Raw genomic sequence first — 57,671 nt, forward strand, 5'->3', positions numbered from 1 at the left:
AGCTCCAGCTCCGCATCGGCCGGTGCAGCCGGCCCACAGAATGTATTCGGGAGGGCCTGCGGCCCGCATGCGGAGCTGGAGCTCCGCGCTCCCAGGAAGCGGCCACCGGCCCTCGAAAACAAATATTTTGGTGAGACTTTTATGTACCAACTGCAAATCACCCCCGGCCAACTGAGCCTCGCCCAACTGCGCCGGTCCGCGCGCGAGCCGGTAGAACTGTCACTGGCGAAGGACGCCTACCCGGCCATCGAAGCCTCGGCCAAGACCGTGGCCGAAGTGCTGGACCAGGGCCGCACCGTCTACGGCATCAACACCGGTTTCGGCCTGCTGGCCAATACCCGCATCGAGAAGAAAGATCTGGAAACCCTGCAGCGCGCTATCGTATTGAGCCACGCCGCCGGCACCGGCGACTTTATGGACGAGGCTACCGTGCGCCTGCTGATGGTGCTGAAGATCAACTCCCTGTCCCGCGGCTTTTCCGGCGTGCGCCCGCTGGTGATCGAGGCATTGATAAAACTGGTCAATGCCGGCGTTTTCCCGGCCATTCCGGAAAAGGGCTCCGTGGGCGCCAGCGGCGACCTGGCCCCGCTGGCACATATGAGCGTGGTGCTGCTGGGCGAGGGCGAGTGCTTTATCGACGGCGAGCGCAAGCCGGCATCCGAAGGGCTGGAAAAGGCCGGCCTGGAGCCCATCACGCTGGCACCGAAAGAGGGGCTCGCACTGCTGAACGGTACCCAGGCCTCCACCGCCTTTGCCCTGTTGGGGCTATTTGCTGCTGAAGACCTGTTCGCCGGCGGCCTGGTCAGCGGCGCCCTGACCCTGGAAGCGGCCAAGGGCTCGCGCCGCCCGTTCGACGACCGCATCCACTCGGTGCGCGGGCAAAAAGCGCAGCGCGATGTGGCCGCCACCTTCCGCGAGCTGCTGGGCGAGCAGAGCGAGATCGGCGAATCCCACGAAAACTGTGAAAAGGTGCAGGACCCCTATTCGCTGCGCTGCCAGCCGCAGGTGATGGGCGCCTGCCTGCAGCAGATCCGCTTCGCATCCGAGGTGCTGCTGGCGGAGGCCAACGGGGTTTCCGACAACCCGCTGGTGTTTACCGACGAGGAAAACCCGGAGAATTCCGACATCATTTCCGGTGGCAACTTCCACGCCGAGCCGGTGGCCATGGTGGCCGACAACCTGGCGCTGGCGCTGGCCGAGATCGGCGCCCTGTCCGAGCGCCGCATGGCGCTGCTGATCGACTCCAACCTGTCCGGCCTGCCGCCCTTCCTGGTAGACAACGGCGGTGTGAACTCCGGCTTCATGATCGCCCAGGTCACCGGCGCCGCACTGGCCAGCGAGAACAAATCCCTGGCCCACCCGGCCAGCGTCGACTCGCTGCCGACTTCCGCCAACCAGGAGGACCATGTCTCCATGGCCACCTTCGCCGGCCGCCGCCTGCGGGATATGGCCGACAACACCTGCGGCATCCTGGCGGTGGAACTGCTGGCCGCCTGCCAGGGCCTGGATTTCCGCGCGCCGCTGAAGACCGCCGACAAACTGGAAGCGGCCAAGGCGAAACTGCGCGAGCGCGTGCCCTTCTACGACAAGGACCGCTATTTCGCTCCGGATATCGAGGAGGCCAGGCAGCTGCTGGCGAGCGGCGATTACCTGCGCTTTACCAACGCCGGACTACTGCCAAGCGTCTGATCCCCCCAGGCGCTTACCGCGGCGCAGCAGGGACAACGGAAAAGCCGGGCTCCTGCCCGGCTTTTTCGTTGTCAGTACAGGTCAGGGACTACTGGCCGAAAAACTGCAGGTAAAGCAGGTACAGGGCACAACCGATCAGGAGGCCGCCCATCACCATATTGAAAATACGCACCCGCGCCTCTGTGCCCAGCAACAGTCGCACCCTGTCGCCCGCCAGCGCCCAGACTGCGAGCGAGGCATAGCAGACCAGGAAATAAATCGACACAAAGGTGATCAGGCTGGCGTGGCTCTCGGGCCTCGAGAACAGCGCAACGCCGGACACACAGGCCACCCAGGCCTTCGGGTTCAACCACTGCAGCAGGAATCCCTCATGGAACCGCGGCCTGGCGCTCTCGGCGATATCGATCGAGCCGACCGCCCCGGCAAGCCTGCAGCCGATATAGATAACGTAAGCCGAGCCCACCACCGCCAGGTACTTCAGGAACTGGGGGTAGAGTTCCAAAAGCTGGTAAAAGCCGAAACCGATGGCTGCCAACAGCAGGGTAAAACCGATGGTAGCACCGGACACAAACGGCATTGTCCTGCCGAATCCATGGCTGACACCGGAGGAGACAATGACCATATTGACCGGCCCCGGCGTTATCGACATGGCCAGGGAGAAACCGAACATCGCGAATAAAAGTGACATAGCCAAATCCTGAATTTTTTAAGTCGGCAACTGCACGGGCCGCCCTGACCTGGTTAGTGGTCGCCTGTAATATACCAGCCGATGCCCGGACCTTCCGGTATTTCCCGGGCTGACCTGTTGAAAGTGAGCTTGAGAAGCCCTTTTACCACCACTAGGAAAACTCCCTGCAAGGCAGGGAGTCCAAGCTGAAAAAGTGTCGACACAAATCCGGGCGCTGCGGTGGTTCCATAGACATTCGTTGTTCCAGGTGTCCCAGGCACAGCAACCCGCAGATCAATGCATTTTCCTCCAACCCCAGCGCTGCCGTCAGGAGTGGACTATAGGCCAGCTTTCCCGTTCTCCAGTAGCCACTGTGACCCATAGCTTCCGCGGCCAGCAGCATGTTTTCGATCGCGGCGCCGGCGGACAGCACCTGCTCTATTTCCGGTACCCGACCGCTCCGGTCTACATACAGCACGCAGACGACAACCCGCGGTGCCGTGGTAAACAGGCGCTGCAACGCAGCCGTGATATCCTCGACAGAGGCATCGTCGGTCTCCTGGGCCAATGCGACCAGCTCCACACGCCGGATCAGTTTTTCACAATCCGCCCGCGAACAGAGGATAAACCGCCACGGACGCAATGACCGATGATCGGGTGCCGTCAGCGCGCACTGGACGATGCGCTCGATGTCCGACAGCGGAATGTCCCCGTCGATCACCGGTTGCGATTTTCTTGTAAGAATACTTTCAATCAACGCTGTCATATTTTCTGTACCTCTGGTCAAGAACTGCTTGCACCCCATAATCCGCGCAACGACACACGCGGCAGTTGCGCTGCTTCAGGCACGCGCGCAAGATGCCGAATCACGAACTCAGTAAGGCAGCAGGATATCCCCGTCCCCTTCCAGGTAAGAGGAGCAGGAAAGCACATAGCCATTGAGGCGGACGCCGTTATCGCGAAGTGCGCCGGAAAGCACCCTGACCCGGCAGGAACCACAGCGCCCCCGTCGACAGGAGCTGCGGATAGGCAACTGCATTTTTTCGATATTCTCGAGGATTGTCAGCTTTTTGCTGGCCTCCCCCTCGTGCCTGCGGCCGTTGACGGTGACCTTCAGGCGGACCAGATCGTCATCCGCCCCGGTTTCGCGCAGTGGTGCGTCAGCTTCCATAATCATCCCCCACGGTTTTCCCGGACACCGTCCCTGTACGCTCCCCTCTCAGGGCCCGCTGTCTCCTACTGCGATGTCCAGCGCCCTGCCTGCCGTTGTGGACGCCGGTCTCCCCGGCGCGCTATGCAGCAACTGCCGGGTATATTCCTGTGCCGGGTATTCGAGTACCTGTTCGACACCTCCCCACTCGACCATTTCGCCGGATTTCATCACCAGTACCTGATCGGCAAAGTGGCGTACCACCGCCAGGTCGTGGGAGATAAACAGATACGTCAGACCCAGGTCCCTCTGCAGGTCCAACAGCAGGTTGACGATCTGTGCCTGCACCGAGACATCCAGCGCGGACAGGGGCTCGTCCAGTATCAGGATTTCCGGCTCGGTCACCAGCGCCCGGGCAATATTCACTCTCTGGCGCTGGCCGCCGCTCAGCATATGGGGGAAAGCGTACAACTGGGCCTCCCCCAACCCCACTTTCCGCAGGTGGCGCAGCGCCCGCGCCTGGCGCTCGCCCCGATCCAGTCGCCCGTAGTTGCACAGCGGGGCCGACAGGATGCGCCAGATCCGCTTGCGGGGATTCAGCGATGCATAGGGGTCCTGGAACACCATCTGGATTTTCCGGTACAGGTCCCGCGCCGGCAGCCCGTGGATATTGCGTACTGCGGTATCCAGCCGCAGGCTGACGCGGCCGGCGGTCGGCCGCTGCAGTTTCATGACGAGCTTGGCCATGGTGCTCTTACCGCTGCCCGATTCACCCACCACCGCCAGGGTGCGCCCTCGCCCCAGGCTGAAATTGAGCTGGTCGAGGGCTGCGAAATGCCTGTTGTCCCCACCGGGCAGCCGGAAGGTCTTGGTAAGGTTTTCGGCACGCAGCACCACTTCGCCGGCCCCGGCTTTGGGCATGGTTACCAGTGACATCGGCTCCCCCTCTGCGAATGCGTCTCTATTTGCCGCATGGGTTGCGGCTGCAGGCAGCGGTGATCGGCGCGAACGCAGCGCGGGCGGAAACGGCAGCCGTCTACTTCCTCGGTGATCGGAATCACACTGCCTTCGATCGTCGCGAGCCGACTCTTGGGTGGCATGCCACTGCGACCGGGCTGGGCCGCCACCAGGCCTCGGGTATAGGGGTGTCGCGGCGAGCCGATCACCGCGTCCACCGCGCCGCTCTCCACTATCTGCCCGGAGTACATCACCTGCACCCGGTGGGCGCACTGTTCAATCACGCCGATGTCGTGGGAGACCAGCAGCAGCGCCATACCCGTGTCCCGGCGAATCTCCTCGAGCAACTGCAGAATCTGCGCCTGCACCGTGACATCGAGTGCCGTGGTGGGTTCGTCCGCTATCAAAAGCTGCGGCCCGGCAGCCACCGCCATTGCGATCATGATCCGCTGCGCCATGCCGCCGGACAGTTCATGCGGGTAGCTCTTCAGGCGCGCGCCGGCGTGGGCAATACCGACCCGGTCCAGCAGGCGGAGCGCCTCGGCACGTGCCGCCGACCGATCCAGATCGGCACGCGCGCGCCGAACGGACTCCAGCAGCTGTCGCTCTACCGTCAGGCAGGGATTGAGCGCGCTCATGGGATTCTGGAATATCATCGCCATGCCACCGCCGCGGAGCGCGCGCCAGTCGCGGGAGCCCGCCCGCAGCAGGTCGACGCCGCAGGCACTCATACGCAGGGCGGACGCTGTGACACCGTCCGGCAACAGCCCCATCAATGCCAGGTTGACCATGCTTTTCCCGCAGCCGGATTCGCCGACCACACCCAGCACCTCGCCGGCCGCTACCGAGAACGTCAGGCTCCGCAAGGCCGGCTTCCCGGCGATGTCGATGCACAGGTCTTCGACCGATAAAATCATTGTCGCTCCATCTTCGGGTCCAGGCGGTCTCGCAGTGCGTCGCCTACCAGGTTGAAGCTCAGTACGGTGAGCAGGATGCAGACGCCGGGCATCACCACCAGCAGAGGGTGGGATTCGATAAACGGTCGCGCGTCGGCGAGCATCGCTCCCCACTCCGCCACCGGCGGCTTGGCGCCCAGGCCGAGAAAGCCCAGCGCGGCTATTTCCAGAATTGCGTCGCTGAAACCCAGGGCCGCCTGCACGATCACCGGCGGCACACAGTTGGGCAATACCTCGGTGCAGAGAACCCTTAGCCGGGAACTGCCGCTCGCGAACGCGGCCGTCACATAGGTTTTCTGCATTTCCTGGATCGCGACCGCCCGCACCACGCGCACAAAACGCGGTATGCCGATAATGGTCACAGCCACAATGGCGTTGCCGAGGCCCGAGCCCAGCACGGCGACAATGACGATGGCCAGCAGTATGCTCGGCAGGCACATCAACAGGTCCACCAGCCGCATGATCAGCGTGTCCAGCCAGCCTCCATAGACGCCCGCCAACAGACCCAGTCCCACACCGACGACCAGCGAAACGGTCACCACCACGAAACCGATGCCCAGCGAACAGCGCGCGCCGTACACGAGCCGCGCGAACATATCCCGCCCCAGGTCGTCCGTGCCCAGCAGCGGCGCAGACAGGGGATTCCAGCTCGGCGCCTGCAGCAGCTCCGACCCCATCCGGTAGGGCGACAGGTCCAGCAACAACGGGAAGACAAACCCCAGTGCCAGCAGGCAGGCCAGCACCAGAAAACCGATATTTCCCCAGCCCCCCGGCAGGGGGAGGCCCATCCTGTCAGCCAGCACGCCTGCCTCCTATCGCCGGGTTTATGGCGCTGTAGAAGTATTCGATCAGGCCGTTTACCAGAATGACAAAGACACCGATCAGCAGGATGCTGGCCTGGATCACCGGGTAATCCCGCGCGTAGACGCTGTTGACGATATAGCGGCCCACACCCGGCCATGCGAAGATGGTCTCGGTCAGGATGGCGCCGGTAATCACCGTGGTGACGAACAACACACCACCGACAGTGACCACCGGAATCAACGCATTGCGGAAGGCGTGCCGCCAGACAACCCGCAACTCACTCAGCCCCTTCGCCCGCGCAGTGCGGATATAGTCCTCCGACAGCACTTCCAGCATGCTCGAGCGCGTGGTCCTGGCAAACACCGCCAGCGGCACCGTGGCCATGGTCAGCGCCGGCAACACCAGGTGGCCCAGGGCACTGCCGAAGGCCGACAAACCGTAGTCCTCGATTACCTGCGGCATCAGCGTATCCACCAGCATAAAGCCGGTCGCCGGTGGCACGTCGTAGAGAATGTCGATGCGCCCGGCCACGGGAGTGAGATCCAGGCCGATGGAAAAACACAGGATCAACACCAACCCCCACCAGAATACCGGTATCGAATAGCCGAATATCGAAACCGTCATGATCAGGTAATCCAGTACGCTGTTGCGGTAGACGGCCGCGGCTACGCCGGCCGGTATACCCACGGCACAGGCGATCAATAAGGCACTGACGCCCAGTTCGATCGTTGCCGGCCAGCGCGCCAGCAGTTCACCGATGACACCCTGGTGGGATACCACGGAAACGCCGAAGTCACCCTGCAGGGCACTGCCGACAAACTGCAGATACTGCGCGACCAAGGGCTTCTCCAGGCCGAGGCGCATCGCCATCTCCCGATATTGCGCCGGGTCGGAACCCCGCTCGCCGATCAGCAACAGCACCGGATCTCCGGGAGCGAGGCGGATCAGGAAGAACGCCAGCAGCGTCACTCCCAGCAGCGTCGTCGACAGCTCCAGCAACCGCCGGCAGCTTGCCTTCCGGAATATATCCACGGTCAGCGCTCGCTCGAGACGGACAACAGGTAGAAGTTATCCACATCGAAGGGATCCATCACATAACCCTCTACGCGCGGGCTCAGGCCCCGGAATACCTTCGAATGGGCGATGGGAATGACCGGCACATCCTCGCTGAAGACCCGCAGTGCCTTCCGGTACAGTCTTTCCCGGGTGGCAAAGTCACTCTCGCGCCGCGCCTGCTTGATCAACGATTCAAACTCGGGCTGGCAGTAACGGGAGTTGTTCGACCCGCGCTTTACGGAGTCACAGCTGAACAGTGTGTAGAGGAAGTTGTCCGGATCACCGTTGTCACCGGCCCAGCCGAGTTGCACCATGTCGTGTTCGCCGCGCTTTACCTTGTCCAGGTAGGTACCCCAATCGTAACTGACGAGCTCGACTTCGACGCCTATCCTGGCAAGATCCTGCTGCATCATCTCGCCCATTTTGCGACCATTGGGGTTGTAGGGCCGACTGACCGGCAAAGTCCAGAGGGAGATCTTGAAACCGTCCGCATAGCCCGCCTTCTCGAGTAGCTCCCTGGCTTTTTCGGGGTTGTACTCGTACTGCGCCACATCCTCGTTGTAGGACCACATGCTCGGCGGATAGGGGTTGATCGCCGGCTCCGCATTGCCACGGTAGACCGCGTCGATATACGCCTGCTTGTTGAGAGCATGGGCAATGGCTCGGCGTACCTGTACATTGTCGAACGGCGCCTTCTCCGTGTTCATCGCCAGGTAGCCTATGTTGAGACCATCCTCCTCCGCGAGCTCCATATCGGGCTGGGCCTCTATCTGTGCAATGTCGCTTGGGGAGGGGTAAACCACCAGGTCGCACTCGCCCTTCTTCAGTTTCATGTAGCGCACACTGGCATCCGGAGTGATTGCAAATACCAGGTTGTCTATCGCCGGAGCCCCCTGCCAGTAGCCCTCGTTCGCCCGGTAGCGGATGGTGGTCCCTTTCAGGTAGCGTCGAAACCTGAACGGTCCGGTTCCCACCGGCCGTACATCGATATCCGACTTGCGCTTCTCACGCTGCAGTTGGTCGGCATATTCCTTCGACAGTATCGACATGAATGGCATAGCCAGGTTGGATAGGAACGGAGCCTCGGGTTGAGCCAGCTCAATCCTGACCCGGTAATCCCCCAGCTTCTCGACCTTGGTGATCAGCTTGTCCATTCCCATACCCTGGAAGTACTGATAGGTGCCGCCGCCAACCAGGTGATAGGGGTGGCTCTTTTGCAGCTGGCGATTGAAGGAGAAGAGCACATCATCTGCATTCATATTGCGACTGGGTGAGAAGTAGCTGGTGCTGTGGAAAGCCACATCCTCGCGCAGCTCGAAAGTGTAGCTGCGGTTATCGTCGGAAATCTCCCAGCTGGTCGCCAGCGAGGGAACCAGTTTAGTGGTTCCCGGTTCGAAGTCCAAAAGACGGTTGTACAACGTCGGCGCCGTAGCGTTCCTCGCCGTTCCCGACAAGGTGACCTGGGGATTGAAGGATTCCGGGCTGCCTTCAGAGCAGTAAACCAGGTTGCTCGACGCAAAAGCCGGGAAAGAGACCAGCGCGAACGAAAACAAGGTCGACAGTAAAATTATTCTATTCATGACTCTCACCGGGTTTGTTTGAGTTTATACAGAAGCCCCTGATGGGTTTTTACGAAACCACCAGAAGCAGAGCATGCGGATCTGCGAGCCGGACTAGGACCAGAGCCCCAGGCTGCCATCCTCACGCAGACCGACAAAGGACGTCTGTGAAATTCTGTTACCTTCCGCGGTACCCAGGATCTCGTGGAAGTTCTGTGTATTAAAAATAATCAGGTCTCCCACCTTCGGAAAAATTCTCACGCAATCGTCCCGCTCCAGGACTTCGTAGGGAAAGTAGTAATCGCCCTCTACTTTCATCTTGTCATTCTCGGCAGTGTGAATGGTGTCGTAGATCACAAGCTCCCCTGACGTTTCTTCAGCGCAGTAATAGATATTCCAGGTAAGCTGCTTGATAAGCTCCGTCACGGCCCAGGGAGAATTGATATGGCTCGGAGCATGATCGGCATGCAGTTTTCCGTGCCCTTTGAAGCTGCGGAAGGCACCGGCAAAATACTCTCCGTAGCCTTCCTCCTGAAAGACCGATGCCCCTCTGCCACCCTCTTTCCGGATTGCCTCGACCACCATCTGTACGGGGTCAATATCCAGACCCCGATAGATCTCTTCGACGATCTCCCGGGCATCCTGACATTTTTCGAAGTAGACGCTCTTCTCATCATGCGCCCACTGGTTGTGACACAGACCAACCTGCTGTACCGGGATGTCCTTCAGGTGGTCATAGCCCTGAAAGTTCATTTCCAGCAGGCGCGAGGCGACGACTTTACAGGTCTCGCGATCGATAAATTCCTCTACTCTTATAGCCGGAATCCTATGCTCCAGGAGAAGATTGAGATTCTCAGGCGTCAGGTCACGCGGCTCATCAGATATCCAGTTTCCCATTTTCAACTCCATTTTCGTATCCTTACCCCGCAGAAACACCGGACAGCTGTCCGCGCTCCAAGGAAAAAGACCAGCGTCGATACAACGCATAAATCGCAATAATCAGTGCGCTGTAAGTAATCATGAATATACCGACGGTATAGACAAAATTATTACCAAGGATGTCGAGAATACCGCCGACCCCGAGCGCCATGACACTACCGAGCAGGCACCCCACCGCAAAAGTGATCGCGAACACGGAACCCACCCGCTGCTTTGGTGAAAGGGTGACGATACCGCTATAACCGAGCATCCATACGAACTCAAAGAGGAATACCATTGTCGTGAAGAAGACGGCACTGGCAATCACAGATCCTGTGTAGACAGAAGCCATATAGCTTCCGCAGGCAAAAATGGAGCCGCCCAGAGCTACCAGAATGACTGCAGAGAAATCCCGATCAAAAATCCGGAAATACTTACAGAACAGTGCAAAGCCGGAGGAACCGGCGACGATAGCAATACTGGCCATTACATAGGAGGCCGAAACAGCGGATGCACCCAGGGAAAACTGCTCACCGGGAAATATGGGCTGCAGAACACTATAGGTTCCCTGAAAAAACGCCGCGGTCAACGGTGGCAGCATACAGCAGAAAAAAAGCCGCGGGTCCTTCCTGAGGCAGGACAGGTATTCGATACAGCGCCTGCCGATGGGGTGTCTTTTCCCCGATGACGGGAATTTATCATCACTGATATTGCGAATCAGATACACCAGGGCAGCAGAAACGAGAAAGGTGGCCGAATCGATAATCACGGCTGCCTTCAGGCTCACCGAAGAAACAAGAAAAACGCCGGCAACAGAAGCCGCTGCTATTCCCAGGTGGTACCCACTTTGCATGAACGAGGCGTAATAGCTCAGTTTTTTCTCTGGAAAAATATAGGGGGCAATAACCGTCTTGGTTATCCTGCTTACATGGTCAAACAGGCCACGCAACAACAGCAACAGGACAATCGCGAGATAGTTACTATCCAGAACGAATGGAATAATAAGCAGCGTCAGCCCGGCACTGGTCACATCGAGCAAATACCAGCGCCTGCGAGGCTCCATACCGAAATCCCAGTCGCTGCGATAGAGAATGACGATAAACACCGGTAGCCACTGCAGGGAGACAAACATTGCGGTGGTCAGGCCGGAACCGGTCTCCTCGTATATAGCAATAGCCAAAACAATGTGCAGGAGCACCGACCCTGCGGAAGAAATAGTAAAGGCCGCAGCGCCCAGGATAAGGTTGACCCGGCCTCGCCAATCGATATTTTCTTTCAGTTTATCCATAATAATTTTTTTGCCCAGAACGGGCTAATCGGCAACCTTGGCCAGGCCGGTCGAGCCGACCCGGCCTATTGGGCTGCATGGTCAAATCACACCACAGTTGCGATGTGGCCCTACCGGTTTCAAGCTGCGCGGATATGAACCAGCTCTGCGGCCTTCTTTATTGCCTCATCCGCATTCTCCCTGGCCTGGACCTGATCCCCACCAGTACACATCACCTGTAGAATCCAGTGATAATTGGAACTGGCCGCTTCAATCCTGTCGCCCGGCTGCTTGTGCAGCCAGAAATGCTCGACCCCGGGCAGTTTGTGGATGTCATCTTCCTGCGGAAGCTTTTCGAGTACGCCGCCTTCGTCGCTGACAAGACATTTCCAGGCGGCTCCCTGTCGATGATGGTAGAGGCGTTCCCCCATATCGAGATTACCCAGGCACAGCTCCACGCAATCGCCCACAATCGAGCGGCCGGTTGCCAGATCCTGCATAATGGAGTGACCGCTCCCGCCTACCCGCGTGTTGATCTCCACCAAGTGGGGCCCACTTTCGGTAACAATCATCTCTACATGGCTTGGCCCCAGGTGATAGCCGATGGCATCCAGGGCGGCACAAGCCTTGTTTTTAATCTGTTCCGCCAAGGGATGCTGCAGTGGAAAGGAAGCACCTACTTCCACACAATCGTTGATGAGATCCCTGCCGGAGATACCGACAACCTGGTGAACACCCTGTCCCAGTGTGAGAACTTCCACACTCACCAACCTGCCCTGCAGGTAGTCTTCCACTACGAAGGCTTTGGAGATCCAATCTTCGTCAATTGCAGCGAGCCGGCCCGTCAGTACCCCCATATCATCTGCACCGTTACAGACCACGGCACCGATACTGGAGTGGCCCTGCACAGGTTTGATAAAGCACGGATAGGATACGTCGCCTTTCGCCGCCGACAGCTGCTCGGCCGTTTCGACTCTCATGCAGTTGACGTCGTCGGCGCCCTGCTCCAGCAGCACCTTGCGAAAGCGGTACTTGTCCTGCGCGATCTGGATAGCTTCCGGGGCCGCTCCCCGCAGCCCCAGATCGCGCGCGAGTCGCGCCGTCATCTCCGTGCGTATCTCCGCAAAGGTCAGAACCGCGTCCACCCGGTCCAGGTTTTCCTGCAACGCCGTTTTGACCTCGTCGATATCATTGGAATTCTCAACCTGAATCAGCAAATCCACCTGACCAAGCTTGTTCATACAGGATTCCGGAAACCACTTCTTGAATCGCTCGTGGCTGTCACTCACCAGCACAGAACGGTACCCCCTGGATTTGCAGTACAGAATGGCATCCAGGCCACTGAAGTTCGTCTCAATAAATACGACAGTAGTCATCGGCGCCAACCTCCCTTATGCAGTTGCTCTCAGATCGGTTTCCATATTGATGATACGGGCGTTCTGATCCCAGAACCTCTGCCAGAAGTCGATACCGGCATCGAAGGACTCTTTGAACTCGCTCTTTTGCGTATCTGTCTTGCAGAACCTCAGGAAGTTTGCCACTGAATGCCTGATGTGCTCGGTTTCATCGGCCCGGTGAATTTTGAAGAAGGGACTTTCCGAAAGGGGCTTCTCACAATTCTTGTCATGACAGAGGCAATTGTAGAGTGTCTCGATATTCTCCTCGGCAATGATTTCAAAACTGAGTAGAAGACCGACGATTCCGTACTGACTCTTGATACCCTCCAGAGTCCTGTCCAGACCAGAGAGAACCTCCTTTATGGAAGCGGCTGACTGGCTTATCAGGTCAATGCCCACATCACTGATGGCCTCGAGAAAAAGATTGGAATGAATGAAGTCTTTGTCACGACCGCCAAGCTCATCGTACGCGATCTGGATCAGGTGATGTTGGCGCTCGGGGTCATCGGTGAGCGCAACGGCCTTGCACAGGAAAACGGGCACATAGCGGGTAAAGTCATACCACGCGGTGGCCATACTCTCCGCGGCAGTGATACTGCGCTTACTGTTTATCGTCGCATTGATATTGACAAATACGTTGTGCTTGGCAGCCTCTTCCTGGAAATACTTTGTCCAGTATATGACCTCTGGATGGTCGTAGTCGTAAACGCTCTCAGGAATCAGGTACCTGACATCGCGCTCAACTCTTTCAGGGGTTACCACCTTTTCTCCCGCTACTTCACTTGTGTCCACAGTGCTCTCCTTGACTTAGCTTTGTTGAAGTATAGGTGCAGTGAGTTTCCGGCTATCTCAGCAAAGGCAGGTTCCCGCTGAACTTATTCACGACCTTCTTATCACCACACAGTGCAATCCCCAGATACTGCTGCTTCTCCTCCGGGGTTTCCGCCAGCACCTCGGCGTATTCCTCATATGACCTGGTTGTCCTGGTCGCTCCTACGAGATCTACAACAATGAGGTCCGGCTCGTATTCCTGGAGCTTTTCCCGAAGATCCCGCAACAGATCGGCATTACCTTTCAGTGCCGGCAGCGCCATCGTCGTGATTCCACGACGCACCTTCCCGGCTGCATCAAACAGGTCCCTGCCCACCATATCCGGGCACAACTTACCGATGCTCATCGCCAGGACTGCAGCCGTATTGGCCACCATTCCCAAGGGGAGATTCTCGTCGATGATCAGAACACATTTTCTTTCCGACACAGCCCGGACTCCTTTAACAACCTGCAGGCTCACGCAACTTTCAACTCCGAAAAACTTCAGTTAGCGAATATTTTTCGAAAAAGCATTGCGCACCATTTTTGATCACATTTGCGCTACGGCCGTTTCTCCTTCTGCCGCCGTCGCCATAAAAGCATCTGTTAACGGGAAAAGACTCTATCCCAGATACCGTGAATTGATTACCCCGCAAAAATTAAAATATACTTTTCGAACGCTGACATCGCTCAATTCATATAAATGGAGCCACTTGCGTGTTAAAGGACGTTCGCTATTTACTCGTATTTGCAAAGGTCGTGCAGAGCGGGTCTTTTCGGGCAGCGGCAGAGTCACTGGATATGTCCGTTTCCAGTGCCAGCCTCTATGTATCCAAGCTGGAAGAGAGGCTCGGTGTCGCTCTTTTGTATCGCAGCACCCGCAAGCTATCGTTGACCCAGGATGGGGAGGCGATTTTCGATATCGCACAACAGATGTTGCAGCTCTATTCCGAGAATCTATACGGGTACAAGGATTCTCACAGGCACTCGGGCGGCAAGCTGAAAGTTGCCATTCCTGCCATTCTGATACGCAGCCGACTGGTATGTAAGATCGTCGCTTTCGCATCCCGGGAGCCGAGACTGCAACTGCATCTACAGTGCAGCGATCATCACAACGATATTATTGGCGAGGGAATTGATCTTGCGATACGCCTCGGCAACATGCCCAACAGCGGGCTGAAGGCGCGCAAGATTTTCGATCTGGACCGGACGCTGGTTGGCAGCGACACTTTCCTACAGCGCCACGGGTCGCCGACACACCCCCGGGATCTGCAGGAACTGCCCTGGATAGGCCTCAGCATGCGCCCCAGCAGCCGCACTTTTGTCCACCCGCAACAGGGCAGTTGCGAGATCAGCTACAACCCCGTTTCTACGGTGGACAACGTCGAGGCCTCCTATCGGTTGGCCGTTTGCGGTCTGGGCCTGGCGGTACCGCCAAGGTTTCTGTTCAACCCGGACGACGGTGTCCGGGAGCTGTTGCCCGAGTGGCGGTTACCGCCGTTGCCCGCCTACGCCGTGTGGCCCGCCAACGCACCTGGTGACGGCCCCGCGCAACAGCTTGTTGCCCGACTCTGTGCCGAAGACACTCAGTTCGCCGCCTGCGAGTTGCAGGATGCCTGACCGGCAGTAGGACACGCACTTTCCGACTTTCCGCCGGACGGGCCGCGCCGGAAGGGTCTTCTCCCAATGTTGCCCGCCGACAGCCCCTGAAGAGGAAATTTACGCCAGCAGTGCTAGGCTGAAATTAGACGTTCTATCCGCCAACCGGCGCAGAGGTCTGTATGAAATTTCGGTCCGGGCAACTGCTGCCTTCCGGCGCGACTACCGTGCTGCTGATCGCGGCATCGCTGGCGCTGCCGGCGTGCACCGATACCGCCTACGTCAGCGGGGGAAACGCCGGTTACGGCGACGTCACCCACTACCGGGTGACAGGACGCTACTATCACTGCCACCCCAGTGGCGTCTGCCACAATAGCCGCCACCCCAATTTCTTCCGTCACGGCGGCTACCAACAGCGGCCACAACCACCTCCCGCCCGGCCCCGACCTTACTGATCCCGACTTTCACCAACCGGCGAGCGTCACACAGGTGCCGCAGGGAATGCCTCAACCAATGGGTTTTCCACCAGTGGAGAAAGCATCATGAACAGACTTATCAAAACCGGGCTGATCGCCGCCACGGTCTGCACCGCCCTGACCCTGGGTGCCTGTGCCAGCGACGGCTACTATTCCACCGGTAGCTACTATTCGTCCTACCCCTATTCCCGACCCTACGTCTATCCGTCCAGCAGTATCTACCTGCGCTATTCGTCGCCGCGCTATTACCGTTACCGCGGTTACCCGAGCTATCGCTACTATCCGCGCTATCGCTACTACAAGCGCTACGATCGCTATCGCTCCCACCGCTATCGCGGACACAAGCGCCACCACGACCGGTCGCGGCACCGCTCGGGCCGGCACAGTGGCGGCCACCGCCCGCGCCGCGGCTCCCGTCGCTGAGCCGGCGCGAGCGACGGAAAACGGATGCGGGATACGGACTTCAGCATTGAAACAGCACCAGGGCGTCCCCGTCGCAGATCAGGCGGCCGCCCTCGCCGGTACAGCGGGTGTCCAGGTTCACCAGCGCCTTGTCCCGGCGCAGCCGGGTCACGGTGACCGTGGCGGTAAGCGGCTCGTCCACCCGGGCCGGGGCGTGAAAGCGCATATGCTGCTTGAGGTAGTTGGTGCCGTGGCCGGGCAGCTGCTCGCCGAGCAGGTAGGAGAAGAGGCCGGCGATCAGCGGCTCGGGCACTGCCGGGCCGTCCTCCCCGATGTCCGCCAGCCGGCGCCAGTCCTCCAGGGCCCGCCGGTCGAAGACTCGGGTTACAGAGGCGCTGTCGTCGGTGCTCAGGGTATCGAAGCGGGGCAGTATCTCGCTCATGGCTGTTTTCCCTTCGCTCACGGCTGCTTCTCCTCGTCCAGGATCAGGTGGCAGCGGCCATCCAGGCACAGCTGCCCGTCCGCCTTGGTTACCCGGGTCACCAGCTCAATACGGCCGTTTTCCGCGGGCGCCTCGGCCACCAGGGTGGCGATTAGCGGTTCCCCGACATAGGCGGGAGCCGGGAATTTCAGCTCCTGCCCTCCCAGCCGCGCGCCGGGGTAGAGGGTGTGGATCAACCCGCGCAGGGCACTGAACAGCAGCATGCCGTGGGACACGGTAGCGCCGAAACGGGTGCCGGCGGCATAGTCCGGGTCCACGTGGATGGGATTGTGGTCGCCGCTGATGCGGGCGAAGCGGTCGAAATCCTCCTGGCGGAGGACAAAGCCCTTCTCCATCGCGGCCGGGCCCTTTAGCGGGTAGGTATCAGCGTCTTGCGGCGTCATCGCGCAACTCCTGTTTGGTCACCTTGCCCAGGGCGTTGCGGGGCAGCGCGTCCACCCACTGGAAGGCCCTGGGCACCTTGTAGCCGGCCAGGTACTCGCGACAGAAAGCGCGCAGCTGGTCCCGGTCCGGCGCCTCGACATCCGGGTGCAGGCCGCAGTAGGCCTTGCCCACCTCACCCCAGCGACCGTCGGGCATGCCCACCACCGCCACCTCGGCAATGGCCGGATGCCGCTCGAGCACCTTCTCCACCTCCGCCGGGTAGACGTTCTCGCCGCCGGAGATATACATGTCTTTCCAGCGGTCGACGATGTAGTAGCAGCCGTCCGCGTCGCGGCGGGCCACGTCGCCGCTGCGCAGCCAGCCGTCCCGGATCGCCTCGGCGGTGGCGTCCGGGCGACCCCAGTAGCCCGGCGTGATATTGGGTCCGCGGACCAGCAGCTCGCCGGCCTCACCGTCGGGCAGATCCCTGCCGTCGCGGTCGACGATGCGCACCTCGGTAAGCAGCTGCGGGCGGCCCACGGAACCGGCCTTGTCGATCACCAGTTCCTCGTCGAGGAGGAACACCGTGGGGCCGGTCTCGGTCATGCCCATGCCGGTGCGCACGCGGATACCCTGCTCCGCGTAGCGCTGCGCCACCGGCAGCGACAGGGGCGCGCCGCCGCAGCCCCAGGAGCGCACGCCCTTGAGCCGCTCGCCGTCGAAGCTCGGATGGTCCAGCAGGGCCTGGTAGACCGCCGGCACCCCGAAGAAGATGGTCGCCCTGTTTTCCAGTACCTGCAGTGACTGATCCGGATCGAAGGCGCGCGCCACCAGCACGCAGCCGCCCACCAGAAACAGCGCCGAGGAATACAGGTTGATGCCGGCGGTGTGGAACAGCGGCAGCACATTGAGCAGCACGTCGTCGCCGGTCAGGTTCACCGCCAGGCCGATATTGAGGTGGTTGGCCAGCATCATGCGGAAGGTCTGGATCACGCCCTTGGGCCGGCCGGTGGTGCCGGAGGTGTAGAGCAGGTACCAGGGGGTGTCCGGGTCCTTCTCCGGGTGCGGGCCCGGGTCCGGCTCGGTGGCGGCCAGGTCGGCGCAATAGTCGCGCTGGCCGTCGCCGGCGCCGTCCAGGGCCACCGCGGTGAGCGGCCCGCGGCGCCGGGCCAGGGTGGCCGCCGCCTCCGCGAACTCGCCGCCGAAGATCAGCGCGCCGGGCTCGCAGTCATCCATCAGCACCTCCAGCTCCGGCACCGCCAGGCGCCAGTTCAGCGGTACCAGGATCAGGCCGGCCTTGGCGCAGCCGAACAGCATGGCGAAGAACTCGGCGCGGCTGTGGCCCAGGTAGGCGAGCCGGTCGCCCTCGCGCAGGCCCCAGTGCTCGCGGGCGGCGGCCGCCAGGCGGGCGGCGCGTTCGTTGAGCTGGCGGTAGCTGTAGCGCTCGCCGCTGTCCAGGTCCTCCAGCGCCGGCCGCTCCGGCGTTACCCGCGCCCGCTGGGCGAGCAGGTCGAACATTTCCATCGATTACTCCGCTTGTCTATGGGGAGCGGGCGGGCCCGCTGCCGCCGGTTCAGGGGTTGATCTCACTCCAGCTGAATTTGGTGACCCGGTTGCTGATCAGCGAGAAGACATAGACGCTGCCGTCGCCCACCGCCACCTGCTCGGCATCGAACAGGCCGCCGGGCCGGGTGCCCAGGGCGGGATCGAGCCAGTGGCCCCGATAAGCGGGGCTGATCACGCCGCTGGCGTCGGGGCTGTAGGCGTCCGGGTTGTTCCAGGCCCGGGCCACCATGTTGAAGCCGTCGGCCACCAGCAGGGCGTCCTGCTGGGCGTCGTAGGCCAGGCCCGCGGGCAGGAAAAAGCGCTGCGGATCCAGGCTGTCCGGGTGGTCGTAGGTGCCGCCACCCAGGCCCAGCTGGCCGATCAGCGCGCCGCTGGCCGGGTCCAGGGCCTGGAGGCGCTGGTTGCGGCGGTCGGTGACGTAGACCCGGCCATCCAGCGCCAGCACGCTGCCGATCTGGTCAAAGGTGCCGGCGGCGCCCTGTTCGAAGAAGTCCGGGCCCAGGCTCCAGTTCTCGCCCAGGTCATTGCCCTTGTCGGGGTCCGGACCGCCGGCGTACCAGTTGCCGTCGAGGGTACCGCTGCCGCTGTCGTAATCGAAGCGCCACACAGTGTTGCCGAAGCTGGTGATGAAGATGCCGTGTTCGTCCGGGCTGGCACCGCTGCGCGCGGACACCGCCACCGGGTAATTGGTGTTGCTGGATGTCAGGGCGATGGCCGGCACCGACAGGCCCCCGGTGCGGTAGGTGAGGTTGAACAGCTCCTCCAGGTTGCCGTCGGCGTCGTAGATGCGCAGGCTGGCGTCGCCGGTGTAGGGCCAGGGCAGGGTGGCGTCGGCGGCCACCAGCACGGCCACCGCCTCGCCGATGTTGGGATCGGTGAAGGTGGCGATGCCGGTCACCCCGTAGCTGATGTCGGTGCCCGGGAAGCGGCCCCGATAGTTGCCGCTGGCGTCGTAGATGTTGATGCGGGTGTTGGGGGTGTCGCTGACCAGCAGGCGGCTCTTGGAATCCAGCCAGGCCATGCCGCTGGACGAGTGGAGCTGCCCGGCCAGGGTGCGCGGGTGGCCCCAGAATTCATGGTCGGCGACGCCGCCCACCCCCTCGGACACGGAGCAGCGCAACAGGGTGTCGCCATCGCTGCTGCTCCAGCATTTCTTGATGCGGTTGTTGCCCGAATCGCTGACCAGGTGCACCCGGGCGTCGGGGAAGTAGTAGCCCCAGGAGTAGATGTCTTCCCGGTAGAAGGCGCCATCGGGGCCGATCACCGGCACCAGGTCGTTGGGCAGCTGGAAGGCCTCGTCCTCGGTGGCGGAAGCCGAGCGCATCTCCACCTGGTGGATGCCCAGGCGACCGTATACCCAGGTGGCCTCGGCATCGGCGCTACCGCTGGAGCGGTAGCGCACCGGGTCGGTGTCGGTGGTGGCCGCCAGGTTGGGGAACAGGATGATGCGGCCGTTGTAGGTGTCGGCCACGTAGAGGTTGCCGTCCAGGTCGGTGCGCACGCCGCGCGGGCGTTTCAGGTGGTCGACGTCGCCGTCGTCATCGCGGAAGCGGCCCAGCATATCGTCCAGGGTGAGCTGGCCGGTGGCGGTGTCCACGCGGAAGATCTTGATGCGGTTGTTGCCGTTGTCCGCCACGTACAGGTAGGTGGCGCCGTTGTCCGGCGACTGGTAGTAGGTCATGCCCTGGGGAATGCGGTAGCCGTCGCGCTTGTCCGGCTCGCCGGCGTAGTCGTCGTAGTGGGTGGAGTCGGTGCCGTAGTTCTTGTCCACGCCGCGGATGATCGGCCCCGCGCCCAGGTAATCGCCGTTGGCGTCCCGGTGGCCCAACGTCTGGATCAGGTCCACCTGGTAGCCGTTGTCCGGGTCGATGGTGAACGCCTTGACGCGGTGGTTGAACTCATCGGAGACATAGATGAACCCCTGCGGCGTGATCACCATGTTGCGCGGCAGGTAGATATCCTCGCCGCCGCCGTGGCCGTGGCCGGGCTGCCCGAACGAGGTGACATACTCGAAGTCGCCGGCGGCGCCGGCCAGGGTGCGGAAGAAGTGAATCTGGTGACGGCCCACGTCGTTCACGTAGAGGCCGGCCAGGCGGTCGTCGTCGGCTTCGCTTGCGGACAGGAAGGCAATGCCCAGCGGCGCGCGGATCTCCGGCACACTGCTGGCGGGGCTGTCCGGCGCCAGCGCCTGGTCGGCGTCGTCCAGGGTGCCGATCAGGGCGCCGTCGAGATTGAGGACCTTGATTTCATGGTTGCCCATGTCCGCCACGTAAACGCGGGTGCCGGCGGCGCCCTGGCTCAGGGTATCGCGATCGTAGCTGACGGTGGTGGGGGTGTTGAACTGGTATTGCTGGTGGGCCGGCTCGCCGCTGAGTTCCGCGGAGCGGTCCTCGTCGGCAAAGGTCTCGAAGGCGGCGGCGCTCAGGGGCAGGGCCCCGATCAGCACCGCCTGGCCCAGACGGCTCAGGATGGTGGTCAGTCGCATAGTGGCCTCTCGTTTTTATTGTCGGTATGGGTTTTTGCTGTTAATCGCGACCGAGGAATGCGGCCATGCCGCGATCCGCCTCATCGCTGTCGATCTGCTCCAGGAAATGCCGGTATTCGGCGTCCAGGGCCCGGGCCACCCGCTCCGGGTCCGGGCGCGTCAGGGTCAGGGTATGGCGCACGCTGCCGGGCCAAGCGACGCGCAGGCGTCCGGCCACCTCGCGCGCCCTGTCCGCCACGCCACCGTCGTCGGCCAGGTACTGCACCAGCCCCAGGTCCAGGGCCTCGCGGGCCTCGATGCGGCGGTTGGTGAGCTGCACATCCAGGGTCCGGCCGCGGCCGATGCGCTCAGGCATCAGCGCGGTCCAGCCGCCATCCGGGCTGAAGCCCACGGCGGTGTACCAGGGGGCGAAATGGGTCCGTGGCCCGGCCACGGCGATATCGCAGGCCAGCACCAGGCCCACCGAGCCGCCGGTGACCAGGCCCTGCACCGCCGCCACCGTGGGCACCGGCAGGCGCAGCAGATCCAGCATCGCGGCGTTGAGCGCGCCCACCACGCGCTCGGCGTAGGCACGTCGTTCGCCGCGGGGTGTGTCGTAAAAAGCGGCCACGTCGCCGCCACTGGAAAAGGAGCGCCCTTCGGCGTCCAGGATCAGCGCCGCCGGGCGTTCCTCCCGGCAGCGCGCCAGGGCCTCGCGCAGGCCGTCCAGAAGTTCCGGCACCAGGGCGTTGTGGCGCTCGGCGCGGTCGAGGGTCAGGGTGGCGATGCCATCGGCCTGTTGATAGCGCACCGGTACCGTATTCATGATTTCTCCTTATCGCCGCCCGGGGCGAGGCCGTTGCGGAACAGGTCAGAAATGGTGGCGACGATATCGTCGAAGGGGGTGTCCTGTTCCCACAGGGCGTAGCGCAGGCCCAGGAAATTGGCTATTCCCATCAGGGCCCAGACCCGCACTTCGTTGTTGCCGGGGCGGATTTCGCCCTTGCGGGTGGCGTCGGCGAGCATGCGCACATAGCCCCTGCCGAAGGCCTCGTAGTAGTCGCGGTAGATGGTTTCGTCCACGAACTGGGCTTCCTGCAGCACCCGATAGAGCGAGGGGTTGTCGTGCAGGTACTGGAGGAAAGCGCGCAGGCCCTTCTCCTCCGCCTCGAGCCGATCGCGGGCGCCGGCGATTTCCGCCTCCAGGTGGGCGCGCAGCTGGTGGCCCATATCGCGCACCAGTTCGCGCAGGGTTTGCTCCTTGCCGGCGAAGTAGGTGTAGAACGTGCCCTGGGCCACGCCGGCGGCGCGGGTGATGTCGGCAATGCCGGCGCGGTGGTAGCCGAGGGTGCCGAAGGCCTCCTCCGCCGCCTTGAGAATGCGGGCGCGGGTACGCGCGCCGCGGGCGGTCTTGGGGGCGCCGGGGCCGGCGTTGTCGATGCGGGCGATGGCAACAGAATTCATAGGGCCACTTCTTTTCCGTGCGATGTTTGAAACATGAATCGGTATTCATATTAAATCAGGCGCGTGGCCATTTAACTCATACCTTGGTCATACAGACCGCCCCAGCCACCGCTGTTAGGATTTCTGCAATCTGGAAAAAGCCGGAAAAGAAAGGCTCAGCCACGCCGGCCCAACCATGAAGAAAATAACAGCCGCGGGAGTTTTCAGTGCAGCGGGAACAGCGACAGCCAGTCTTGATTACCGGGTCCACCAGCGGCATCGGTCTCGCCATTGCCCACGCCATGGCAGAAGCGGGATACCCGGTCATGCTGCACGGCATCATGTGGCCGGAAGAGGGCGAGATTCTCGCCAGCGAGTTTCGCGATCGCTACGGCGTGGACTGCGGAATCAGCACCGCCGATATTGACAGCGAGGCCGGCTGCGCGCAGCTGGCGGCCGACACCCGCGAGGCCCTCGGCAATCCCTCGGTACTGGTCAACAACGCCGGTGTCCAGTTCACCGCGGATGCACACCACTTCCCCATCGAACAGTGGCAGAGAATACTGTCCATCAACCTGAGCGCGGCCTTCTATCTGTCCCGCGACCTGCTGCCGGGTATGCGCGACGGCAACTGGGGCCGCATCGTCAATATTTCCTCGGTGCACGGCCTGGTGGCCTCGGAACAGAAGGCGGCCTACTGCGCCGCCAAGCACGGCCTGATCGGCCTCACCCGGGTGCTGGCGCTGGAAAACGCCGACCGCGGCGTGACCGCCAATGCCATCTGCCCCGGCTGGGTGGAGACACCGCTCATCCAACCACAGATCGAGAGAATCGCCAGCGACGAAAACCTCGATATCGAAACTGCGAGGGCGCAGCTGATCGGCGCCAAACAGCCCATGCCCAAAGCCACCAGCCCCGAGGCCATCGCCGGTCTGGTGCTGTACCTGTGCGGGCAATACGCCGATACCATTACCGGCGCCGCACTGCCGGTGGACGGGGGTTGGACCGCGCAGTAGTATTTTCTGCACCCTCGACAATTTTTATAAAACGGGTGTGAAGTGAATTACCGACTGCTGATTGCCGACGACCACCCCCTCTACCGCGATGCCCTGGCGACTACACTGACGCGCCATTTCCCCGACTGCACATTGCTGCAGGGCGAGGATCTGCAGTCCACACTCGGCGAACTGCGCAACAGCGAAATCGACCTGTTGCTGCTGGACCTGAATATGCCCGGCAGCGAGGGCTTCAACGGCCTGGCACAGATCCGCAACGACTTCCCCGCGGTGCCGGTAGTGGTGATTTCCGGCAGTGACAAACACTCGGTGATCCAGCAGGCCGCCGCCTTCGGCGCCAGCGGCTTCCTGTCCAAGACGGCCAAGCCGGATGAAATGGTGCAGTGCATCGAGCGAGTTTTCGCCGGCGAACAGTGGTTCAACCCGGAGGCGATGCAGGAGGCGGAAGAGACACCACTCGCCGAGCGCCTGGCCCGGCTGACGACACAGCAACTACGTATCTTCCAGATGATTGCCCGTGGGCAGCTGAACAAGCAGATCGCCTACGAACTGGATATCACCGAGCCCACGGTAAAAAGCCATGTGACGGCGATTCTGCGCAAACTGGAATTGCGGGACAGGAAGCAACTGATTCGGGAGGCGCAGTCGCTGACCCTGCTTTAGGTCATGCCGGACTCGAGCCGGTATCCAGACCGTAGGGTGCGCCGCGCGCACCGGAAAAACCTCGCCTCTATCGGCTCTCGTTCGGTGCGCACGGCACACCCTACAAGACGTAGGAGCCCGCTTTCGTCACGGGTTCAGATTCCGCGCACATACTCGCCCACATGCCGATAGAGTTTCGCGCAGGCCTCCGGCACCAGCTTTTCCAGATTCAAAAATGCGTGGATCATATCGTCGAAATGCAGTGACTCGGTGGCGATACCGACCCCCTGCAGCTTTTTCAAATAGGCATAACCCTCGTCTCGCAGCGCGCAGAACTCGGCGGTAATCACCAGTGACGGCGGTAGATTGTCGGTAAATTCGCCGTGCAGCGGCGAGGCGAGCCGGGGGTTTTCCGAACCCTGAAAATAATTGTCGAAATACCAGAGAATTTTCTCTTTCTCCAGCAGGTAGCCGCTGCCGTTCTCCTCGATCGACGGCTGCAGCATTGTGTAATCGAGGCCCGGGTAGATCAGCACCTGTGCGGCAATATCGTGCCGGCGGTGTTGCAGCAGGCGGCAGGCAGCGGCGCAGAGTGCGCCGCCGCCGGAATCCCCCATCAGGATCCAGCGGTTGTCGTGCTCGATATTTTTCCGGTCCAGCACCGCACCCAGGCCGCGCACCACACTGATCAGGTCGTTCAGCCCGGCGGGGTAGGGATTCTCCGGCGCCAGGCGATACTCCACTGATACCAGCGTGCGTCCGCAGGCCTCCGCCAGGCGTCGGCAGATGGGATCGTAGACACTGACACTGCCGGCCATATGGCCGCCGCCGTGACAGTAGATAATCGCCGGTCCCGGCTCGGCATTCCTCGGTTGGTAAATCCGCACCGGCACCGCATATGCACCGCCGTACACCAGGGTTTCGCAGACCGCCATCTCCGGCCCCGGCCCGACAAAAGTGCGCGTCAGGTTGGCGAGGCTCTCGCGGGCGGAAATCGGCGTGGCTTCAAAGCCGGCAGCTTTCATTTTCGCCAGCTGGGCGTTGACGCCTTGCAGCCATTCGGCCAGTTTCGGGTCAAGCCGGCGCATTGTCGGCCTCCAGGTTTTCCGCTTCGGCGGTTTCCCTCGACTTGCCGCTCTCCGGCAACAGGAAGGAGAAGACGAACAGAGAGGCGGAACAGGCCACGGCGAAGTAGGCGGCCAGCGCCGGTTCGCCACTGATGTCCGCGAGCAGGCCGGCGCCGTACATCAGCACCGTCTCCACACCATAGGAAATGGACCAGAACATCGCGAAGGTCACCGTGATCCGTGCCGGCGTCATGCCCGGCAGTTCCTGTGGCAGGGTTACTATCGCGGTCATCGGCAGGAACATAAAGAAACCGGCCAGCGCCGCCGCGGCGTAGGCGACAAGCGGGTTGCGGCTGACCAGCATCAGCGCGGCGAAAATCACCAGCCCCAGACCGGCACAGCGCAGTACCGGCAGGCGCAGTGGATAGCGACGGGTCACGACGATGCCGGCGGCGGTGCCAACCATACCCGCGGCGATCATTACCGCCGACAGGTGATGGCTGGCCACGGCAAAACCCTCGATCAGCGGGAAAAGCGAAAACACGGAGATATAGCAGAAGAGCACGCCGCAGAAAGCCAGTGGCAGCCACCAGTTGAAGCCTTCGCGAATCCCCTCTTTGAGGCCGTATTTCTCGTCCGGTTTATCGCCGCCGCCGGACAGGGAAAAGTTTTCCGCAGACAGCCACCAGAGCACCGCCAGCGCCGCGACCATCACACCGTAGAGAACCACCACCGACTGCCAGCTGCCCAGCCAGGCGGTGAGCGCGCCGGTGGACAGCAGCGCAAGCAGGTTGCCGGCATTGAACGCCGCCGCGTTGATACCGTTGACCAGCGGCCGCTCCGGCGCGGAGAAGTAGTGCATTACCACCGGATTGAAGTAGACAATTGCCAGCGCACCGCCGAGCCCCAGTGCCAGCCTCGAGAGCAGCCAGCTGCCGTAGTCCACCGCGAGGGCACCGAGACCGCCAGCGGCGATCAGCAGGATCGCCAGTGCAAAGGCGCGCACGACCCCGAGGCGCATCAGCAGCATGGCCGCGGCCAGGTTGCCGACGATCTTCGCCAGGGTAATCACGTTGCTGCCCCAGGTGGCGTTGGCAAAGCCTTCCTCACCGAAAGAGGACTGGATATCCGGCGTCAGTATCGCGCCGCTGACCCAACTGGCAGCGAACAGTGCGTAGGCACTGAACATCAATATTTCGAGCAGGTATTTTTTCATTGTTGTTACTTCTTAATCACCGGTAGTTGGAGTGAGCGAAGCGAACTCCAACATCTGCGCCGATGGTCTTGTTGGGGTTCGTAAAACTCACCTCAACCTACGCTTTTAGGGGGCATCGCCCTATACGACCTTGGTCGCAGGCCCGACCCTTTTCTTCTGCTGCGCCTGCAGCAGCGCCCGCAGCGCCGCCGGTCGCAGGGGTTTTTGCAGGAACTGCCAACCGGCGCGCTGGGCGCGGTTCTTGACCAGGTCGGTATTTTCCGCGGAGATGATCACACAGGGCACCGCCGCGCCCCAGGTGTCCAGCATCTGCCGCGCCAGGGCGATACCGTCGAGTTCTTCGTCCAGGTGGAAATCCATCAACAGCAGATCCGGCTGCGGCAGTGCCAGTGCCTCGCGCCGGTTGCGCGCACAGTGAACGTTGCAACCCCAGCCGCTGAGCAGGGTCTGCATGGCCTCCAGGATTGACGGTTCGTTGTCGACACAGAGCACCTGCAACTCCAGCGCCCGTTGCGCAGGCGGCAGCTGTGTGGGCGCCGTCGCCCTGCGCTGCACCGCCGGCACCCGCGGCAGGCGCACGCGGAAGACGCTGCCGCGCCCCGGCCGCGATCCCAACCCGATCGGCGAATCCAGCAGGCGGCACAGCCGCTCCACCGTGGCCAGCCCGAGCCCGTAACCGTGCTCGCGCTCGACGCCGCCCAGCCGGCAGAACTCGCGGAAGATATTTTTCTGCTGGGAGACGTCGATACCGCAGCCGGTGTCCCACACCTCCAGCGACACAGTGTCGCCGCGGCGACGCGCGGCCAGCAGCACGCCACCGCTGCGGGTGTACTTGATCGCATTGTCGAGCAGGTTCTGCACCACCCGACGCAGCATTTTTTCGTCGCTGTTTACCCACAGATCGCAGGGGCGATAGCGCAGCTCGATACGGCGCGCGGCGGCGGCGAGGCGGGTCTGCTCGACCACCTCGCCGAGAATCCGGTCCAGCGTGGTGGGCTGTATATCGGGGTGGATATCGCCGGCATCCATACGGGCGATCTGCAGCATGTCGGTAATCAGTTGCTCCGCCGCGGCCAGTGCACTGTCGGCGCGGTTCAGCAGACCGCGGCTGTCGCCGTCCAGTTGTCGGGCAGTGAGGGCGTCGAGGAACAGGCGGCTGGCGTTGAGCGGCTGCACCAGGTCGTGACTGGCGGCGGCGAGGAAGCGGGTCTTGCCGCGGCTGGCCGCCTCCAAATCGCGGTTCAACTTCTGCAACTTTTCGTTCAGGGACTGCAGCGCACCGGTGCGCTCGGCCACCTTGTGTTCCAGCGAATCCCGTACCTCGGTGAGCTCCGCCAGCGCGCGCTGGTAGTCGGAGACATCGGTGTAGGTAGTTACAAAGCCACCGTCAGGCAGCGGGTTGCCGCGGATCTCCAGCACGGTGCCGTCTGTGCGGTGGCGCTGCACCCGGTAGGCGGTGCCGGCTTTCAGATGCTCGACGCGCTTCTGCACATGCATTTCCACCGCTCCCGGCCCGCACTCTCCGCGGTTGGCGTTGTAGCGCACCAGTTCCGCCACCGGCCGGCCGACATAGATCATCGACGTGGGATAGCTGAAAAGTTCGATATAGCGGCGATTCCAGGCAACCAGGTTGAGGTTGGCATCCACCACCGAGATACCCTGGTCGATATTATCGATACTGCTCTGTAACAGGCCGCGACCGAACTGGTAGATGGCCGAGGCCTCTTCCAGGTTCTGGGCACTGGCGCTGTTGGACTGCCGCACCAGCCGGCGGGCGCTGGTGGAACCGACGATACCGGCGAGAACCTTTTCCACCGTGCCACGATAATCCCGCTGCGGCTGTTCTTCCAGCCCGGCGAAGGTGCGCGCCGCCGCATCGTCGCCGACAAATCTCGCCAGCAGTTCCCGCAGCTGCTCCCTGTCCACCGGCCCCTCCTCGGCACCGCGGCCCTGCGGGCGCCAGGATTCCAGCAACGCGGAAACCAGCAGCAGCGCGGCGCAGTTGGCACCGAGGCCGAACAGGCAGCTGATCGACAGCGAGTTCCAGTCGAGGCCGAGCGCCCCGGCGATCGGGTCCGGCCGGCCGAGCGCCGCCGGCAGCGCCGACAGGGCCCAGACGGCCGTGCCGGCCAGCAGGCCGGCGATAACACCCGCGGCGCGAAGCCGCATCCAGGTTGCCGGCCACCAGACACCGGCAATCATCGCCGGCGCCAGCTGTGCCACCAGCGCCAGGGACAACAGCCCGAAAGTGCCCAGGCGCACACCGGGGCCGATCCACTCGTTGACCGCAAAGGCGGCCAACATGATCAGCGCGATAATGCCGCGGCGCACGCGGCGCAGGTCGGAGCCCAGTGCCTGGCCGGCCGGGCGCCTCTCCATACGCCGCGGGCGCCGCAGTTGCTGCAGCCACCAGGGCACCACCATGGTGTTGGCGATCATCGTCGACAGCGCGATGGTGGCGATGATCACCATGCTGGAACCGGCCGAAAGACCGCCGATAAACGCCAGCAGCGACAGCGACACGGAACCACTCTGTTGCGGAATGCCCAGCACGAAGCGCTCGGGATTACCGTACGATTCGGGAAGCCACAGCAGGCCGCCGTAGCCGACGATCAGTATCGCCACCGACAGGATGCCCAGGTAGATCGGGATCAGCTTGCGCACCGGGCCGATATCCTGTTCGCCGTCGCTCTCGATCATCAGGATATGGAACTGGCGCGGCAGGCAGAACATGGCCGCCATGCCCAGCACCACCACGGCGAAGTAACCGGTATCCGCCGGGCGCGCCGCGGCCAGCGCCTCGACCCGCTCGCTCGCCAGCGCCGCCCCGGCCAGATCCGCACTGCCGTCGAAGGCACTGCCGAGCACAAACCAGGCCACAGCGACAAAGGCACCGATCTTGACCAACGCCTCGAAGGCCACCGCCAGCAGCATGCCGTTGCGGTGCACGCTGCTGTCGATATGGCGAGTGCCGAACAACAGCGCGAAGAGACCGATGGTGGCACTGACGATCGCCGTAACCGTCGAGGAACTGATTTCCTTGCTATCGGCCAGCAGCAGGAAACTGTCCGCAACGGCGCGCAGTTGAAGGGCCAGATAGGGCAATATTGCCACCAGCGCCAGCACGGCCACCGACGCCGCCAGCCACTGGGAACCGCCGAACTGGGCACTGATAAAGTCGGCGATGGAAGTGGAACCCTGCCGCTTGCACAGGCGCACAAAACGCACCAGCAGCGGCGCGCCGGCGATCAGCATCAGGCTGGCGCCGACAAAGGTCGGCGGCAACAGCCAGCCCTCCTCCACCGCTTGCGCCGGCGTACCGAAAAACATCCAGGCGCTGGTATAGGTACCGGCCAGCGCCAGTAACAGCGGCTTGATCGGGCGGATGCGGCCAACCGGCAAGCGATCGCCCCAGAAGGCGATGGCAAACAGCAGCAGCAGGTAGATGAGGGCGACGGCTGCCAGTGACGTCAGACTAAACAAGGGACTGCACCTGATTTATTCTTGTAGCTCTCCGGTCCGGCGCCGGCCGGCTATGTGACCGCGCCAGCCACTCCGGCCACGCCGGAGCGGAGACCGGAATACAGACAATACCCCAGCGGCTGTTTGTTGTCCTCCAATCCGAATGCGATTCTTGTCATACCTTGGTCTAGCAGGCAAGTGGAGCGGGGATGGATACAGTGGCAATCCCGGAATAATCAGAATAACCATAATTTTGGTGATTGGAGAGAGCCATGACCAGAACGATAAAAAGTGCAATAAAATTCCATCCCCTCGCCGCCGGCGTCATGCTCGCCTGCGGTGCCAGCTTTACCTATGCCGACCCCACACTCGAGGAGATAACCGTAACCGCACAGAAGCGCGAGCAGTCATTGCAAGAAGTGCCGGTGGCAGTGACCGCGATTGGCGAAGATACGTTACTGCAGAACGGCGTCAGCGACCTGACCGATATCCAGAAGCTGTCCCCGAACACCACCCTGCAGGCCAGCCGCGGCACCAACTCCACCCTGACCGCCTTTATTCGCGGTATCGGCCAGCAGGACCCGCTGTGGGGTTTTGAGCCGGGTGTCGGCATCTATGTGGACGACGTCTATCTCGCCCGCCCGCAGGGTGCGGTTCTCGATATTCTCGATGTGGAGCGCGTGGAAGTGCTGCGCGGCCCGCAGGGTACGCTCTACGGCAAAAACACCATCGGCGGCGCGGTCAAATACGTGACCAAGAAAATGTCCGGCGACTCCCGCGTATCCGTAAGCGGCGCGCTGGGCAGCTACAACCAGCGCGACCTGAAAGTCGCCGCCACCACCGAAATCGCCGACGGCGTCTACTTCGGCGGCGCCATTGCCAGCTTCCAGCGCGATGGCTACGGCGAAAATGTCATCACCGGCGACGAGCAGTACAACAAGAATGTACTGAGCGGGCGCGTCGCACTGGAATTCAATCCGAGTAACGATCTCTGGATTCGCCTGGCGGCCGACAAAACCCGGGATGACTCTGTCCCGAAACACGGCTATCGGGAGGAAACGGGGCCGAACGGAGAACCGGTCCTCGACAGTGTGTACGACACCGAATCCGGTATGCTGTATGACAACTCAGTGGAAACCAGTGGCGAGTCGCTGACTGCCGAATGGCAGCTATCCGATAGCGTCATGGTCAAGTCCATAACCGCCCAGCGCGAAGGAAAATCCGAAACGTCGATCGATTTCGACAGCCGCATCGCACCGGACTTCGATGTCCCCGCCTATTACGATGACGAACAGTTCAGCCAGGAGTTCCAGCTGAACTGGGAAGGTGCCACATCGAACCTCGTCAGCGGACTTTACTACTACACCGGCACAGCGGCAGGGGCTTTCAATGCGGTCCTGGGTTTCTATGAAGACAATCCCATCCTGGGTTTTCCACTGACACAGCTGGTGGCCGGCTCCGTTGATACCGACAGCCTGTCTGCTTACGCACACTACAACTGGAGTTTCGCTCCCGACTGGAACCTGAGCCTCGGCGGCCGCTATACCCGCGATGAAAAAACGGCCGACGTACTCAAGGAAAACTACATGGGGCTCTATAGCCCGGAGTTTCAGGACGAGTACTATCCGGACGCCGACGACTCCATCCCGATTGGAACGCTCACCGACTACAGCAACAGCGACACCTGGAGCGAATTTACCCCGCACATCGGCCTCGATTACCAGTTCAACGAAGACATCATGGTCTACGCCGCCTACAGTACCGGTTTCAAGAGCGGCGGCTTCGATATGCGCGGCGATGCCACTGCGCTGCCGTCTACCAAAGACGGGTTTGACCCGGAAACGGTAACCACTTATGAGCTGGGCACCAAGTCGGACCTGTTCGACAATCGACTTCGCTTGAACGCCGCGCTGTACTATGCCGACTACACCGACATGCAGGTTACCGTGCAGTCCGCCAGTCCCGCCGGTGGTTTTGTCAGTGCAGTACTCAATGCCGGTAAAGCAAAAATACAGGGCGTGGAACTGGAGGCGTCACTGGCCGTCACTGACAACCTGCTCGCAAATATGACGGTGGGCTATGCCGATACAGAGTTTGTAGAGTTCATCTCTGGCGGTGAGGACATTTCCGACCAGCGGGATATGCAAAATACGCCGGACACCACTGCGATGTTCCAGCTGAATTACTCCCTGCCGATGGAAAGCGGGGCGGAAGTAGTGCTCAACCCGTCTGTATCCTACCGGGCCGATACCCAGATATTCGAAACGCCCAACCCGATACTCGATCAGGAAGCCTATACGCTTGTGGATATGAGTGCGACCTACTACAGTGCGGACGGCGCCTGGAACCTGAGCCTGGTCGGCAAAAACCTGGCCGACAAGGAATACCGTGTCGCGGGTTACGCCTATACCGCTGCGTTCGGCCGCCCCGGCCTCGATACCGGCTTCTACGGCCCACCTCGCACCGTCGCCCTGACCGGCAGTTACAACTTCTAAAGCGCGTTTGTTCAGGGGGCGCTCCCCGCCCCCGGCTCATCGAGCGACGGCTTGCCGCCGTCAGGTTTAACGGCGGCTTTTTTGTTTACGACGGATCGGCACGTTTCTCGGCAGCTTCCTGCAATTGCCCTTCGACCTCTTCCGCCTTTTCCAACGCTTCCATTTGGTGCTCGGGAATCACGCCGCCGGCTTCATCCGCTTGCGTTTCCGCGGCAGCCGGTTTTTCCACTTCCGCCGCCCGATCGTCGGCGCCGCAGCCGGCCAGTATGATCATCGCCGCATACAGTAAATAGTGTGCTCGCATGGTGCCTCCTGTCGTCATTGTCATTCGGGCCATTCTATCCGGTTTCCCCGGCCCGCCGATGCAATCGGCTTCACACTCCTCTGCAGAAACCCTGCAAGGGCTCTCTACTCTCTTATCCCTGGACGGCTATCTGGAGCTGGTCGACTGGAGCGCACGCATTCTGCGCGAGGAAAGGCGCGGGGCCATCGATGAAAAGCTGCGCCCGATTCTGGATAGGTTGCAAATCGATCCTCGACATTGGCTCTACTTCAACAAAACTTCGAAAGCCGCTTCAAGTCCTTGGTGGGCACGGCACACTTAGCGCGAACTGCCTGCGAACGGCTCGGCAAGCATTGGGCGCACGGACCGGGTGAAGGTCAGATAAACAAAGCCCTCGGCAGATCGCTGCCGGGGCTTGACGACTAATTCCTACGCTAATTTTTCAGGACGACCTTATAATATTTCGAATCACGACTCAGCGGAGCCACAACTGAAACCAGTAAAGTATGTCCAGGAGGTATCAGATATCGAGTTGTGTGTGGACTATTAGCAAAAGGCTTTTCAACTGAAAGCAAAATCTGATTCTTTGCATCTAAATAAATAAACTCCACACCTATATCTTCATAACCTTGGATATCTGAAGAGGTAAATGTAACCTGAAGATTAGAGTTTCCCTCTTCGCCCACAACCTCCTCTTCAAAAACTGACACCCCAATTCTTTCTAAAAATTGAGGCTCCTTCTCGACAACCTCCCTGCCATCATCTCCGGCAAAAACTGTAGCAAAACACTGAGCCGACTGCAGACCAAAAGCCAATAAATGTAGCATAATCCCAAATGTTACCTTCATTGTCCACGCGACCTCATAATTGAATCATATTCTCGCTTATTCATCATGGAGCCATGACTAATGCCATCACGATGTCCGGTTTCGTGAGCAATCACACTCAGAACACTCTCGGAACCTGTCACTGTAAACCCTCCGGGACCAACACCAATAACGTGATTTCGATAACCGGACGTACCAAAAGGGTAATCAATATAATTATGCACCGTCGCGCCCGGGTAAACATAGGACCAACCCTCAACACTCCCGCCTAAGAGCAACCTGTAGTTAGAATTATTCTGTAAAAATTCAATTCCTTCTTTAGCAGTAGGTCGATATCTGATGGTCTTCGTATTACAGACTTTAGGACAGAATGCATGCCGATCATCGAACTTAACGGTTTCGTTAACATTGAGGTCACTCTGAGTTTCCGCTAACTTCCTTCCCTCCTGATATATCGCCTCCGGGTTTTCAGGAAGTTTTTTCAAAGTTTCAATACCGGCCTCATTAGATCCGGAAGTATTAGGATCAACTTCCTCACTACCTATTGAGCTCAGAGCGTACGCCATAGCAGCAGTAGCCGCCCCATTTGCAAAGTTACCACCATATTTGCTAGTCAGTTATATAATCTTTCGGATCAACTCTCCTTCTAATTGTTTCCCCCTGAATCGTATACGTATTACCAGATGATTTGTAAATCGTATCGAAAGAAAACACTGGCTTTCCTGATCTAACAGCGCTCACCAGCACATCGAATTCTTTCTCCTCAAACGCGCTGTTGAGAGGAATAATATCCAATATTCTTATCTTGCCATTCATTTCCTCTGGAGAGGTAAGGTGGTGTATTTCTCCATCGCGGCTCAATAAACAGTATATTTCCGGGTAGTCTGAAATCGTCCCATCTTTTCCATTCAAAGCATCCTGTTTCGTCCGAAAAGTTATAGAAACGTTATTTCCAACGGAGACAGAATTTACGTGAACTGTCGACCAATCAGGCCCCAAAGTACTACCCTGAATATTCTTTGATTTAGTATTAGCTAAGGCAGAAACGCAGGTTTCGATCAAAGGTAAGTGTTCAGGTATCGACATACCGTCACCTCCTGCAAGAACTCCTGTCGATAGCGACCAAACTAAAGTTAAAAACAGAAAACACTTCATCATAAGCCAGTACCTCTTCTTGACCTTGACATATTAGTGGCAGTAGAACAGGCCGCGCTACCTGGACTACAAACACAATAACTAATTCCCGCTCCATTCTGGTTTTGGTGTGACATATATAACGGAATACCGTTGTCTTTTACCCAGCCAACATCGCCCCCTCTGCCACTATTAGAATATTTAGTTGAGAAGTGACGGTAACCGTATCCACCTGGATGAGTGTGGCATCCCCCAGCTGCACCACTACCACTTATACCAACGCTTCCGGCATCACCAACGATGGGCATTTCGTAGGAGTATCCATCTCCATGAGCTACGAGTCTCCCGCCAATCTCTACGTTGTGAAGCTCTGATACAGGATGAACAACGCTCAATGCTTCTTTGGCCGCAGCATCCAAAGCCCCATCTCCTGTAAAGACTTTACTAGGATCTAAATCACCTGATTCGACCAGTTTTTGTAACTGCTGTCTTGCTGCTGCTTGGCGTTCTTCTAGAGGTAGGCGGATGGGTCAACACCATCCTTATTGACAGTACTTGATCTTCCTATTGAACTAACAGCAAACGCAAAAGGCGTCGTAGCCGCCCCATTTGCAAAAATTAGTGGGGTTAGCGGCTGCTGGCTTTTAACTGCCGGACAACCTTCTCAACGTCCTTTAATGGAAAATACGAATAGACCACGATGGATCGTTTATTCGTAACATCACTAGCATCTTGGTAATCGACCACAGCCTTATCCTCAATAAGGCCGGGAATGATCGGATGTCTAATTGCTTCCCATCGGACAACCCTAGAATCATGATGTGGGTTCGGACCCGCAACTTCTAATGCTAACGACCCAACATAATTAATGGGGTTACCCTCACTGTCTACATCTTCGCTCTTCGAGAGAAACAGCAGATACGGCACCCCAACTTTCAAACCTGCCAGAGCAAGGAAGCAAACCGAGTCACTGCCAAGCGATCCAGAAACAGCCCGCTCTATTCTGGCACAATACTTTAGCGGCTCTTGGGAATTCCTCTCAGAAGAATCTCGAACAGCAGATTCTGCCTCATAAATAAACCCTGTAGCTATCAAGTCCGCCCGACTAACTACCTTTTCAAAGGTTAGAGGTCTAATAGTAGTTGAAAGAGCCTTTGACTGGAGGCTTATTGACAAACAGAAAACTAGAAACAATTTCCATTTCATAATTATTTGCCTCCCAAAGCCTTGTATCTCTGATAGGCTTCATAGCCATGCCTTTCTGCTTCTAGGTGGGGATAGACCGAAGAATCAACATCCACGCCCATAGTGTGAGCGGCCTCATGTCCTACCGCCCAAACAACAGCTCCAGCAGGAGACACATTTAAACCACCTATAACAGCGGGGTTCGAATCCGCCCCCATAACTACCGCGGCATCCATGGAATTAAAAGCCCCGCGATAAAGGACAACTCTTCCGCTATCTTCAAAGAATTCACCTCCCGTTGCGAAGCGGTTAACATCATCAACCTGAGCACAAGGGCCATCACATATAACTCGGCCAAGCTTGTTGTCATACATCATGTACTCATCAACATATTCAAATGATGTACCGTCCGCAGATTCTATTCCGAATTGCCCTTTATTCTCCCAAACCCACTGCGCGTACTGTTCTCGCCCTTCAGGCGTACTCAAATCAAAATCAGGGATTTTCTGGCCAGATTGAGCCGCAGCTTGCACTGCCATGGCCATAGCCGCGGTAGCCGCCCCATTTGCAAACTTCCCACCAGAAATCTTCGAAGCCGTTCCACCAACTATCGCCCCTGCGACGACACGTCCTATGGGGTCATCGATTTTACCAATTCTGCCGCCGACAGTTCCCATAAACCCTGCGGAGGCGAATCCATGCCCGAATTTGCCACCCTGCATAATGCTGCTGGCGCCACCAACCATTCCATAGGCTGCAAATTTTACCGTATTTGCTGCCCATCCAAAACCAGAGAAGTCTGCGCCGTTTATACCACTGAATGCCGCTGAGGAAGCAAACGAGATTATAGCCATACCAAAGGCCTGATCCGATGATGCGCCCATCGCGCGACTGAATTCATAACTCCACGCTGCTGCGCCAGGAGGCCCACCATAGTAACTGAAAACGACGGTCCCCACGAGGTTGACCAGTTCGGGACCAAAGACTTTAGCGGCTCCGCGGATAATATTCCTGCCCAGCTTCTTGATAGAACTCAGGAAATACCCACTGGGGTCCGTGGCATTCAACGGATTGTTCCGCACATAGCTATACCGGTTGAACATCTGCGCATCCGACGCAGCTTGCACAAAAGGATCCGCCTGCAGGAACCGCCCGAGCCGCGGGTTATAAACCCGCCCATTCATATGGATCAGTCCCACCTGGTCCAGCATCTCGTGCCCGGTATACCCGCGATAGGTAATACTTTGGTCAAAATCTTCGAGCGCTGCCGCTATCAAAGCATCCCAGCTCAGCGCATTACGTCTCTGACCCCAAGCATCAAAGGACATAATCTGCTCGATACTGCCGTCTCCCGTCGTGATTACATTCACTGATCCCAGGTGGTCCTTGTGCATGTACCGGCTAGTTCGAGTCCCCCCTTCAATGGTTACCAGGGCACCACCGGGGAGGTAACGCTTAGTGATTTCGCTGCCGTCCGGCTTGGTTATTTTTTCAACATTGCCGATATAGCGGGTCTCGGTGATGCCGCCGCTGCCATCGGCATCGATTCTGAGGTAGCGGTTTCTATCCGGGCCGTATTTGAACTCGGTAGTGTGATCATTCTCATAGTTTTTTATCCACAAGGGTTTATCGAAGGTGCTGTATTGGAGCTTACGCTTCAAGGTGCCACTGCTTTTAGCGCGCTCCTCTTCCATATTGCCGTTGGCATCATAACTGTAGGTAACGATATCCCCATTTTCATCTTCTGTTTCGCAGAGGGCGTGGGCGCCGTAGCCCTGATCACACTGATTACTACCGTAGCGATAGTCGCCTACGCCCGACTTGGATTTAATATTACCGAGGCCATCATAGGTGATCGCTTGAGCTGCCCCGCCGTCGAGCCGGGCGCTCTTAAGACGATTGAGGGCGTCGTATTCAAAGTGTTCTTCCAGATCCTTCTCCAGCTCCTTGGCACCGCTACTGTCTAGGCGGTAGTCCAGGTTGCCCAAGTTGTCCCACTGGTAGGTGAGATCCTGAACTTCGAAAGCGCCGCTTATTGAGGCAATTTGGTATTCAAGTCGGCCAGTAGCAGGGTCGTACTCCCGCTCAGTGACCACGCCATTACCGTTGCGGTAGCGGGTTACATTAGCGCGCTCATCCATGGCCAGTACCGTATAGTAGTTCTCGGCACTGGCCTGATTGATATTTTCCGCATCCACCACGGCTTTCAGGTAGCCGTTACTGTTATAAAGGTTTTGGGTCGCGCTGTGACTGAAACCATCGCCTCCAGCATCGAACTGTTGGAAGACGCGACCGTACTGGTCATAAGTAGTGTTGGACCAATGCTCACCCCCCTCCTCGCTGAGCGAGGTCAGCGTAAGATTGGGCCGACCGAAACAATCATAGCTCTGCGCTTGGGTATAGCCAGATTCGGTCTCCGTCACCCCGGAAAGAGCACCGAGCGGAACATAATCCTCCCCTTTGAGACAGTCAGCCTGGCTAGGTTCGTCGTTGTATTTCCACTTGGCTTTGGCTTCTATACTGTCTTCACTGAGGCTATCATCACGATAGTCGATACGTGTGACCATGCGGCCAAGTTCGTCGTAGAAGTTTTCCACTACTTGGCCCTTGGCATCCTTCTGCCAAGTGAGCTCGCCGAAACCGTTATAAGCGTATTCCCAGAAGCCTTTGTCCGGGTCGTCCATCGACTTTTTGCGGCCCAACCTGTCGTAGGTCATTTCAGTTTCGGTGGTGATCAAGCCTTCGTCGCCGGTGCGGGTCACGCGGAGCAATTTACCCTGGGCGTCATAACGGTATTCGACGATACCACCTAGTTCGTCTTCGACTTTGATCAGTTCGCCCATAGCGTTTTTGACTTCTGTTTTGCTATGGCCCTCAGGGTTGATGGTAACAGTTTTGTAGCCGCTGTATTCGATATGGATGTCATGACGTACGGCTCCAGGGTTGGATACACCGTTATGTTGCGCGGTGCCAGGCAGGTCGGTGCCAATGACGCGGCCGAGAATATCGTAATCCATGGTGGTCCAGTGATCTGTGCCACCGTCACTGGCAAAGTAGGGTTCGGATTTGCGCGAAACATTGCTCTGCTCGTCGTACTCGGTATCCGCGTAAACCCAGCCTCCATCAAAGCCCTGTGTGGCACTGCGGGTTTCTCGGGCGAGCACGTCGAAGCAGGTCAGAGATTCTCCACCGCCGGCTTCCTCTACCGTCTGCTGGTAGGCGCTACCACTGGGACAATGGGTGATATTGGCCGTGGATAACAGTGTAATGGTGTGAGCTCCGGTCTGGTTATACTCGAGCACTTTGCGGCCGAAGGCATCGTAGCGGATTTCCGAGACAACGCCGGCGATATCTTCAATCTGCGTCGGCAGTCCCAGATCGTTGCGATCCAAGATTTCACTCGTAACCTGGTTGTAGGAGTTGATCTCTTTATGCAGATAGCGGCCTTCATTGTTCAGGTAGACCCAGCGACTGCTGCGGGGATCCTCGCCCTCTGCTGTCCGGGTTACCTCCACCTTATTGCCAAACTCGTCATAGCTGTGACGGGTGGTAAGCTTCAGAGAAGCCTTTTCACCTGAGGCATCCGGTTCGATGATTTCCGTTTCAAGCAGCCCCGCCTTGCTGGTGCCGTCATCATAGTAGGTGAAGCTACTGGTGCGAGTCTCTTTATCAGACACACCTTCTTCGGTACGGCTATGAATCACCGTCGTTCTTGTCAAGCGGCCCAACTCCGGGTAGGTGGACAGGGACTGATCACGGTCCGGAAAGGTGATGGTATCGCTGCAGTTACCATTGACGGGATTGCCGCCTATACAATATTCATTGTAGGTATCGGTAGTAAAGCTGTCGCCACCAGCAGTGGTTGTGACAGTGATATGTGTGGGATTGCCGTGGTTGTCATACTCGTTGACCGTAGTGGCGGTTTTCAGTAGATCCTCGCCTCCGGTGTCATTCAAGGCCCAGGATTTTTCCTCGCTCTTGGCGAGCCAGGGCTGTAATGGGCCCAAGGCGGCGCTGCCCTGACTCTTGGCGTCGTCTCTCCAGGTTTCGTCCCAGTCTTTGCCATCGGAATTCTTCAGCTTCCAGGTATTGACAGATTGGCTCAATAGCTTGCCATCAGCGGTTTTCACCTCGGTGCGTTCCGGGTAGCCAATATAAGGGAAGTCCTGACGGTAGAAAGTGGTAGTTTCTACCCCTGTCTGTTCGTCCACAGTACGCAGTTCTTCGAAGCCCAGCAGACCACGGCCGCCAGCCTGAATCTTGCCCTGGGCGTAGTAGTAGCGAACGGCACTGGTGTTCCCTGGGTCGCCGGCGGTGGGAGCACTACCCTCTACGCGGGTAACCACATACTTGGGGCCCATCAGCTCCAGGGTGGGCGAGAGCTTACCAAGACGATGGTCTCCGTTTTCCCCGGTCCAGTCATCGTTGAGGGCGCTGTAGTAGGCACTGAGATTGGGGAAGTCGAAGTCGTAGCACCATTGCCGGTAATCGCCGGAGCCTGGTCCTGACGCGTAGTCGGCGTAATCGCAGCGAGTTTTGGTGGTCGTGGGGAGGTCACGGCGGCGGTAGTGGCCACTTCGGGCCAGGGAACCGTACTCAATGGCGGTTTCCGCACCCAGACCATTGGTGATGGTTTCGATGGTATTGACGGGAGTGCGGACATCATCTCCAGCTGGGTATAGGACCGCTCTCTGGCTATCTATGCGTACATAGTCAGTGAGGCCATTGCCGGTCATGTCCAGGAATAGATGCAAGTTGTCATCACTTGCAAACTTACGCAAGACCTCCTCTTCGCCAAATGATTCCTCCAGGCTATTCCAACGCCTTATTTTCACTTCCTTGTCCTGTTCATCGTGCCAGGCCAGGTCCAGGTAGCCGTCGTTGTCATAGTCGAACCACTGGCGCTGCGGACGTACGTCGGGAATTTCCACTTCCTCGGCGAAGCCGGCGCCGGTATTGAGACGGTAGTAGGTGGCGCCACGGCGATAAACAGCATCCGGCAAGCCGTCGCCGTTGATGTCCACTGCTTCTAGGTGGCTGGCTCTACCCAAGTGGAAGTAACTGCGGTATTCACCCATGCTGCCGGCGGCCATCAGCATCAAGCCGGCGTCGTAACTGCAGGTGCCGCCTTCACCCTGATGGCCCGGGGGACAATCGTCCATCATAAACAGACGTACCACCGGTTCCATCAGGCCATTACCATTAAAGTCCGCCGGCGCGGTGTCGGTATACATTTCGACGCGCCGCTCCATGGTGGCAATATTTGTGTCCGGAGGAAGGTTAGCCGGCTCTATTCCTGTCCAGTCGATATCCAGATCGGGGGTTTTGCTGTCGCCATAGCTGTAGTAGTGATTGCTGCTGGTATCCGTGCCCGCTTGCAGCAAGCGGTACTCGTTGCGCGTCAGATAGTCAGCGAGACCGTCGCCGTTCAAATCAACAAACTTAGCGATGCGACGACCAACGCCGGTGTCGTGCGGTGTGCTGGAGAGTTGCCAGTTGCCATAGTCATCGGGCTGGGAGAGGAAAGCGACCCATTCGTCCTCTTCACGCATGTGCACCAGTAGATCTGCACGACCATCGCCATTGTAATCGGTAACCTCCCATTTGTTCCGATAGGGCGCATTACCGTCATCCCGGAAGACAGTCTTTTCCTGGCTGAAGCCGGTTTCCGTGGCCAGCAGGGATTTGAAGTGTTGGGCAGTGATATCACCGGTTTCGGGGTCCCTTTGTATTTCCAGCCAGACCAAGTCCATACGGCCATTACCGTTGATATCCGCCGGGCGCGCGCCGGCGGCGGCGCGATTACTGCCTTCGCTGAGGGTCGCGGTGCTGGCGATACCTGAAAAGCTGCCCGGCTGTGGCAGCCGCCAGTCGAAAACGGTATAGGGCTGGCAAAGGTTGTCAGCGCACTGGCGGATTCGTTCTAGGCGACTTAGCTTGTCTACAGGGTAACTGAGGTATTCCAGTTTGTACTCGCGTACGGGCTGTACTGTACCGCCGCTTCCTTTATTCTCTACGCGAATACCGGATAGCCGGTACAAGCTTTTCTGCTTTTCCCCGCCAAGGTATCCGCGAATTCGATCTTCCCTGTCTTCGTAGTCAAAGTTCACCCGGGCGTCCCAGTTCTTTTTACTAGTGGCACTGCCATAGGCGTAACGGATTTCGCTGATACGGTGTCCACCAGCCGTTTTATAGACAAATTCAATACCATTGCCGGCGCTGTCCTCGAAGCGCCTGATACTCCAAGTGAAGGTGACCTCATCATCGCCTTCCCGAATGGTTCGGCGGGACCTGTTGTCCTCCCCTACGGGATTGCCACCATAGTAGCTGATGGAGCCGTCCTTGCGTTCCACGGTAAAATAGAGCGGGTCTCCGGCTTTCCCGCCATGCGCTTTGACCTGAGCGAAGCTATCAATTTCGGTGCGGTAGAGGCTACCGGGCTCGCCGTACTCACCTTCCACAACCAGGAGGCGTTGGCCATCCAGACAGAAGCGGTCTTCCTTGCCCCAGTTGATAGCTTTGGCCCGCCGGTCCTGCCCCAGGGTCTGACGACAACGGCTAATGGCGGAGAGGCCGCCGATGGCCCAGCCGTGGCCGACCAGGCCATTGCCGTTCTGGCTGGAGTAGTTGAGGGAGAGTTCCGGACTCACACCAGCAGTGCCTGCAGGCAACTCAAGGGGAATTTGATAGGTGGCAGCACCCATTTCGTTGACACGGAAGTCCCCTGGCAAGCTACCGATCTCGCTGGAAAGGGCCATCTCACCCTGATCCAGCACAGGCATGGGTGCCGGAGCCGGTGCTGTCTCTGTAACACCGTTCCGGCACAGGTTGGCGCAGGGGTCAATATTGGCGAGAAGCGCCTCCCGGTTGGAGATGCCGTCTCCGTCCGCATCGCTGTCGCCACTCTCGGACTCGATATCGCCAAAGAAGAGAATTTCCCAGTAATCCGGTAGGCCGTCCTGGTCGCAGTCGCGGGTGTATTCGTTGTCCTCTTCGCAATCGAATACTGCCCAGGAGTAGTCCTGGTCGTAGAAATAACCGAATGTCTGTTGCAATAGCGTGTTGGTGGTGTTGGCGTAGTCTTGCGATTGTGCGAACAGGGTAGCCACGGCCGCGCGACTGAGGCCATCGTCGCCGCTCATGGCGTCCAACAGCATGGCGCGGGTGTACGTCTGGCCATTATAGGTAAACGCTGGTTGGCCAGCACCGGGAAAGGCGCGCTCATAGAGCCGGTCGACAAAGCCTTCATTGGTCGACGGCGGAGGTGGGAAGTTCGCCTTACCGGTGTCGGATTTCAGAAAGGCATTTGCCACCTCCTGTGGGCTGGCACCCTTGACCTGGGCGTAGGTCCAATAGGTTAGCTGATCACGGCTAAGCGAGAGCGGTGGCTGCAGCAGCAATCGATAGAGGCGCGCGGCCGTGAGATATTGAGGCAACTGCTCTTCGGTCGGTTGCCAGTTTTCGTTTTCCAGCTGGTAGGCGAGCAGTGAGTCGTCCGCGCTTTCCCAGGTGAGCTGGTCCGGGCCGAGGTCGCCGCGGCCGAGGGCATAGACCTGGCTGCTATCCACGGTGGTAAAGTAGAGGGTGGGGTTATCGCTGCTACCCGCCAAAACCGGGGTTTCGGCGATACCGGCACCGACACCGTAGATCCACCGAACAGCACCGTTTTGAGCCTGAACAGCGTAAAGAATCCCGTCCATTGACCCCTGGTAGAGGGTGCGGTTCCCGTCCAGCACCGCGGAGGCCAGCAGGTCGTCACCGGTTTCCAGACGCCACAGTTCCAAGCCCAGGGGCGTAAGAGCGTAGAGGTTGTCGTCCAGAGAGCCGACATAGATATTGCCGTTGACCGAATCCACCGTGGGCGTGGCCTTGACCCGGCCGCCAGTGGCGAAGGGCCAGCCCGAGACCACGGAACCATCTTCCGGATTAAGGGCGTAAACCTGGTTGCCGGACCCCACGTAGATGGTGCCATCGGCGCCTACAGCAGGCGCGGAGTCTACCTGGCTCAATTTTGCGACGGTCTCGTCGCCGTAGGCGTTGATAGCGGCGCGTTCGCCGTTAGCGTTCTGCACGGCGATATGAAGACCTTCCCCCGAGTTGAGAGCCTCCACCATGCTGGTATCCAGAGGAAGCCAGGCATAGGTGGTGGGATCTTCTTCCGTAGGGGCCTGCCAGCCGACAGTATCCGGATGCAATTCCTGCTGGGCACCGGACTGGATATCCGTGACAGTGAAGATAGACGACGGGTCCAAACCATTGCCGCTGACTCTAAGGCACTCACTGCCGCACTCAGTGTCCAGTCCGGTGCTGAGCAGCGCTGGGGGCAATACGTCAACGGTCAGTATTTCCCCGCTTTCGGTACACCCCTTGTGGTTGCAGGCATTGAGCCAATAGCTGTAGCTGCCCGGCGCCATGCTTTCCGGCATGGGGTACTCGGTTTCCAGGCTGTTGTGCGGCAGTTTCGGCCAGTCTTCCGGTGCCTCCGAGCCATCGGCACTCGCGCGCACTTCATAATAGCGGGGCTTGGGTTCAATCGTTACCGGGTTCCAGCTCAGACTGTAATTGCCAGTAATGTCAAAGCCCTGATGCTCTGGTACCACGGTAAACCCTTCCGGTGCCCGGGGCTTTTCCGTTTCCACATCGAGCGAATAGGCAACGCTAGGATCGCCACACCCCTGGGAAGAGTCGTTACAGGCACGGACCCGGTACCAGTATTTGCCGTGGGAGCGATTCGAAATGTACCAGGACTGGCCGCTTGATACCCTGTAGGCACAGTAATCTGAATCTTCATCGTACTGCCATTCGCAGGCGTCGCCGACGACACCCTGCTGACGCTCTTCCACCACATAACCGTCCGAGGCGCCGGAAACCAGATCCCAGTCGAGTTGGTAGAAGCCCGTGGTGTTAACGGGGAATGGTGCCGGCTGGTCATCAATGCGAAGGGCTTCCGGGGGTTCCGATGGCTCCAGGGCCTCAACCTCTACCCGCTGTTGCTGGGATTCGGCGGAAACACCCTCGTTGTCCATGACTTCAGCATATATAAGATGGGTACCGGGAACTGCAGCAGCCCATATTTTCTCGTAAGGTGGTTCGGTGAACTCGAAGGTTTGAGAATCGATGTGGATCTTTACCCATTCGATACTGCCATCCGAGTCTTCTGGGGTGACAACCAGATTGAACTCTTCAGATTGCTCAACAATTTCCGGTAGATCCGTCAGTGAAACCGTGGGAGGCTCGTTTTCCGCCACGTCGACTTCAACAAAATGAGTCTTTGAGAGGCCCCACTGGTTTTCCATCTTCGCGACGATTTTATAGCTCCCCAAGGGCGAGGCTGTCCAGTTGGCGTTCCAGCAATCACAACTGTCATCATAGTTGACGGGCTGATTGATCGGTATGAGGTCACCGGCCTCCATTTGACGGAAGAAGCTGACTCCATTTTCTAGAATTTCCTCACTGCCAGTGTTGGCTACCCGCAGGGTAGAATTGGTACCGTAGCGAATCTCGATCTTATTCTCAGTGGTAGTGGGCTTCAGCCACTCAAAATTAGGGACAGGAGGTGTTTGCACATTAACAGCCAGCACTTCGCTGGCATCTACCGGGGCACTGCATTCGAGTTCATTGCAAGCAAAGACACGGTATTGGTAGGTGCCGGTCTCGCGGGCGTTGTTGATCGGGTACGTCAGAGGTGGCTGTACGGACTTCCTGAAAGCATAGCAATGTCCGTGAACCATCTCGGATCCGTTATAGGGATTGTCGCTGGCGCACCAGCCGGGCCAGCTTCCATTATCGTCATTCCGTTTCCTTTCCTGGACTATGTACTCCTCGATATCGCCTTCGGTCGGCGCATCCCAATCTATGTTGTAGGTACCATCGTATTGATCATCTTTCCTTGAATAGCGGATATTTGTCGGCTCTTTTGGCGCCTCGAGTTTATCCACCTGTACAGTCAACTCCCCGCTAGCGCCTCCCGTACCATAATTACAAGCTGGACAGTCGTCCCGATACTCTTTGGATACAGAAAAACGATAGGAATAAATGCCGTCATCCTTGGAAAGGTCTATGGAAAATGTTTCCGGATCCGGATGCTCCTCCCCCCTTGTCCTCTCGAATTCTTTGGATACTATAAGCTCCTCTTCACCACCATTCGCCCGTTCGTATATATAAAACCGGATGTATAGCTTACAGCCTTCCCCACAGGAATTCATATATTCTTCAGTATCGGAAAAAGTAAAACTTCCGGTATAGTTATCGATTTCTCCACTGGCTGGCAGGGGCTCGCCGTCAATCAGCCATTGCGCGGTGGCGCTGGTAGATAGAAACCAAAGCACAAGAAATAGCGATAACCTGATAAGCCGGAAAGTATTCTCGAAAACTCCTTCCGTATTACTATTATTCATTCCATTCAACCTTTAAATTCCAGCTTTCACCATCTTGGTGAAATACGTCGGAGATATTAGTCGCCTCAAAATTGTTTTGACCAAAGTCCACTCTCCGGACCGTCATTCCGGACTTGATCCGGGATCCAGCGGAGGTACCCCGTCGGCCTGTCCGGAACAAGTCCGGAACAAGTCCGGAATTACGATCGCATGGAGCGAATACAGGACTCGCCCGTTGTTAAAGGAACCTGGACAACTGTTAATACAATTATGAACCCTTAATAATTACAGATTATGATCAAACGATCCGACACTTAGTTTTTATTGCCCCAAAGCGCTGTGCCAGACCAGCCGCTCTCCCGCGGGATTTGACTCAGTATTCAGTGCAAAAACCTGCTTGTCTTCTGTATGCACAACCAGTTTTTGTTGTGCCAGTGCTGGGGCAGCGGTAATTTTTTGCTCTTCCGGCAACTGGAAGTGCCATAGTTGACTACCGGTCTGTACATCCAGAGCATAAATATGGCCGGTGTAGGTAGAGATATAGGCCGTTGTCTTGTCCTCGCTGAGGATGGGAGCGGCAACCACAGCGCCTTCGGTATCAAAGTGCCACACGGGAGTTTTATCCGCTTTCAGGGCAAAAACACGACCACCTTCCGCCTGGCGGCCGCTACCGCTGATATTGGCACCGGCGATAACCAGGTTTCCGGTAATGGCGGCCTTGCCCATTACCAAGCCGGCATCTTCGAATGTCCATTCCACCTCACCGCTGGCATTCACCTTGTAGAAGTTGCCATCGAAAGCGCCCACGTAGGCGCTGCCGTCGTCAGCCACGGCCAGTGAGGTGGCGATTTTTTCCTCAACAGGTACGGTTGGCGTTGTCCAGAGGTCCGGCGGGGGTGGCATGTCGAGCGTTATCGCCAGTGTTTCACTGGTGGTTCCTCCGGGGCCGGTGGCTTTCAGGGTGTAGTTGGTGGTGATCTGCGGGTTAAGTACGAGGGCGCCCTCACTTTCGAGATCGGTTTGAGGTTCATCACCAGTGTCACCGCTGATTTCTAGTTCCTGTGCCCCGCTTACCCGCCAACGCAGTTCCACTTGCTGGCCCTTGCTGGAAATATTCGTAGGAGAAGCGGCGAAGGTTTCAATGGTGATCGGAGGGAAGCTGGTGGAGTCCTCGGGATCTGTACCTTCGGCGACTTCCTCGGCATCGTTGACGCCATCGTTGTCGCTATCCAGTTGTTCCAATGCACAGCCGTCGCTATTGGCGGTCTGGGTACTGGCAGTATCCGCACAAAGGTCGGCGTAATCGGCCACCGAATCACCGTCGCTGTCGATAGCAGTGGCGATGCCGGCATCGCCGAGATTACCGGCCAGATCCTGCACCGAGGCATCGAGCGAAATTTCCGCATCGGTGGAAAGCGGTTGCGGGAGTGCGCAAACTGCGATATTGGCATTGATGGTGCAACCAGTGATGCTGTTGCCGGCCACGGAAACCGCAAGACTGTCATTGTCCAAGGCTAGGTTGTCAGATAGCAACAACTTCAGTTGCGGCTGCCGTTCACGCAGCAGTGCGCCGTTCGCCGGGGAAATGAAACTGATTTCCGGCGGCGTCCGGTCGAGACTAAAGGAGGTCTCAACGGAGGCACTGTTACCGGCTAGGTCTTCGGTACTGCCGCTGACCGACTGCCCTTCGCCATCGCCGGAATAGGTTTGCGCTTCGGGACAGTTGGTGATGCCGCTCAGGTTGTCGCTGCACTGGTAGCTGACAGTGATCGGAGCGTTGTGCCAGCCGGCGGCGTTGGCCTGGGGTGAGACACTGGCGGTGATTTCCGGCGCAGTGAGGTCCAGGTTGACCAAGCTCTGGATTTCCGTTGCATTGCCAGCGATATCGACAATACTCGCATCCCGCGTCTGACTTTCGCCCTCTTGAGCTACCTGTTGCGGTTCGGGGCAGGCCGTTACGCCGCTCAGGCTGTCTTCGCACTGGTAGCTGACGGTAACCAACTCTCGGTGCCAGCCGGCTTCATTGGCGGCGGGGGTGATCTGGTCGGTGAGTTGCGGCGGGGTTTTGTCCAGGCTGACGGTGACTTGTGTTTCAGCGCTGTTGCCAGCTTTGTCCACGGCACTGCCGGTGATCTGCTGGTCGGCGCCTTCCCCGCTCACCAATATCGGCTCGCTGCAGTTTTCCACGCCGCTGAGGGCGTCGTCGCAGGTGAAGGTGACGGTAGCATCGGTCTTGTGCCAACCGGCGGGGTTCGCTTCCGGGCTCACGGCGGCGCTGATGGTGGGGTTGTCGTTGTCGATGCCGATCACTTCCGCACCGAGGGCGCTGCCGGGTTTGCCACCCAGTTGCACCGTGAGGGTATTTTGTAACTGCAGGGTAACCGAGACTTCGAGGAATTCGGTTTTCTGCTGGAAGGCACTGGGAAACAGGAGTTCATTGCCGTTCACCAGCACCCGTGCGGAGGTTACCGGGTCATCATCTCCCGGGCCGTTGTAGATGCGCAGCTGGTAATAGCTTCCGGCCACCGGGGCGCTAAAGGAAACGCTCTCCTCAACCGGCTTGCCATTGTCACGCACGAACAGGTAGCTGCCGGAAACCGGAAATTCCGCTGCATGGGCCTGGGAAAATAAACCGAAACCAAAGAGAATTGACATGTGCAGAACAAACGCCTGCACGCGGAAAATCCGCTGCGACTGCATATACTCCCCCAAACCCGAAAGCGAAAAAATTATTCACGAGCGCGCAATACCCAATACTTCAGTTGCGCAGTTTTCATTGTTGGTGGACAGCAAACCACAAAATGAACGTGATTTTGATAGCGCTATCAAAAAACAAAATGAAAATAGCGCCATTTTTTGATTACCTACGAAACTTTTTGCAGGATTTGTAATTGCGTGTAATGAGAGCGAACACTCAATGATCAAATTGGTACCACCGAACCTTTCTGTATCGAGTTGGGCCAAGCCGTTTTCAAAACCATTAATCAACAATCTCAGAGGCCTATCTTTTTTTGCCTGCCGATCTCAACGGGAGACAGACGCTGTCAGATGTAATGACGGCTTGTGTTCTCCAACTCCTATTGCCCCGGATTCGGGAATCGGGTGAGCAACACAACCGAGTTGCCGGCTCCGCGACTCTCTCGGGCTTCGCTTCACTCAATCCAACCTGCGGGCCCTGCGGCGGGCTTGTCGCAACTTTGCACAAATTGGCGTGCAATCACTCACTCTGGCAGCCACTTCCCCTAGGCTGACAGGAGAGGCGGACGCAAACGGCGCCTCCCACTCACCAGTCACGAGGTATCTGCGGTGCAGAAGTTGAGCTGTATTCTGCTGGCAGTGGCCCTGGCGACAGGAGTTGCCGGTTGTTCCACAACCGCGCCCAAAGGAGCCCCCAAGTCGCTGACCATGAACGGTCAGCAATTCCGCTGTGTCGAACAGGAGCTGGAGTCGAAGGTGCTGGTGCGCTGCGTGCGTTAATCCGGCGGCGGTCGCCGTCCCGGTATTTCCGCAGCGCGGGCGGGTTCAGTCCACCCGGACGATGCGCAGGGTATCGGTGCTGCCGCCGATATCCTGGTGGTAGCCGCGGGAAATCAGCACAAAGTCGCCGGCTTGCAGTAGCTTTCGCTGTTTCAGGTGGGCGATAGCCCGGCGGTCGCGGGAGACTCCGTCCAGCCCCTCCACTTCCATCAGCACCGGGTCCACACCGCGGTAGAGCGCCACCCGGCTGCAGCTGGTGCGGTGGCGGCAGAAGGCGAATATCTGGATATCGGAGCGCACCCGCGACATCAGCAACGCGGTGTTGCCGGTCTCGGTCTGGCAGATGATCGCTTTTATTTCCCGGCAATGGTTGGCGATGGCGATCGCGGCCATGGCGATACAGGCGTCGCCGGCCGGGTAATAGTCCTGCGCCATCCGCGGCGGCCGGCGGCTGGCTCGGTGCTTCTCAGCGCCCACGATCACTTCCGCCATATGCTCGACGGTTGCCACCGGGTAGTCGCCGGCGGCGGTCTCGGCGGACAGCATTACCGCGTCGGTGCCGTCGAGCACCGCGTTGGCCACGTCGCAGACTTCCGCGCGGGTGGGGACGGGGCTGGCGATCATCGATTCCATCATCTGGGTGGCGGTGATGGCGACCCGGTTCAGCCGGCGCGCGCGGCGGATCAGGTGTTTCTGCACCCCCATCAGCTGTGCCTCGCCGATTTCCACTGCCAGGTCGCCGCGCGCCACCATGATGGCATCGCTGGCGAGGATCAGCCGGTCCAGGTGCTCGTCGCTGGCCACCGCCTCGGCGCGCTCTATCTTGGCGACGATATGGGCATCGCCGCCGGCGGCGCGGAGCAGCTTGCGGGCCAGGTCCACATCCGCCGCGTCGCGGGGGAAGGAGACGGCGAGGTAGTCGAAAGCCAGGTCGGCGGCCACCTGCATATCGGTGCGGTCTTTCCCGGTCAGCGCCGGCGCGGTGAGACCGCCGCCGAGCTTGTTGATGCCCTTGTTATCGGACAGCCAGCCGCCCACTTCCACCCGGGTGCGCACCGCTGCACCGTCGACAGCGGTGACCCTGAGCCGCAGCCGGCCGTCGTCCAGCAACAGGGTATCGCCGCTGCTGCAGTCCCGCGCCAGTTCGGCGTAGTCCACCGACACACCCTGTACATTGCCGGCGCCGGCGGGCCAGTCGGGATCGAGAACGAATTTGGCGCCACTTTCCAGTTGCGCACGCCCCTCACTGAACCGGCCCACGCGGATCTTGGGCCCCTGCAGGTCGCCGAGAATCGCCACATGACGGCCCTGGCGCGCGGCTTCCTCCCGCACCTGTTCGGCGCGGCGGCGGTGATCGGAGGCCAGGCCGTGAGAAAAATTGAGGCGCACCGTATCCACGCCCGCCGCAATCAACTGCGGGAGAATCCCCGGCTTGTCGGTGGCGGGCCCCAGTGTGGCGACGATCTTGGTACGTCTGAGCATCTCGGCGACATCCCTCTACTGGCTGCGCCACAAAGCATAGCTTGGCGGCTCCTGCCTCTCCCGGCCAATCCCAACAACTAAGCTTTCTTGAGTGCAATACAAGGAGCGGAACACCATGGGCAAAGTAGTGCAGTTGTGGCTGGTGGGCCTGGCGCTTGTAGTGGCGGGCTGTATCGGAATGGATACCGGGGAATCCGATATCGTCCAGTCGGCGGGCAATATCGGGTCCGTATGCGGGCCCAAGTGGCAGCTCAAGCGACTGCGTATGGATGGCGAGGCCATCGGCATTCGGGATATGGAACGCTTTACCTTCCTCTGCAGCCCGGAGGGCAATGTGATGGGTAAAAGCGGCATCAATACCTACCGCGGCTCCATGACCGTGACCCAGAACGGCCAGTTGCTGTGGGACACCTCCAGTTTTGCCTCCACCAAGAAGGCCGGTCCGTCGCAGCTCATGGAGCAGGAACGCCGCTATCTGCGCGCCCTGTCGGGCACCCGCCAGGCCTTTACCAAATCCGGCGGCAAACGACTGATCCTGCGCGACCCATCGGGGGATATCTATATAGAATATGTCAGCGTAAACCCTTGATATCGACCACAGACAGCGCGGCCATTTTGATGTTAAATGGCAGAAAAATAACCAGAGCCACAATATGTTACGCCGCTACAGACTCCCCGCCGCACTGCTCGTCGCCATCCTGCCGCTGGCCGCACCGGGCTGCGCTACTGGCGGCGCGGTGCCACAGGAGAGCGCGGTGGCCGCGGACATCGCCGGCGACGCCTCCGTGTGTGACTACCAGTGGCTGCTGGAGAGACTGTCGCTGGATGGCCGCGAACACCGCTCGCGCCTGCTGTGGCAGAAGCTCTGGCGCGACCGCCCCTACTTCCTCTGTGACAAACTCGGCTATGTGCGCGGCAGCGCCGGCTCCAACCCCTATATCGGTCGTTTCTCCATGACTTCCCGCGGGAGCATAAGCTGGCCCCAGCCCCCCGAGATTTCCCGCATGACCGGCAAGCGCGACAGCAGCGAGCTGGAGGAGAAATTCCTGGCGGCGCTGCCCCGGACCGACACCATGAAACTGCGGGGCGACTCGCTGATCCTGCAGGGCGACGGCGGTGCCACGAGGCTGGAATTCAAACGCACGGAGGGCCTGCCGGAATAGGAAAACGACAGGCACCGCCGTTTTGCGCAGCCGAAGGCTGCCCGCAGGAGTGGGGGCCAGGGATGGCCCGAATGACAAAACGACAGGGACCGTCGTTTTTGCACAGCCGAAGGCTACCCACAGGAGTTGGGGCCAGGGATGGCTCGAATGACAAAACGACAGGGACCGTCGTTTTTGCACAGCCGAAGGCTACCCACAGGAGTTGGGGCCAGGGATGGCTCGAATGACAAAACGACAGGGACCGTCGTTTTTGCACAGCCGAAGGCTACCCACAGGAGTTGGGGCCAGGGATGGCTCGAATGACAAAACGACAGGGACCGTCGTTTTTGCACAGCCGAAGGCTGCCCCGCAGGGGTGAGGGCCAGGGATGGCCCGAATGAAAAAAGGCGGCCAACAAGGGCCGCCCAAACACAATCAAGAAGGGTCAAATATCCGCTATTCGCGGACAAGAGAGAGAAGAACAACGACGCCTCATTTACTCGAGGCAGACAAGCGTGTCGTTGTGATTGCATCCTAACGTCCCACAGTGACAAAAAAATGACAGCGGCGCACAAAATCCACTTTTGTTTCGTCTGACAGCTTCCGCGACTTTCTGGCAACCGCGTTCCTCATCAGATAGGGTAAGGGCGCTCATAACAACAACTGCACAGGATCCGGATGTAATGGACTATTCCCGCCTGGCGGTGCTGACCGCCGCATTTCTGTTGCCCCATGCCGCCACTGCCGATGAACTGTGCCGGGAGATCTCGCTCGGTTATACCAGCGGCGATATCGACGGCTACCCGCAGGGCCCGGCCAACCTGGCCGTCGTCGGCTTCTCCCCGGTCAATCACGGCAGCGATTTCAATACCCTGGGATTCGACGACTTTCACCAGTGGAACTTCGAGGGTGGCTATCGCTATGGCCGCAACCGTTTCTACCTGGGTTACGACCGCATGCGGCTGGACAACGAATTTGATATCAAACCGCCCACCGAGGAAGAACTGGCGGGGGTCAGCAGCCCCAGCGGCTTCACCGTCGTGCGCACGCCGCTCGATGTCTCCACGCAACTGGATTACTACCGCCTGGGCTACCAACGGCTGTTCGAGCTGGAATGGCTGGGCCGCCGCCTGACGTTGGCGCCGGGCGTGGAAATGAATGTGCTGGATTTCGATTACCGGCTGAATATGGAGACCACGCTGGTGCCGGTGGAGGATAGCGTCTACTCCTTCGATCCGGATGCCCCTTTCGGCAGTATCGATGACGCCTCGGGCGTGTTGGGCGATGCCGATTTCTCCATCGCCGAACCGGTCGCGGTGATACGGCCCGATTACACCAAATGGGGCCTGCGTATCGGCGGCGAAGCCGAGTTTCACTTGAGCGAGCGGTTGTCACTGACCGCGGAGCTCTACGACACCGCGGGCATCGACGACTGGCCGGATGTGTTTACCGGCAAACTCGGTTTCCGTTTCCGGCTCTACGAGGGGAACAACACCGCCATCGACCTGTTCGGTCGCGGCGGCGCGGAGACGATCAAGCTGAATCGGGACGAAACGCACTGGAACGACCTGCGGGCGGAGTATCGGGACCTGATCGAGGGCGGGATTCGCGTGCGATTCTAGCGGGCCGTGCGCGCAGCACACACTCTACAGGTTGACGGGAATCAGCGGCGCCGTTGGTGCCGCTCCAGGTTGTCCTGCCGTCTGCGCTCGCTCTTGCGCAGTAACACGTAGGTGGCCCCCAGGCCGCCGTGCTGTTTCTGCGCACTGTGGAAAGCGAGTACTTCGCGCAGGTGCGGCAGCCAGGCGTTGACACAGCTTTTCAGTACCGCCGGCTGCTTGCGCCCCTCGCCCTTGCCGTGGGTGATCAGCGCGCAGCGCACATCCGCCTCCATGCAATCGCGCACGAATTCCAGCACCGCGCGCCGCGCCATCTCCACCGTGTGGCGGTGCAGGTCCAGGCGCGCATCCACCCGGTATTTGCCCAGGCGCAGGTTGCGGTAGACACCGTTCTGCACCCCGTCGCGCTTGAATTCCAGCGGATCCCAGGGATCCACCGGGTCGACTCCCTCGCCGGTGAGCGGGTTGAGCTGCGCCTCGATTTCCTCGATCGCCGCCTCGCGGCGGGCGCGCTTGTTGAGGCCGGAATCCGAATCCTTTCTCAGGGCCACCTTGCGCTCTCGCACCAGCGGCTTGACATCGCCGAGCTGCCCGAGGGCCTCGCGAAACAGTTCGCTATCACTGGACACAGAAAAACCTCCCCCCAACGGCAATACTCAGGAATCCAGGAACAGGTCCACAGCCAGCTCGCCGGCCCTGTCCGGGTTGTGGGCGTACCGGGTAAAGTCGGTAACACCGCGCTCGCCCAGCAGTTCCTCGTCGATCAACTGGCAGCCGCTGAGCGCATTGTTTTCCGTCTGCAGAATTTCGTAGGCGGCATCGGCCATGATCACCGGCTTGCGGCTCTGCTCGAACATCTCGCGGTTGCCCACGGCAAACTCGATTGCCGCCGTGGCCACGAGGGTGCGCGGCCAGAGTGTGCTGACACTGACCCCCGCCTCGTGCAACTCTTCCGCCAGCCCCATGCTCAGGATCGTCATGCCGAACTTCGACAGGGCGTAGGGGGCGAAGGGCCCCAGCCATTTCGGCTGCAGGTTGACCGGCGGCGACAGGCTGAGAATATGGCCGCAGGCCGATTTTTTCAGGTAGGGAATCGCCAGGTGCGCGGTCAGGTAGACGGCGCGGCTGTTGATATCCTGCATCAGGTCGTAGCGCTTGGGCGGCGTGGATTCGACATTGGTCAGGTTGATGGCGCCGGCATTGTTCACCACCGCGTCGATACCGCCGAACTGCTCCGCCGCCGAGGCCATGGCCGCGGACACCTGCTCCTCCTCGCGCACATCCACCTGCAGCGCCAACGCCCTGCCGCCGGCCTGCTCGACTTCCTCCGCCACCGAGTGAATGGTACCCGGCAGTTTCGGGTGCGGCTCGGCGGATTTGGCCGCGATGACGATATTGGCCCCGTCCGCGGCGCACTTCAGCGCGATGGCGCGGCCGATACCGCGGCTCGCACCGGTGATGAATAGCGTCTTGCCCTTCAGGGCGCCGGTGTTTTCGGTCAGGGTGATGGGGTCTTGCTCGCTCACGCTTGTTCTCCCGTGTCGAATGGTGGTGGGAGGAGTCAGTCCGGCGCTGCGACAACCGCGGGGCAGTAGATGTCCTTGAAGATCTGCGGCATGCGCTTCGGCCTGCCGCTGGACAGCTCGATACACACCATCTGCCACCGGGCACTCAGGAGCAGCGCCTCGTCGACGGCGCGGAACACCTGGAATTGCCGGGTCATGTTGAGGCGCCCGTCGACCTTCGTCAGCCAGGTACCGAACAGCAGTTCATCGCCCTCCCTGGCCGCCAGTATATAGTCGTATTCGGCGTGACGGATGGCCATGCCCCGGTCGAGCCCCTGGTAGTTGGTGACATCCAGGCCCAGCTCGACGCTGTGGTTCCAGGCGGAGCGCTCACACCAGCGCACGTACTCCGCATTGTTGGCGTGATGCAGGCCGTCCACATGTTCCGGCTGCACCGTGACTCTCCATACATAAGGAGTCGGTAATTCCCACTTCATTCAGAAACTGCGTCCATCTACCTGCTTGATTGTCAGCTCGGCCGGTTCCACACCCTCCAGGCAGCGCACATTGATGGCGGCGAGGGGCGGGCCGTCCGGCATCTGCCCCAGGCCGAAGGGCTGGCAGCCGCAGTCGGGGCAGAACTGGTGTTTGATCTCGTGCTTGTTGAAGGTGTAGGTGGCCTGGTCGGATTCCGGCGTCTTCTGGTGCAACTGCTCGCGGGGGACAAACCAGAGCAGGAATCCCTTCCTGCTGCAGTGCGAGCAGTTACACTCCATCACCTCGTCGATGTCTCCCTCCACCTCAAACGCGATACGGCCGCAGTGGCAGCTTCCCTGATAGGTCATGACAGTTCTCTCTCCTTGATGGATGAGCTCTGAGCCTATGCGATTTGCGGGCAAAAAGAAAACGCCGCGGAGATCCGGGCCCAGAACGCAAAAAAGGCCCCGAACGGGGCCTTTTCAAATCGGGCTCGGGGTGCGATCAGGTTTCGGCCTGTTCTTCCTTCGCGCCCTCTCCCTGTTCCTGCGCCTGCTTCAGGGCCGAGGCGAACAGGGCGTCGAAGTTGATCGGCGGCAGCATCAGGGCCGGGAAGGAGCCCTTGGTCACGGCGTTGTCCACCACTTCGCGGGCGTAGGGGAAGAGAATCTGCGGGCAGGCGGTGTTCAGCGCCTGGGCCAGTTGCTGGCCCTCGAGACCCTTCACGGAGAAGAGGCCGGCCTGCTGTACTTCCACCAGGAAGGCGGTCTCGTCTTCCAGTTTCACGGTGATAGTCAGGGTCAGCGCTACTTCGTACAGATCGTCTTCGATCTTGGCGGTCTTGGTGTTCAGTTCCTGGTTGACCTGGGGCTTCCACTGCTTTTTGAAAACCTCGGCACCCATCGGGGTCTCGAAGGACAGGTCTTTCAGGTAGATGCGTTGCATCGCGAATTGGACGTCTGGAGCCTCTGCGTTGTTCGCTGCGCCGTTTTGTTCTTCAGCCATGTTACTGCCTGTTTATTCAATGGTTTATCACTTGCCTTCCGTGAGAAAGACTCCCTCATGAGTCTTTCAAATGGGGCCGTTGAATACCGTTTCAAGGCCGGGAATAGATTTTGTCACCGGACTATTTCAACCATTCGTCCAGCCGGCCGCTGCGCTCCAGCGCCATCAGCTCGTCGCAGCCGCCCACATGGCGCTCGCCGATCCAGATCTGCGGCACCGCGCGGCTGCCGGCCTCGTCGGCCATCCGCGCCCGCAGTTCGGGATCGTTGTCCACCGGGATCTCGCGGTACTCGACGCGCTTGCTGTCCAGCAGCTGCTTGGCGCGGATACAGAAGGGGCAGAATCGGGTGGTGTAAATGACTACGTCTTGCATACCGGAAATACTAATCCTTCACCAGCGGCAGGTTCTGGTTGGCCCACTCGGTCATGCCACCCTGCAGGCGACGCACCTGGAAACCCTGCTTTTTCAGCAGCCGACCCACGTTGCCGGCGTGCTGGCCCATCTTGTCCGCCACGATCAGCGGTTTGTCTTTCAGCGGCGCCAGCTCGCCGATGCGCTCGGAGATCTCGCCGTGGGGAATGTGCACCGCGTCGACGATGTGACCGGCGCTGTACTCGTCGCGGTCGCGCACGTCCAGGATGCGCGCATCCTCGATATTGACCATCCGGGTCACCTCGTGGATCGACGCCGGCGTGCCGGCCCGGTGCCGCTCGGTCAGTGCAAATGCGTAGAGAAGCGCCACCAGCAGGCTGACCAGCAGCCACTGTTCGCTCATAAAGACGAAAAAATCCACCTCGCCCCCAAATCCTGTTCATTGTTCTGAAATACTGGCGCCATACAGCGTCCGATGCGGCGGCAGTATACACGATTGTGGCGAAATCTTAACCAGCAAAATTGTGTACTGGATCGTCTCCCGGCCCCCTGCCGACATGGTTAAAGGGTGGGCAATCAGGTTAAAATCCGCGTCTTCCGATGGAATCCACCGATAGAGGAATCGTTCGCTATGGCCGCTGCCCCAACCGCTTCCAAACGCCCCCTGGTCCTGCTGATCCTGGACGGCTTCGGCCACAGCGAGAACACCGAGCACAATGCCATCCACGCCGCCAGATCGCCGGTCTGGGACGGCATCTGGGCCAGCCGCCCGAAAACCCTAATCCAGACCTCCGGCATGGCGGTGGGGCTGCCGGAAGGGCAGATGGGCAACTCCGAGGTAGG

General features: G+C 59.5%; 51 protein-coding genes (1 of these 51 cut by a window edge). 14 read left to right on the top strand and 37 right to left on the bottom strand.

Annotation, left to right across the window (positions count from 1 at the left end):
- Positions 1-141 precede the first annotated feature (141 nt).
- Entirely contained in the window at positions 142-1,689 is a 1,548-nt protein-coding gene (hutH, locus tag OQE62_RS06415) for a histidine ammonia-lyase (protein ID WP_265721178.1), read from the top strand.
- A gap of 88 nt (positions 1,690-1,777) precedes the next feature.
- On the opposite strand, the gene OQE62_RS06420 is transcribed toward hutH, so the two are convergent.
- The 13 genes from OQE62_RS06420 to OQE62_RS06480 all read right to left on the bottom strand — a co-directional run bounded on the left by OQE62_RS06420 (position 1,778) and on the right by OQE62_RS06480 (position 13,678).
- Entirely contained in the window at positions 1,778-2,377 is a 600-nt protein-coding gene (locus OQE62_RS06420) for a LysE family translocator (protein WP_265721179.1), read from the bottom strand.
- Between the two features lie 151 nt (positions 2,378-2,528).
- Positions 2,529-3,122: a nitroreductase family protein gene (locus OQE62_RS06425; RefSeq protein ID WP_265721180.1), complete on the bottom strand. Its 594-nt coding sequence runs from the start codon at positions 3,120-3,122 to the stop codon at positions 2,529-2,531.
- 108 nt (positions 3,123-3,230) lie between these two features.
- Positions 3,231-3,527, bottom strand: coding sequence for a 2Fe-2S iron-sulfur cluster-binding protein (locus OQE62_RS06430; RefSeq protein ID WP_265721181.1), 297 nt, complete (start codon positions 3,525-3,527; stop codon positions 3,231-3,233).
- Positions 3,528-3,575: 48 nt separating this feature from the next.
- Entirely contained in the window at positions 3,576-4,442 is an 867-nt protein-coding gene (locus OQE62_RS06435; protein WP_265721182.1) for an ABC transporter ATP-binding protein, read from the bottom strand.
- The gene (locus tag OQE62_RS06440; RefSeq protein WP_265721183.1) at positions 4,430-5,380 is read right to left on the bottom strand and encodes an ABC transporter ATP-binding protein; all 951 of its coding nucleotides are present in this window, start codon (positions 5,378-5,380) and stop codon (positions 4,430-4,432) included. The genes OQE62_RS06435 and OQE62_RS06440 overlap by 13 nt, the downstream gene beginning before the upstream one ends.
- Positions 5,377-6,222, bottom strand: a complete 846-nt coding sequence (locus OQE62_RS06445; RefSeq protein ID WP_265721184.1) for an ABC transporter permease — start codon at positions 6,220-6,222, stop codon at positions 5,377-5,379. The genes OQE62_RS06440 and OQE62_RS06445 overlap by 4 nt, the downstream gene beginning before the upstream one ends.
- Positions 6,212-7,255 carry an ABC transporter permease gene (locus tag OQE62_RS06450; RefSeq protein ID WP_265721185.1) on the bottom strand — a complete coding sequence of 348 codons (1,044 nt, stop codon included), beginning with the start codon at positions 7,253-7,255 and terminating at the stop codon, positions 6,212-6,214. The genes OQE62_RS06445 and OQE62_RS06450 overlap by 11 nt, the downstream gene beginning before the upstream one ends.
- 2 nt (positions 7,256-7,257) lie before the next feature.
- Positions 7,258-8,859: an ABC transporter substrate-binding protein gene (locus tag OQE62_RS06455; RefSeq protein ID WP_265721186.1), complete on the bottom strand. Its 1,602-nt coding sequence runs from the start codon at positions 8,857-8,859 to the stop codon at positions 7,258-7,260.
- 93 nt (positions 8,860-8,952) lie between these two features.
- Positions 8,953-9,747: a 2OG-Fe(II)-dependent halogenase WelO5 family protein gene (locus OQE62_RS06460; protein WP_265721187.1), complete on the bottom strand. Its 795-nt coding sequence runs from the start codon at positions 9,745-9,747 to the stop codon at positions 8,953-8,955.
- A gap of 10 nt (positions 9,748-9,757) precedes the next feature.
- On the bottom strand, positions 9,758-11,044 hold the full coding sequence (locus OQE62_RS06465) for an MFS transporter (RefSeq protein ID WP_265721188.1): 1,287 nt from the start codon (positions 11,042-11,044) through the stop codon (positions 9,758-9,760).
- A 119-nt stretch (positions 11,045-11,163) separates the two neighbouring features.
- Positions 11,164-12,399, bottom strand: coding sequence for an ATP-grasp domain-containing protein (locus OQE62_RS06470; protein WP_265721189.1), 1,236 nt, complete (start codon positions 12,397-12,399; stop codon positions 11,164-11,166).
- Between the two features lie 15 nt (positions 12,400-12,414).
- A complete protein-coding gene (locus OQE62_RS06475; protein WP_265721190.1) occupies positions 12,415-13,212 on the bottom strand; it encodes an iron-containing redox enzyme family protein in 798 nt (265 codons plus the stop codon).
- Positions 13,213-13,264: 52 nt separating this feature from the next.
- Positions 13,265-13,678 (bottom strand): DUF2000 domain-containing protein, encoded by a 414-nt coding sequence (locus OQE62_RS06480; protein WP_265721191.1) that lies wholly within the window; start codon positions 13,676-13,678, stop codon positions 13,265-13,267.
- Positions 13,679-13,947: 269 nt separating this feature from the next.
- Here OQE62_RS06480 and OQE62_RS06485 point away from each other — a divergent pair, with 269 nt between their 5' ends.
- The 3 genes from OQE62_RS06485 to OQE62_RS06495 all read left to right on the top strand — a co-directional run bounded on the left by OQE62_RS06485 (position 13,948) and on the right by OQE62_RS06495 (position 15,728).
- Positions 13,948-14,850: a LysR family transcriptional regulator gene (locus OQE62_RS06485; RefSeq protein WP_265721192.1), complete on the top strand. Its 903-nt coding sequence runs from the start codon at positions 13,948-13,950 to the stop codon at positions 14,848-14,850.
- A gap of 161 nt (positions 14,851-15,011) precedes the next feature.
- Entirely contained in the window at positions 15,012-15,284 is a 273-nt protein-coding gene (locus tag OQE62_RS06490) for a hypothetical protein (RefSeq protein ID WP_265721193.1), read from the top strand.
- Between the two features lie 87 nt (positions 15,285-15,371).
- Positions 15,372-15,728, top strand: a complete 357-nt coding sequence (locus OQE62_RS06495; RefSeq protein WP_265721194.1) for a hypothetical protein — start codon at positions 15,372-15,374, stop codon at positions 15,726-15,728.
- Positions 15,729-15,768: 40 nt separating this feature from the next.
- Here OQE62_RS06495 and OQE62_RS06500 read toward each other — a convergent pair whose 3' ends face one another.
- Genes OQE62_RS06500 through OQE62_RS06525 form a run of 6 tightly spaced genes read right to left on the bottom strand, consistent with a single transcriptional unit; the run spans position 15,769 to position 22,066 of the window.
- Positions 15,769-16,149 (bottom strand): hotdog domain-containing protein, encoded by a 381-nt coding sequence (locus OQE62_RS06500; protein ID WP_265721195.1) that lies wholly within the window; start codon positions 16,147-16,149, stop codon positions 15,769-15,771.
- 17 nt (positions 16,150-16,166) lie between these two features.
- Positions 16,167-16,592: a MaoC/PaaZ C-terminal domain-containing protein gene (locus OQE62_RS06505; protein ID WP_265721196.1), complete on the bottom strand. Its 426-nt coding sequence runs from the start codon at positions 16,590-16,592 to the stop codon at positions 16,167-16,169.
- On the bottom strand, positions 16,573-18,096 hold the full coding sequence (locus tag OQE62_RS06510) for an acyl-CoA synthetase (protein WP_265721197.1): 1,524 nt from the start codon (positions 18,094-18,096) through the stop codon (positions 16,573-16,575). Before OQE62_RS06510 ends, OQE62_RS06505 begins: the two co-directional genes overlap by 20 nt.
- 49 nt (positions 18,097-18,145) lie before the next feature.
- Positions 18,146-20,623, bottom strand: a complete 2,478-nt coding sequence (locus OQE62_RS06515; RefSeq protein WP_265721198.1) for an NHL repeat-containing protein — start codon at positions 20,621-20,623, stop codon at positions 18,146-18,148.
- Positions 20,624-20,663: 40 nt separating this feature from the next.
- Entirely contained in the window at positions 20,664-21,428 is a 765-nt protein-coding gene (locus OQE62_RS06520; protein WP_265721199.1) for an enoyl-CoA hydratase/isomerase family protein, read from the bottom strand.
- Positions 21,425-22,066: a TetR/AcrR family transcriptional regulator gene (locus OQE62_RS06525; RefSeq protein ID WP_265721200.1), complete on the bottom strand. Its 642-nt coding sequence runs from the start codon at positions 22,064-22,066 to the stop codon at positions 21,425-21,427. Before OQE62_RS06525 ends, OQE62_RS06520 begins: the two co-directional genes overlap by 4 nt.
- Before the next feature lie 206 nt (positions 22,067-22,272).
- Here OQE62_RS06525 and OQE62_RS06530 point away from each other — a divergent pair, with 206 nt between their 5' ends.
- Positions 22,273-23,061: a 3-hydroxybutyrate dehydrogenase gene (locus OQE62_RS06530; RefSeq protein WP_265721201.1), complete on the top strand. Its 789-nt coding sequence runs from the start codon at positions 22,273-22,275 to the stop codon at positions 23,059-23,061.
- A 42-nt stretch (positions 23,062-23,103) separates the two neighbouring features.
- Positions 23,104-23,724 carry a response regulator transcription factor gene (locus OQE62_RS06535; RefSeq protein ID WP_265721202.1) on the top strand — a complete coding sequence of 207 codons (621 nt, stop codon included), beginning with the start codon at positions 23,104-23,106 and terminating at the stop codon, positions 23,722-23,724.
- Positions 23,725-23,858: 134 nt separating this feature from the next.
- Here the strand turns inward: OQE62_RS06535 and OQE62_RS06540 are convergent, their stop codons facing one another.
- From OQE62_RS06540 to OQE62_RS06550, 3 genes are all read right to left on the bottom strand, one after another.
- Positions 23,859-24,791: an alpha/beta hydrolase gene (locus OQE62_RS06540; RefSeq protein ID WP_265721203.1), complete on the bottom strand. Its 933-nt coding sequence runs from the start codon at positions 24,789-24,791 to the stop codon at positions 23,859-23,861.
- The gene (locus tag OQE62_RS06545; protein ID WP_265721204.1) at positions 24,778-25,986 is read right to left on the bottom strand and encodes an MFS transporter; all 1,209 of its coding nucleotides are present in this window, start codon (positions 25,984-25,986) and stop codon (positions 24,778-24,780) included. Before OQE62_RS06545 ends, OQE62_RS06540 begins: the two co-directional genes overlap by 14 nt.
- 120 nt (positions 25,987-26,106) lie before the next feature.
- The gene (locus OQE62_RS06550; RefSeq protein ID WP_265721205.1) at positions 26,107-29,469 is read right to left on the bottom strand and encodes a hybrid sensor histidine kinase/response regulator; all 3,363 of its coding nucleotides are present in this window, start codon (positions 29,467-29,469) and stop codon (positions 26,107-26,109) included.
- A gap of 251 nt (positions 29,470-29,720) precedes the next feature.
- Here OQE62_RS06550 and OQE62_RS06555 point away from each other — a divergent pair, with 251 nt between their 5' ends.
- Complete coding sequence (locus OQE62_RS06555) at positions 29,721-31,943, top strand: TonB-dependent receptor (protein WP_265721206.1); 2,223 nt, start codon at positions 29,721-29,723, stop codon at positions 31,941-31,943.
- Positions 31,944-32,028: 85 nt separating this feature from the next.
- Here the strand turns inward: OQE62_RS06555 and OQE62_RS06560 are convergent, their stop codons facing one another.
- The 4 genes from OQE62_RS06560 to OQE62_RS06575 all read right to left on the bottom strand — a co-directional run bounded on the left by OQE62_RS06560 (position 32,029) and on the right by OQE62_RS06575 (position 34,139).
- Positions 32,029-32,247 carry a hypothetical protein gene (locus OQE62_RS06560; RefSeq protein ID WP_265721207.1) on the bottom strand — a complete coding sequence of 73 codons (219 nt, stop codon included), beginning with the start codon at positions 32,245-32,247 and terminating at the stop codon, positions 32,029-32,031.
- Positions 32,248-32,660: 413 nt separating this feature from the next.
- Positions 32,661-33,074, bottom strand: coding sequence for a hypothetical protein (locus tag OQE62_RS06565; protein WP_265721208.1), 414 nt, complete (start codon positions 33,072-33,074; stop codon positions 32,661-32,663).
- On the bottom strand, positions 33,071-33,619 hold the full coding sequence (locus OQE62_RS06570; RefSeq protein WP_265721209.1) for a hypothetical protein: 549 nt from the start codon (positions 33,617-33,619) through the stop codon (positions 33,071-33,073). Before OQE62_RS06570 ends, OQE62_RS06565 begins: the two co-directional genes overlap by 4 nt.
- Positions 33,620-33,662: 43 nt before the next feature.
- Positions 33,663-34,139 (bottom strand): hypothetical protein, encoded by a 477-nt coding sequence (locus tag OQE62_RS06575; RefSeq protein ID WP_265721210.1) that lies wholly within the window; start codon positions 34,137-34,139, stop codon positions 33,663-33,665.
- Positions 34,140-34,399: 260 nt separating this feature from the next.
- Between OQE62_RS06575 and OQE62_RS06580 the strand changes: the two genes are divergently transcribed.
- Positions 34,400-34,561, top strand: a complete 162-nt coding sequence (locus tag OQE62_RS06580; protein WP_265721211.1) for a hypothetical protein — start codon at positions 34,400-34,402, stop codon at positions 34,559-34,561.
- A 253-nt stretch (positions 34,562-34,814) separates the two neighbouring features.
- Here the strand turns inward: OQE62_RS06580 and OQE62_RS06585 are convergent, their stop codons facing one another.
- From OQE62_RS06585 to OQE62_RS06595, 3 genes are all read right to left on the bottom strand, one after another.
- Entirely contained in the window at positions 34,815-35,393 is a 579-nt protein-coding gene (locus OQE62_RS06585; protein ID WP_265721212.1) for a hypothetical protein, read from the bottom strand.
- Between the two features lie 2 nt (positions 35,394-35,395).
- Positions 35,396-45,769: an RHS repeat-associated core domain-containing protein gene (locus tag OQE62_RS06590; RefSeq protein WP_265721213.1), complete on the bottom strand. Its 10,374-nt coding sequence runs from the start codon at positions 45,767-45,769 to the stop codon at positions 35,396-35,398.
- Positions 45,770-46,069: 300 nt separating this feature from the next.
- On the bottom strand, positions 46,070-48,403 hold the full coding sequence (locus OQE62_RS06595) for an outer membrane protein assembly factor BamB family protein (RefSeq protein WP_265721214.1): 2,334 nt from the start codon (positions 48,401-48,403) through the stop codon (positions 46,070-46,072).
- Between OQE62_RS06595 and OQE62_RS06600 the strand changes: the two genes are divergently transcribed.
- On the top strand, positions 48,402-48,608 hold the full coding sequence (locus OQE62_RS06600; protein ID WP_265721215.1) for a hypothetical protein: 207 nt from the start codon (positions 48,402-48,404) through the stop codon (positions 48,606-48,608). The two genes, OQE62_RS06595 and OQE62_RS06600, sit on opposite strands and share 2 nt — an antisense overlap.
- 446 nt (positions 48,609-49,054) lie before the next feature.
- Positions 49,055-49,225 (top strand): hypothetical protein, encoded by a 171-nt coding sequence (locus OQE62_RS06605; RefSeq protein WP_265721216.1) that lies wholly within the window; start codon positions 49,055-49,057, stop codon positions 49,223-49,225.
- 45 nt (positions 49,226-49,270) lie between these two features.
- Here the strand turns inward: OQE62_RS06605 and pyk are convergent, their stop codons facing one another.
- Positions 49,271-50,707, bottom strand: a complete 1,437-nt coding sequence (pyk, locus tag OQE62_RS06610) for a pyruvate kinase (protein ID WP_265721217.1) — start codon at positions 50,705-50,707, stop codon at positions 49,271-49,273.
- A 115-nt stretch (positions 50,708-50,822) separates the two neighbouring features.
- Here pyk and OQE62_RS06615 point away from each other — a divergent pair, with 115 nt between their 5' ends.
- From OQE62_RS06615 to OQE62_RS06625, 3 genes are all read left to right on the top strand, one after another.
- Positions 50,823-51,296 carry an META domain-containing protein gene (locus OQE62_RS06615; protein ID WP_265721218.1) on the top strand — a complete coding sequence of 158 codons (474 nt, stop codon included), beginning with the start codon at positions 50,823-50,825 and terminating at the stop codon, positions 51,294-51,296.
- A 64-nt stretch (positions 51,297-51,360) separates the two neighbouring features.
- Complete coding sequence (locus OQE62_RS06620; RefSeq protein WP_265721219.1) at positions 51,361-51,870, top strand: META domain-containing protein; 510 nt, start codon at positions 51,361-51,363, stop codon at positions 51,868-51,870.
- 662 nt (positions 51,871-52,532) lie between these two features.
- A complete protein-coding gene (locus OQE62_RS06625; protein WP_265721220.1) occupies positions 52,533-53,471 on the top strand; it encodes a hypothetical protein in 939 nt (312 codons plus the stop codon).
- Between the two features lie 41 nt (positions 53,472-53,512).
- Here the strand turns inward: OQE62_RS06625 and smrA are convergent, their stop codons facing one another.
- The 7 genes from smrA to OQE62_RS06660 all read right to left on the bottom strand — a co-directional run bounded on the left by smrA (position 53,513) and on the right by OQE62_RS06660 (position 57,249).
- Positions 53,513-54,097 (bottom strand): DNA endonuclease SmrA, encoded by a 585-nt coding sequence (gene smrA, locus OQE62_RS06630; RefSeq protein ID WP_265721221.1) that lies wholly within the window; start codon positions 54,095-54,097, stop codon positions 53,513-53,515.
- 27 nt (positions 54,098-54,124) lie between these two features.
- Positions 54,125-54,994 (bottom strand): SDR family oxidoreductase, encoded by an 870-nt coding sequence (locus OQE62_RS06635; protein ID WP_265721222.1) that lies wholly within the window; start codon positions 54,992-54,994, stop codon positions 54,125-54,127.
- A 35-nt stretch (positions 54,995-55,029) separates the two neighbouring features.
- Positions 55,030-55,428: an acyl-CoA thioesterase gene (locus tag OQE62_RS06640; RefSeq protein WP_322746564.1), complete on the bottom strand. Its 399-nt coding sequence runs from the start codon at positions 55,426-55,428 to the stop codon at positions 55,030-55,032.
- A gap of 42 nt (positions 55,429-55,470) precedes the next feature.
- Entirely contained in the window at positions 55,471-55,818 is a 348-nt protein-coding gene (locus OQE62_RS06645; RefSeq protein WP_265721224.1) for a GFA family protein, read from the bottom strand.
- Between the two features lie 136 nt (positions 55,819-55,954).
- A complete protein-coding gene (gene secB / locus OQE62_RS06650; protein ID WP_265721225.1) occupies positions 55,955-56,455 on the bottom strand; it encodes a protein-export chaperone SecB in 501 nt (166 codons plus the stop codon).
- 121 nt (positions 56,456-56,576) lie between these two features.
- Positions 56,577-56,828 carry a glutaredoxin 3 gene (gene grxC, locus OQE62_RS06655; RefSeq protein WP_265721226.1) on the bottom strand — a complete coding sequence of 84 codons (252 nt, stop codon included), beginning with the start codon at positions 56,826-56,828 and terminating at the stop codon, positions 56,577-56,579.
- Positions 56,829-56,838: 10 nt separating this feature from the next.
- Positions 56,839-57,249, bottom strand: coding sequence for a rhodanese-like domain-containing protein (locus tag OQE62_RS06660; protein WP_265721227.1), 411 nt, complete (start codon positions 57,247-57,249; stop codon positions 56,839-56,841).
- A gap of 210 nt (positions 57,250-57,459) precedes the next feature.
- On the opposite strand from OQE62_RS06660, the gene gpmI reads away from it, so the two are divergent.
- On the top strand, positions 57,460-57,671 hold the 5' portion of the coding sequence (gpmI, locus tag OQE62_RS06665) for a 2,3-bisphosphoglycerate-independent phosphoglycerate mutase (protein WP_265721228.1). It continues 1,336 nt past the right edge of the window; 212 of the gene's 1,548 nt are visible here — the first part of the coding sequence; its start codon is at positions 57,460-57,462; the stop codon falls past the right edge of the window.

Source organism: Microbulbifer halophilus, assembly GCF_026183675.1.
Classification (GTDB): domain Bacteria; phylum Pseudomonadota; class Gammaproteobacteria; order Pseudomonadales; family Cellvibrionaceae; genus Microbulbifer; species Microbulbifer halophilus.

Excerpts from the sequence above, each read along its gene's own strand:
- OQE62_RS06590 (WP_265721213.1), bottom strand. The coding sequence starts at position 45,769 with ATGAATAATAGTAATACGGAAGGAGTTTTCGAGAATACTTTCCGGCTT.
- grxC (WP_265721226.1), bottom strand. The coding sequence starts at position 56,828 with ATGCAAGACGTAGTCATTTACACCACCCGATTCTGCCCCTTCTGTATC.
- OQE62_RS06595 (WP_265721214.1), bottom strand. The coding sequence starts at position 48,403 with ATGTCAATTCTCTTTGGTTTCGGTTTATTTTCCCAGGCCCATGCAGCG.
- OQE62_RS06430 (WP_265721181.1), bottom strand. The coding sequence starts at position 3,527 with ATGGAAGCTGACGCACCACTGCGCGAAACCGGGGCGGATGACGATCTG.
- OQE62_RS06585 (WP_265721212.1), bottom strand. The coding sequence starts at position 35,393 with ATGAAATGGAAATTGTTTCTAGTTTTCTGTTTGTCAATAAGCCTCCAG.
- pyk (WP_265721217.1), bottom strand. The coding sequence starts at position 50,707 with ATGCTCAGACGTACCAAGATCGTCGCCACACTGGGGCCCGCCACCGAC.
- hutH (WP_265721178.1), top strand. The coding sequence starts at position 142 with ATGTACCAACTGCAAATCACCCCCGGCCAACTGAGCCTCGCCCAACTG.
- OQE62_RS06615 (WP_265721218.1), top strand. The coding sequence starts at position 50,823 with ATGGGCAAAGTAGTGCAGTTGTGGCTGGTGGGCCTGGCGCTTGTAGTG.
- OQE62_RS06600 (WP_265721215.1), top strand. The coding sequence starts at position 48,402 with ATGTGCAGAACAAACGCCTGCACGCGGAAAATCCGCTGCGACTGCATA.
- OQE62_RS06555 (WP_265721206.1), top strand. The coding sequence starts at position 29,721 with ATGACCAGAACGATAAAAAGTGCAATAAAATTCCATCCCCTCGCCGCC.
- OQE62_RS06540 (WP_265721203.1), bottom strand. The coding sequence starts at position 24,791 with ATGCGCCGGCTTGACCCGAAACTGGCCGAATGGCTGCAAGGCGTCAAC.
- OQE62_RS06505 (WP_265721196.1), bottom strand. The coding sequence starts at position 16,592 with ATGACGCCGCAAGACGCTGATACCTACCCGCTAAAGGGCCCGGCCGCG.
- OQE62_RS06570 (WP_265721209.1), bottom strand. The coding sequence starts at position 33,619 with ATGGCGTACGCTCTGAGCTCAATAGGTAGTGAGGAAGTTGATCCTAAT.
- OQE62_RS06510 (WP_265721197.1), bottom strand. The coding sequence starts at position 18,096 with ATGGAAATGTTCGACCTGCTCGCCCAGCGGGCGCGGGTAACGCCGGAG.
- OQE62_RS06490 (WP_265721193.1), top strand. The coding sequence starts at position 15,012 with ATGAAATTTCGGTCCGGGCAACTGCTGCCTTCCGGCGCGACTACCGTG.
- OQE62_RS06565 (WP_265721208.1), bottom strand. The coding sequence starts at position 33,074 with ATGAAGGTAACATTTGGGATTATGCTACATTTATTGGCTTTTGGTCTG.
- OQE62_RS06435 (WP_265721182.1), bottom strand. The coding sequence starts at position 4,442 with ATGTCACTGGTAACCATGCCCAAAGCCGGGGCCGGCGAAGTGGTGCTG.
- OQE62_RS06625 (WP_265721220.1), top strand. The coding sequence starts at position 52,533 with ATGGACTATTCCCGCCTGGCGGTGCTGACCGCCGCATTTCTGTTGCCC.
- OQE62_RS06425 (WP_265721180.1), bottom strand. The coding sequence starts at position 3,122 with ATGACAGCGTTGATTGAAAGTATTCTTACAAGAAAATCGCAACCGGTG.
- OQE62_RS06515 (WP_265721198.1), bottom strand. The coding sequence starts at position 20,623 with ATGCGACTGACCACCATCCTGAGCCGTCTGGGCCAGGCGGTGCTGATC.
- OQE62_RS06645 (WP_265721224.1), bottom strand. The coding sequence starts at position 55,818 with ATGACCTATCAGGGAAGCTGCCACTGCGGCCGTATCGCGTTTGAGGTG.
- OQE62_RS06460 (WP_265721187.1), bottom strand. The coding sequence starts at position 9,747 with ATGGAGTTGAAAATGGGAAACTGGATATCTGATGAGCCGCGTGACCTG.
- OQE62_RS06520 (WP_265721199.1), bottom strand. The coding sequence starts at position 21,428 with ATGAATACGGTACCGGTGCGCTATCAACAGGCCGATGGCATCGCCACC.
- OQE62_RS06525 (WP_265721200.1), bottom strand. The coding sequence starts at position 22,066 with ATGAATTCTGTTGCCATCGCCCGCATCGACAACGCCGGCCCCGGCGCC.
- OQE62_RS06470 (WP_265721189.1), bottom strand. The coding sequence starts at position 12,399 with ATGACTACTGTCGTATTTATTGAGACGAACTTCAGTGGCCTGGATGCC.
- OQE62_RS06575 (WP_265721210.1), bottom strand. The coding sequence starts at position 34,139 with ATGTCGATACCTGAACACTTACCTTTGATCGAAACCTGCGTTTCTGCC.
- OQE62_RS06455 (WP_265721186.1), bottom strand. The coding sequence starts at position 8,859 with ATGAATAGAATAATTTTACTGTCGACCTTGTTTTCGTTCGCGCTGGTC.
- OQE62_RS06465 (WP_265721188.1), bottom strand. The coding sequence starts at position 11,044 with ATGGATAAACTGAAAGAAAATATCGATTGGCGAGGCCGGGTCAACCTT.
- OQE62_RS06500 (WP_265721195.1), bottom strand. The coding sequence starts at position 16,149 with ATGAGCGAGATACTGCCCCGCTTCGATACCCTGAGCACCGACGACAGC.
- OQE62_RS06495 (WP_265721194.1), top strand. The coding sequence starts at position 15,372 with ATGAACAGACTTATCAAAACCGGGCTGATCGCCGCCACGGTCTGCACC.
- OQE62_RS06420 (WP_265721179.1), bottom strand. The coding sequence starts at position 2,377 with ATGTCACTTTTATTCGCGATGTTCGGTTTCTCCCTGGCCATGTCGATA.
- OQE62_RS06620 (WP_265721219.1), top strand. The coding sequence starts at position 51,361 with ATGTTACGCCGCTACAGACTCCCCGCCGCACTGCTCGTCGCCATCCTG.
- secB (WP_265721225.1), bottom strand. The coding sequence starts at position 56,455 with ATGGCTGAAGAACAAAACGGCGCAGCGAACAACGCAGAGGCTCCAGAC.
- OQE62_RS06440 (WP_265721183.1), bottom strand. The coding sequence starts at position 5,380 with ATGATTTTATCGGTCGAAGACCTGTGCATCGACATCGCCGGGAAGCCG.
- OQE62_RS06560 (WP_265721207.1), bottom strand. The coding sequence starts at position 32,247 with ATGCGAGCACACTATTTACTGTATGCGGCGATGATCATACTGGCCGGC.
- OQE62_RS06545 (WP_265721204.1), bottom strand. The coding sequence starts at position 25,986 with ATGAAAAAATACCTGCTCGAAATATTGATGTTCAGTGCCTACGCACTG.